The organism is Blautia caecimuris (assembly GCF_024622975.1).
Classification (GTDB): Bacteria; Bacillota; Clostridia; order Lachnospirales; family Lachnospiraceae; genus Blautia_A; species Blautia_A caecimuris.
In genome coordinates this window covers 1-57,671 of record NZ_JANJZT010000018.1, presented here as the reverse complement: position 1 = coordinate 57,671, position 57,671 = coordinate 1, and the positions used below count along the sequence as shown (strand labels likewise).

The window sequence follows — 57,671 nt, the reverse complement described above, 5'->3', positions numbered from 1 at the left end:
GCCCACCTGTCTGCGGATCAGCTCTACCTGATCTTCGATAAAGTTCTTCATGTTCCAGTTCGGCTCTGCCTTACAGGTTTCAAAAACAAATTTTTTCAGCGTATCCTGATCCGGAAGCTTATCAAACTTCACATCGCACTGGGACTCCGGATAATCTACAGAAATCATAGGATATCCCAGATCATAAAGCTCCGGACGGATCACTACCGGCTTTCCATCTACAATTCTGTTCTCGCCACCATTGAGAATAATTCCTTTTACATTATCAAGAGCTTTCAGCTCGTCCGGGGTAATATCATGGGGATGAATCTCGCTGTATACACCAAGGCTGCGGATATCACGGGCAATTACCGTATTTTCGGTACTTCCCAGGTCAAGAATTACAATCATGTCCTGTTTCATAATAAACTTCTCCTTTGTTTTTATGATAATAACTGCTGCTTCTATTATAACGTCTTTCCTCAGAAAAATCATTATAAATCCAAAATAAAACACGCAATGTATGAAAAGGATTTTATTTTCTATGTTTTGCACAAAATCACAACGAGAATTCAGTATCAGGAACTTCTTCTATAGGATGTCTGGCAACGATTTCCAGACCCTGTATCAACATTTGATACTAGCATGGAATAAATTAAATTTCTGCTATATATTTCAAGGATAATGTGTGGTCAAATAGTGTTATCTAAGAAAGGATGAACACTATGAGAAAAACATATCTTCCTCTGTCAAATGAAGCCAGAGATTTGTGAAAAATTATTATACAAAAAGAGAACCATTCAGGCGCAAGTTGTGGATCATGCCAGAATCCTTTTATATAAAGCCGATGGAATGACATTCCAGCAAATTGCTGATAAACTTGCAATCAGTACCGCAACGGTACGCCTTTGTGTTTCAAAGTTTCAGAAAGGCGGTTTAGATGCTGCGCTGTTTGATGTTCAGCGTCCTGGACATCCGTTGGAAATTACCGATGATGCGAAAGCATGGATGATCCATATTGCTTGTCAGAGGCCGACAGCACTCGGTTATGCACAGGAACTGTGGATGTTGACCTCTCTCCACAAATACATTCAGAAACATGCAGAAGAAGCGGGATATCCCAGGCTTTTAACAGTTACCAAACCGTATATCCAGAAATTTCTTAAGGAACAGGATATGAAACCCTTTAAAATCGAATATTACTACGAAAAACGGGATCCTGATTTTGAATCAAAAATGCATGAGATTCTGTTGGTTTATAAGCAGATTAAAATGCAGTTTAATAAAAATGGTGTTCTCATTATTCCAGACGATTATAAACTGACGATTGCGGTATCGTATAATGAGAATTCGGACATTCAGACAATCTCCAATACGGCACCGGATTTACGCCCAACCTCAGAACATGGGGAAGTATATCGTGATGCAGAATACAAACGTCTGGGAACGCTCTCTTTACTGGCTGGCATTGATTTACTCACTGGAGAAGCAAATCCGTTAGTAAATGAGACCCCTAATCATTCTGATTTTATTGAGTTTTTAAAAATACTGGACAAAAAATATCCATCACAGGATACCATTCGGATCATCCTAGATAATCATTCTACACATACTTCCAAAGAAACACGGCGCTTTCTGGATACTATGCCAAAGGGATGTTTTAAATTCGTGTTTACACCAAAGCATGGCTCATGGTTAAACGTGATTAAAAGCTTCTTCAGCAAAATGACCAGACAGATGCTTCGAGGAATTCGTGTCAATACCAAACAGGAGTTGGAACTGAAAGCGTATGATTCTGGCTAAACCGTCAATTCCTCTGCGCAAACCTGTAAATCCACATTCCAGATACACTTTTTTAATCCAGTGCCATCATTGAGCATTGCGGAGCACTCCCAAAAGTGTTTGCAAAAATGAATCAGATGCCTGCTCGGCGCTTTCCAGAGTGAGGTTGTTTCCGCTTCTGATCAAGGTAGCGATTTTATACTCCGATGCCATATTACCGGATGGATTGCAGAAGAGGGAACTTCTACAAATGTTTGCATATGATTCACAGTTTCCAGGTAAACCTCATAGACTTTCCGGAGTCTCCAGTAATAACTCGCCTTTGTAATGTCGTGGAGCTGACACCATTTATCGATTTTCATTCCTTGCGGACGGTTTTGACAGTCTCTGATCAAATCAGCCCATTCACTCAAACAAGTTTGCTGTGCAACTAAACTTGTGTGGGATTTCATGACTCATCGGATGATTTTGAAAGGGTACTCGCTATTTTGCCAGAGATTTCGCTTTTAACCCCCCATTTTGCCGGATGTATTCTTGGTAAAATGGGGAATTCTGTTTCTAAAAAAAGCTGATGCGGTAAGGGATCTGCTGTCAAGAATAAATCCGGAAGAAATCCTCAGGATGTATGAGGAAACAGTTGATACAATGAAACGCAACAGGGTATTCCGGGAAGGGACAATAGAAGGATATGTTATAGCAGTGATAGACGGTATGAAATTATTCAGCAGTACAAAGAAAAATGTCCTGAGTGCCTGATCCGGAAAAACCAGTCAGGACAGACAGAATGATTTCACCGGGACATGGTATGCATGACGATAGGAAAGGCTCCGCATGTGATACTGGGGGCAGGAAATGTTAAAGTCAAAGGGTGGATCCGGGAAAGATAAGGGGGAAAGCGTCTGATCGAACGGCTAAGGAAAAGGCATGGACATTTCGCGGATGTAGTAGTGACAGATGCCTTATATTTGAATGCGCCCTTTATCAACACACTTAAGGAAAATAGACTGGAAAGGGTGATCCGTTTAAAGGATGAGAGACGGCGGCTGTTCCAGGATGCGGAAGGGCTGTTTAACCGTTGGGAGGTGAGAAAGAAATTATTCCAATAAGGGAAAAAAGGCAGAGGTATGGGATCTGCCTGGTTTTGAGATACCCAGCTGCCCGTACAGTCTGTGAGAAGCACGTTACCATGAAACATAGGAGGAAACGAGAGGGAATAAGGAGAGGTGAATGTAGCTGGTAACGGCACTGGAGGAGGCGAGATATGAAACGCTATGGGAAATGATGAACCACATATGGAACATAGAGGAGAATGGTTTCCACCAGTTAAAAACATATTACCATGCGAAGCATTGTTACTGTCATGGAGCGTCAGAAGCGATATGTAGCATGTTGATCCTAGATTTTAATATGAAGGAATTATATCTGTACCGGAGACTACAGGGATTTATAAAAAGTAGGATCAGCCGAAAAAGCGTAAGCCAGATTTTTTGTGATGACCTACAGACAGAGAAGGTAAAGTATATCCTGCATGGAGAAAGCGGATAGGGACTGGAGATGATAAGAAACCTTGAGAACAGGATAATTAAAAAAATCCATAATAGATGCGATAGAGGCAGTTTGTGCGTATTCTTTCGCATGGAAAGAGAAAAGGCGGAAAGCTGTAGAAAAAGAGGGATTTTATAAATATACAGAGTTAAAAGCCAAGTCCCTGCTATTTTACGTTTACTCTTGAACAGACTAAAGCTGTACCATAAAAGGACTGTCCTACCGGACAGCCCCTTCGCTTATCTGTTTCGTTTTATTACACGAGACGTCTTACAGAAAGAATAGTTCTGTAGGTAGCGTCATTACTGATCTTAATGCCATCTTTTGCATTGGATGCATGTACGATTTTTCCATCGCCCATGTAAATAGCAACATGACCGCCATAGCAAATCAGGTCGCCTGGCTGCGCATCTGCATAGGAAACCTCTGTACCTGCATTCTGCTGCTCATAGGAAGTTCTCGGAAGGCTTACACCAAAGTTTGCATATACACTCTGTACAAATCCGGAGCAGTCTGCACCGTCAGTAAGGCTTGTACCTCCCCATACATATGGGTTTCCTACAAACTGTGTAGCAAAATCAACTACTGAAGAGCCGGAGCCTGAACCAGAACTCTGATATTCCTCCGGATCTACTGTATTATCACTGTCAATCACATTTCCGTACTCATCGTATTCAACGTCTCCGTCACTTTCCTCTTCGTCTGTAACGGAATCAGGATCAATTTCATTTCCCTCTTCATCATAAAGAGTTTCGCCATTTTCCAGAGCATCTTCAGCGTCTACTTCATTGCCCTCTTCGTCATAAACAGTCTCATCCTCTGCTTCAGCTTCCTGACGTGCCGCTTCCTCTGCTGCTGCAAGCTCTGCCTGACGTCTTGCCTCTTCCTCGGCTGCGATTCTCTCAGCCTCAAGCCTTTCAATCTCTGCCTGCTGCTGTTCGATCAGAGCTGCATACTCATTTGCCATCTGCTGAGCATATGCAATCTCATTATCACAGTCTGCAGAAACTGCTCTTCTCTCATCAATTGCAGCCTGAAGGTTTACAGATTCAGCTTCATACTCCTGCTTCATCCCCTCCAGCTCTGCTTTTTCCTGCTGGTATTTATTTCCAAGCTGTGTTACCTGATCGATTGTATTTGCATACTTTTCAAGGCTCTGTCTGTCATAGTCATACATCTTCTGTGTATACTCAGCCTTGGTAAGAAGTTCGGAAAGGTTCTCTGCATTTACCATCATCTGGAACCATGCGTCATTTCCGCCTTTCTCATAAAGATACTGGATACGCTGTTTCATAGCTTCATACTGTTTATCTTTTGCATTCTGAGCTTTCTGAAGATCTGACTGTGTCTGCTCGATATCGGCCTGCTTATTGCTGATATCCCCTTCCAGAGTCTGAATGGAGACCATGACATTTACAAGATTCGCGTCCAGTGCAGCGATTTCGTTCTGAAGCTGTTCCTTGGCTGCATAAAGCTGATCGATCTGAGAATATGTAGCATCAAGCTGTGCGCTTGTCCAAGCCTGCTCCTCTCTCAGTTCTTCCTCTCTGGAAGCGCTTACAGTAGCAACCTGTGTACCCATCATCATAACTGCTAACATCAGACATACAATTCGTTTTTTCATGTTTCTCACCTCTTATATAAACACGTTTTGTAACATTTGCGAAATATTTTTCTTAAGCTCTTTTACATATTAACATATGATTTTATTGATTGCAAGAGGAAATCAAGAATTAGTTTAATATTTTGTAACATTTATTAATGATTACGAAATACACTATTGAATTTCTCTAGAAAAAAGTATCTTCGACATTTCAACCTCCCTGGCTCTCATTCATAATGGGGTAAAAGCCTATTTTTGTTACTTTTTTCATAATAATCCTATGAACATCTTACCCCAAATTTTTACTGACTATTTTGAGAAAATGAAATATACTTTGAATCCCAAATCATCCGAACTATAAAAAATCAAAAAGATAATCAATTGCGGGGGCCTTCCTTTGGCGATTCTAGGTGCAGCTGATGTGGCATAAAAAAGTTAACAGCTACTACAATATATTTATGGTTAATATTCCTTACAGCCAGTAAGGAATTACCCACCTTGTTACTTAAGCTGTTAAAATGATAAGAGCAATCGGTATATCAGATACCCCCTTGGACTTTGCGTCCGTAAATAAGTCTGCTAACCAACTCTTCATTCGCAGCGTTCGTTTTATGCAGATTGAACCGCCTTCCGGGTACGTTCGTGGCGCACCACAGCAGATAGAATGGGCAATGATTAAAACTGGTATTGAACAATTGCAATCTCAATCAAGGAGTAATATTTTTATGAATATGAACGCAGTAGGGTATTGATGTCTCCAAACGCAAAAGCACTGTAGTGCTCCTCCTTCCTGGTGGAACGGTTGTTTCAAAACTCTTTGATGTTCCCCGCTTGTCCGCTGATTTCCAATCTCTTAAGAAACTTATCAGAGAACTGGATGGTGAAACTCGCATTGTCATGGAGTGTAGCGGCCGCTACTATGAACCGGTAGCACGAGAACTGTCCCGGGACAGCTTTTTTGTAAGCACTGTGAACCCTCAGATCATCCATTACTTTCAGGGACAAGACAATCCTCTCCGTTAAAGTCAAGACCGATAAAGCAGATTCTATAAAGCTTGCACACTACACGCTTGACAGTTGGACGAATCTGAAACAATATAATCTTATGGATTAATTACGTTCCCAACTCAAAACCATGAACCGCCAGTTTGATTTCTGCATAGTGGTGCAGCCGCAGGAAGTACAACTTCAGCAAGTCAAACGCCGAAGAAATCTATGGAAAATCAAAGGAACTTATTTCTTTACTTCCAAAGAACAACTTTACCAAACGCATCATCAAACAACAATCTACCAATTAAACACGGCGTGACAGACCGTTGAACAGCATCGCACCCTTATGAATGAACCCCCTCCAAGCTGCCGGAATATCCAGTTGCCATGGCGATGAAGGACGTAGGACCGTCTCTGGGTCCTCAGCTTATGGACAAGATCGGAGATGTCATACGTTTTATCCACAAAGACGCTATCACGGCATTTGCCGGCGCGGATCCCGGTGTCAACGATTCTGGCGATTATTCCCAGAAAAGCGTACATACTTCCAAACACAGTTCGACCGTGCTGAGAAAAACTCTCTTCCAGATCATGAATATACTGATTAAAATCAAACCGAACGATGCCGTATATCTGTTCATGGATAAAAAACGCTCCGAAGGCAAGCCGTATTATGTCTATATGACTGCCGGAGTTAATAAATTTTTACGAATCTACTATGGTCGGATGAAAAAATATCTTTCATCACTTCCAGAATCTGAATAATTCCACAACACTTTTTCAGACCAGCGCAGATGTAGTGGTCTGATTATGATACCTATTTTTTAACCTGTATAAAATTTTCAATGTTCATCAATTTAGCCTTGACTTTTTATTTGCAGGCTTGTTCTCTTGATTTTATTATGAAATCCTTGAGAACAAACTGTCAACTTTTTTATACCACATCACTATAAGTGTTTTGCACTCTCCATCTGCATGGCGATTGCGGAGGGTCCTCCTCCATCTCACAAAGAGCATTGCCATTTACTTTATAAAAAGTAGGGGCATTCAGGACACACTGTGTGACAAATCATTGATTTTCTTTGCCATAAAATCACCTTTTCTTTCTTAATAGTGGATGGACACCTCTATTACAATGGGGAAAGGTGATTTTTGTGTATAACGATGCCCCACATAAATCAGGTGGATTATAGTTCAAAACACCTGCACAATGCGCAGATGTTTTGAACAGGCTAAAGCCGTACAAAAAACAGCCCGCATATATTCTACTATATACACGGGCTGTTCATATTATTTTTTATTTCTTATAAAGATAACTGCTGTATTCGGGATCCTCCAGATTCGATGCATCTATCCACGCCGGTTCCAGAAAAACAGTTCCCTCTGCTTCTCTGTTCTCCGGGTCTGTTACTTTAGCTGCCGCCAATATGGTCTGGTATCCCATCTCATATGGATCCTGGGAAACAATTCCGTATTCCCGTCCATCCTTCACTGCCTGCTGCTGCTTTGTGGTTGCATCCACACCGATCATCACCGGCAGATCTTCCTCTGTCTGATCCAGAGCAAGATATAATTCTGACACGTCCGCATTTGTACAGTATACTCCTGCCGTATCCGGATTCTGCGCCAGAGCCTCCTGCATGGCTGCGCTCATATCTTCTACCTGATCTGCATAGACTTCCTGTACAACTTCCATATCTGTATATTCTGCAATGGCAGTTTTAAATCCACTGACACGCTTCTGGCTGCTTTCTGTCTTTTCCTGAGCAGAAAAAATCAGAATACTGCCTTTTTCACCCAAAGCTTCTGCAATTTTTTCTCCGGCAATTTCACCCACACGTTCATTATCTGTTCCATAAAACCCTGTTACAAGTTCATTTTCGCTGACGTTGGAGTCAAAAATGATTACCGGAATATCATTTTCTGTGGCCGTTTCCAGCTGAGCCTGACAGGAGTTCATATCACTTGCAGAAAAGCAGAGAACGGAAGGATTTTCTGCAATAACTGCATCAAGGGTATTTACCTGCTCTTCCACATTCAGTTCATCATCCGGTCCTTCAAAAGTCATTTTAATCTGGTCGTCTGACTTAAATCCATAAGCGGTATTAAGATCTTTTACTGCATCTTCCATACCTTTATGTACCATATCCCAGAATTCACCACTGACACTTTTGCTTACTACTGCAATTCTGCTTCCGGCCAAAACCGGCGCTGATGTATCGATACGGGAACTGCTGTCTTCTTTCTCGCTTTTTTCTGCCTCATCTTCTGTCCGCACATCCGCAATTGCCTTTTCCTCAAAAACATCACATTTCGCAAAAATCCCTGCCGCCAGAACTGTACCTGTCACAAGGACTGCCGCAACAGTTGTTTTTTTCATTGATTTTCTCCCCTTCTGCTACATCTGTATGTGCTTCCAACCATTTTTACGTTTCGATACATCACCTTATCATATTTTACATTTTACGTCCATACTTTTCATAGTTTTTTCATGATTTTGGGTAAAGTTTTACACTTTTCCAAAAAGCGCCGATTTCTACACCGACTGAGGAATACAAAAACCGGAAAATGCCTGACCCTGAGGTGTCACATAAAAATCCATTTTTTTCCCTGTTTCCGGATGCAGAAAACTCAGACAGCAGGAGCACAACCCCAGAGGCAGCCCCGAGCTGTCTTTGGGATTATATTTCCTGTCTCCAATAAGAGGCAGTCCCGTGTGCGACATCTGAACTCTGATCTGATGGTGGCGTCCCGTTTCAAGCTGGATTCTTACCAGGCTGCGGTATCCGGATACTGTACGGTTATCAGAAATCTCTTCCAGCAGTTTATAAGACAAAACCGCTTTTTTAGCTCCCGGAGTCTTTTTTTCTGTCGCAAAAGACATATTTTTTCTTCCATCTCTGTATAAGTAATCTATAAGTTTCTTTTCTTTGTCCATAACTTTTCTGTCTGTCACAGCCAGATAAATTTTGCCTATACCGTCTGTTGTCATCTGTCTATTGATATTTGCTGCGGCAGCAGACGTTTTTGCAAAAACAATCACTCCTTCTACCGGCTGATCCAGTCTGTGCAGGACTCCAAGCCACGGAGCATTCTTCCCTCCTGACTTTGCTGCCAGGTAATTTTTCAACGCACTTTCCATATCCATGCTTCCCATTTTTGCATTCTGAACTGCAAGCCCTGCCGGTTTATGACATACCAGTATCTGACTGTCCTCATAAAGAATATTTTCCTGTATATTTCCTCGCCACATAAAAAAACTCTCCTTTTTACTTCTGTGGAGAGTATACTCTAAAAGACTGTTTCTGGCAAGAACGACGGCCATCACTTTTTACTTCAATTTCAAAAATGATGACCGTCTTAACATTCTTCGTTATTCAATTTTTATTATCCTCATTTAAAAAATTATCTTGTGTCTAATTGGTTTCTATAAAGATTTACCCTATTTAGTTTTTCCGTTCCGCATATATTTCTGTATATGTGATTCTTTCTCTGATTTCCTGCTCGTAAACATTATGATTATTTATCATTTTGTTTATTTAGAAAGTTGATAGATTTTGAAATTATAACTTACGGATTATAATTTCTGAAATTACAGTACCCTTTGTGAGAAGATACTCTTCTGATGCAAAGCTTCAATTCATACAACTCATTTTACAATTTCATTATATGGATTTCAAAATATCTTTCCTGTCTGTTTACAAACTTTCCAAAAACTCTTCTTTTCGGCAAAGTTCTGAGACTGGCAGTTATACTTCTTCAGCAAATATTTCTTTACATATTCCTGAAGTTCTTTGTATCAGGTTCGTGACAGTTATTCAATACGAAAAATCGTTTCTATATACCTGAAGTACGTTTTCCTTATACAAGTCACTTTAAATTTTCATCAGATATGATATCTAAATCAGTTATTCCGGTATCTGTCACTGGAATTTTGTTTTCTGAAAAATATCCTTGCGATTCGTATCTTCCGGATTCATTCATTCAGATTATTTACTGAATAAATTTCACCTCATGGATTTCCATCCCTCAGACTTTTTAACTTGAAACTAAATTCTCCTGATCAGATCACAAACTATAATATCAATTGATTGTTCCCTGTTGTGGATTTACTTTACGGTTCTTATGTACCAGGTCTTTCTTGCAGGAAACACGATTCCTGTCACTGTTTCGTATTGATAAACAAGTAATCTACTTTCCCAATGGAACCACCTTTACCCTTCTTTTGATTTCATCCTTTTCATGTAACATTTATATATGCTATGAATTGAATGATTTTCTCTTTTGTACTTTGATTGCTTTTTCTTTTGATGAGTATATAATAGCACTGCCCCTCTTATTTGTCAATACATTTTTCGATTTTATTTTCATTTTTTCTACATATTTTCATTTTAATTTGATTTAAAACAATTATATTTTTATTTTTTTATAAATTTCAGATAATTATAAAATCAAACTATAAATAAACAAATTTGAAAAGATGTTCCTGTTCACAGGCCATTATCCCGCGAAACATTTTATCATATACATGCCAAACTCCTGTATTGCCTCATTATATAAGCGTTAAACTGTGAATAAGAAAATATCGAATTTTGTACAATAGAATCCGTAATATACGGACATAAAAGAAATATTAAACTCTATATGCGCATCTTACCAAAAAAATTCGTGATGATTTTGTGCGCTTTTTCATATTTGCTCATCTATAACATTAAAAATAATATATCGACCCTACAACTATAAATAACATATGATTCTTTTCCCCCTCCTCTGCACAGATCACAAGCAGCAGAAAACATAAGCTCCTGTTATTTGTCTTATCCTGTCCGCTTCCGGGATCGAGCAGAAGCCTGACAGATCTAAAACTATGAACTTTCAGATTCTCTGCAGACTGAAGCGCCAGAACACAGCTGCAGGATTTTACCATAATCCTGTATCCGACTAACGCAGACATGCCGCACGCCTCTAAAGTCCTCAATCCTGAAGGGACTTGCTCCGCTTCGAGCACCAGATGCAAACTGCTATGGGCAGTCATATTCCCCTACATCTGGTCACATCCTCTCCTCTAATTACATCCTCACAAAGCGTTTTTATTAACCACAAAAATTCGTACAGAACGTATTACTTTCCCGGGGCATAAAAATAGCCAGAGCCGGATATGAAACGCCCTAAAATATCACATTTCAGGGACGTCTCAATATTCATCCATGCCTGGCTATTAATAAATTCTTATTTTCTGTTGTAATTGATCAGACAGCCTTTCAATATGATTTCTCTTTCATCGTCTGTCAGTTCTCCGAGAGTTACCTGAAATTCTTTCAGGCCTTCCGGTCTTACCACATATCCTGAGATATTTTCCGCTTTTTCAGCCACAGCCTTACGGATACCAGGGAACAGAAGGTAATCTCCATTCTCAAACGGAAGCTCTCCGTCCTGAATCAGGAATGGGAGCATACCCCAGTTGATCAGGTTGGAACGATATCTTTTTGTTGCATATTCATTGGCAATATTTGCCCAGCCTCCAAGTACTTTCTGACAGGATGCCGCCTGCTCTCTGGCAGAACCATCGCCCGGTTTTACCGCAAAGATCGTGCTTCCAATACCCAGATTGCCATCGCCGATCTCCGGGAACTGTTTCTGAACAGTTCCCATTACCTGCTGCAGTTCCGGTACAGCCTCCAGAGGGCATTTGCCTTCCTGGATTGCTTTCTGAGCTTTCTGAATTTCTTTGGCGCGGCCTACATACTCGGGATCCTTTCTGGACAAAGTAAATTCTGCCAGTCCAAGAGGATTGGAGCGATAGGATGAGGTTTCTCCTGAAGGAATCAGCTCGTCTGTTGTTGTAACCGGATCATGGATTTCAGAAACTACTTTCAGTACAAGATTCTCTGCCAGCTCCGGCATTTCCGGCCAGTCCTTAATGTTTGGTCCGAACTGGATCTCCACATCTGGATCTGCTACGCCCTTGCTGTCAAAAATACGATTTTCGTAAATTGTTTTGTCAAAGAAATACTTCTGGCCTGTATAAGTTCCGGTAAAGTTTTCTGCTGAAGTCAGGAAGCCTTTGTTTGCTGCTGTGGCTGCAATAGATCTTGCATCCATAAGCGCCACTGAGGAAATCTGTCCGTTCTGTATCTTGGAGCCTTCGCGGTTCGGGAAGTTTCTTGTTGTGTGGCGAATGCTGAATGCATTATTTGCCGGTGTGTCTCCTGCTCCAAAGCACGGTCCGCAGAATGCGGTTTTTACAACTGCGCCTGTTGCCATAAGGTCTGCCAGCACACCATTTTTTGCAAGCTCCATATAAATTGGTGTACTTGCAGGATATACGCTAAGTGTAAAAGCATCTGCACCGATGCTGGTTCCTCTGAGAATATCCGCTGCTGCACAGATATTTTCAAATCCGCCTCCGGCACAGCCTGCAATAATTCCCTGATCCACATAAAGCTTACCGTCAATTACTTTATCCCTTAAAGTAAACGGTACTTTTCCATCCAGACTTACCTGAGCTTTTTTCTCAACATCACTTAAAATATCATCAAGATTTTCATTCAGTTCATCAATAGTATATGTATTGCTCGGATGGAACGGCATAGCGATCATTGGCCTGATCTCGCTGAGATCCACTTCTACGCAGCCGTCATAATAAGCCACCTGACCCGGCTGAAGCTTTTTATAATCTTCTTTTCTTCCATGAATTTCATAAAATTCTTCAATAGTATCATCGGTCTGCCAGATAGAAGAAAGACAGGTTGTCTCTGTAGTCATAACATCAATGCCGATTCGGAAATCCGCGCTGAGACCTGCCACTCCCGGTCCCACAAATTCCATGACTTTATTCTTCACATAACCATTTGCAAAAACTTTTCCGATAATAGCCAGCGCAACGTCCTGAGGACCAACTCCCGGCCGAGGTTCACCTTTCAGGTAAATAGCAACAACACCAGGCATATTGATGTCATAAGTCTGAGAAAGAAGCTGTTTTACCAGCTCACCTCCGCCTTCTCCCATTGCCATGGTTCCCAGAGCGCCATATCGGGTATGACTGTCAGAGCCAAGAATCATTTTTCCGCCTCCGGCCAGCATTTCACGGGCATACTGGTGAATCACGGCCTGATGAGGAGGTACATAAACACCGCCGTATTTTTTTGCACAGGTAAGTCCAAACATATGGTCATCTTCATTGATCGTTCCGCCTACTGCACACAGAGAGTTATGGCAGTTTGTCAGTACATAGGGAACCGGGAATTTTTCCAGACCGGACGCTCTGGCCGTCTGAATAATTCCTACAAAGGTAATATCATGAGATGTCAGTTTATCGAATTTAATCTGCAGTTTTTTCATGTTACCGGAAGTATTGTGAGCTTCCAGAATTCCATATGCCATCGTATTTTTCGCTGCCTCTTCCCTGGATACCGGCTGAGTCATGCTGTTTTCTTCTACGATATCATGGCCGTTTACAAGATAAACACCGCCTTCGTACAGTTTCATAATAGCTCCTCCATTCATAAAATATGGTCTGTATAATTATTTTATTATAGTGCATTTTCAGAAAATCTGCAATGAATTTTCTTTACTTATACACAGAGAATCTGTATACTGGTTACTGATATTGTTTAAGCAGAAGCTTGTGCTGTCAGCAAAAAGGCAGCGGAATGGAGGATTTTTTATGTTTCGTTTATGGGGAAAAATATGGAAAAGTAATCATTTAATAAAAGATACCGTAGTATGCGATGATTCAGATGACACCAGAACTCATAAAATCTTCAGAGGCCTGGAAGAGATCTGCTATGAATTTGACCTGGAAAATCCCATCTGGCTTGACAGTACCATTACGGACTTTAAGCGTCATTCCAAAACGAGATTTTACCAGGATAGTTTTATAGAACAGATAGAATTCGATTATCTGGAAATTCAGGTTATCGAAGAAGACTGATCATTTTAGTTTTTTGTTGGTAATGGACAGATAATCTCTGTCCTTTGCTTTTTTGCGGGGAACAAAAAGGGAAATCACACTGCGTTTTCCTCTTCCTCTTGCATAAACGAAACCGATCACTGAGAATACCACAGCTCCTATAAAATTCACAAAAAGGTCCTTCATAGTGTCATAAAGCCCTATATCCAGATATCCTCCAAGTCCCAGCGCCTGCTGTGTCCCATCTCCATGAACCAGAATTACGTCCGCGATTTCCCTGACAGCAATTGAGTGATTGGCTTTTGCCGGATCCAGCATAACACTGCTTACCATATTTACAATGGTATCCTTTTGCATATCAAAATTCAGGAACCGGTCCACTCCAAACTCAAAGAATTCCCACATTACGCCTACAGTCATGGAAAAGCAGAATGCTACCAGCGCCAGAAAAAAGGGCGACAGGTCAAAGGTCAGTTTTTCATTATCATTTAATAATAAGACCAGGGAAAAACCCACAGCCGCACACAAAAAGCCGTTCAGCGTATGAAGAATGGTGTCCCATCCGGGGATTACAATATAAAAAGCATTAATCTCCCCCAGGATCTCCGCAGCAAAAATAAAGCACAAAATAGAAATTTCCAGTCCTATCGGTATCTCTATCCTCAGCTTTACCTGAAGCCAGCTTGGAATATACAAAAGAAGCAGCGTCAGTACACTGAGGAAGAAGCTCTCATAATTGTGCAGAAAAATCTGACGCACCATACACACAATTACAAGAATCCTCAGTATAGAAAATACAATAAAGGTACTTCTGTGCTCCTTCAGTTCCATATTCACTGCCTGTCTCAGTGCCTTCATCCGGTTCTTTCTTTTTTCTCTTTTGTCTTTCATATCAAGTTTTCTCCTAATGACATTTTTCTACATCAGCCACCTTTTTACAAAGGGAATTTTCCTAAGTAAGGCTGCTGCGATCCAGCTTATTATAAAAATCAGAAATATAACAATGGGAATTGCAATGATCGTGTTGCTCATCATCATACTGTCAATGCCGTTTCTGTGAAGAAGATCACGCACCAGCGCATGGATCAGGTAAATTCCAAAGATACAGACTTCCGCTGATCATAATAAAACCAGCTACCGCGAACCGGTTAATGCCATGGAAAAAATTTGATACTTTCCAGGTAAAGGTGTCTATGGGAATATCCCTGAAATGCTGAGAACCTTCATGAAGGCCGATCACTGCGATACAGGCTACTATGCGCAGCAGTTCAATCCACGTAATTCGTTTTTTATTCATATCAGTAAACCCTGTTTCTGTCCTCTCCGGCCAGAAATGCTTCTATATTTTTTACTACCTCATCTCTGCATCGGAATCTTGTTTCCACAGGCGCCCATGCTATATGAGGTGTGATCAGAAGTTTTTTGCTGTCCTGAATCTTAATAAGAGGGTTATCTTCTGCCATAGGTTCCTGTTTCAGTACGTCAAGCCCCGCTCCGGCAATCATATTTTGTGTAAGCGCAGTATAAAGATCCTCCTGATTTACAATAGGACCTCTTGCCACATTAATGAGAACCGATGTAGGTTTCATTTTTTTCAGCGCCTGAAGATCAATAAGATTTTCTGTCTGGCTGTTTAACGGCGCATGGATTGACAGAACATCCGACTCCTGTAATATTGTGTCAAAATCCACCTGTTTCCTGTCAGAGGTCAGCTGGTATTTTCTTCCGGATGCAGAATAACAGATCACTTTACAGCCAAAAGCTTCCGCAATGTCCGCAACCTTTTGCCCAATAGCTCCCATTCCGATGATTCCCCATGTTTTTCCGCTGAGTTCATAAAAACGCTGGGAAAAATACGAAAAATTGCGATTTTTTATATAAGCGCCTGATTTTACATAGTCGTCATAAAAGCTAAGTTTTTCCCACAGATAAAAAAACAGGGCAAAAGTATGCTGGGCAACCGCATCTGTGGAATAACCGGCTACATTACAGGCATGAATGCCGCGTTTTTTCAGATATTCTCCATCCAGATTATTGATTCCTGTTGCTGTCAGACAAACCAGTTTCAGATTTTTTGCGTCTTTGAGAGTTTCCTCACACATGGGAAGCTTGTTCGCCACAATAATATCCGCATCCTTTACCCGTTCAGGCATCTCCTTCTCTGAAGTGGATGGATAAATTGTAACTTCCCCAAGATGAAGAAAAGGGGTGAAGACCATGTCCTCACCCAGATTTTCTCCCTCAAGAAAAATAATTTTCATAAAGTATCAGAGTCTTTTAAGGAGCTCTTCTCTTTCTTTTTCATAGCCCGGCTTGCCAAGAAGAGCGAACATATTCTTCTTATAGCTTTCAACTCCCGGCTGGTTAAACGGATTTACTCCAAGAAGATATCCGCTGACGCCACATGCAAACTCAAAGAAATAGAATAACTGTCCCAGATAGAACTCGTTCTGCTCCGGAATATCAACTCTCAGGTTCGGAACCTGTCCGTCTGTATGAGCAAGGATTGTTCCGTTCATTGCGCTTTTATTAACAAAGTCGACCGTTTTTCCTGCCAGATAGTTCAGTCCATCCAGATCCACTGCTTCTTCTCCGAGAACAAGCTCTGCGCTGGATTTTTCTACATTCATAACTGTCTCAAACAGGATACGGTTTCCATCCTGGATAAACTGACCCATAGAATGAAGGTCTGTTGTCAGATCTACTGCTGCCGGGAAAATACCTTTCTGATCTTTTCCTTCACTCTCTCCGTAAAGCTGTTTCCACCACTCATTGATATAGTGAAGGCTTGGTTCGTAATTTGCCAGAACCTCTACAGTTTTTCCCTTGCGAAGAAGAATGTTACGGATTGCAGCATATTTCAGCGCGTCATTATCCTCAAAGGCATTGTTAAGCGCGATCTCCCGTCCGGAAGCAGCTCCTTCCATCAGCTTATCAATGTCAGCTCCGCTTACTGCGATCGGAAGAAGTCCTACGGCTGTAAGTACAGAATATCGTCCTCCTACATCATCCGGAACAACAAACTCTTCATATCCTTCTTCATCTGCAACCTTTTTCAGGGCTCCGCGAGCCTTGTCTGTTGTTGCATAGATTCTCTTTGCAGCGCCCTCTTTTCCGTATTTCTTTTCAAGGATTTCCTTAAATACGCGGAAAGCAATGGCAGGCTCTGTAGTAGTACCGGATTTAGAAATCATGTTAATAGAGAAATCTCTGTCTCCCACTACGTCAATAAGCCCCTGGATATAGCTGCTGCTGATACTGTTTCCAACATAGTAGATCTCCGGTGTTTTGCGGATTTCTCTGGAAACATTATTATAAAAACCATGTCTCAGAAACTCAATTGCTGCTCTGGCTCCCAGATAGGAACCTCCAATACCGATTACAAGAAGAACCTCTGAATCTTCCTGAATCTTCTTAGCTGCTGCTTTAATACGGGCAAATTCTTCTTTATCATAATCAACCGGAAGGTCGATCCAGCCAAGGAAATCATTTCCTGCACCTGTCTTTTCTGTCAGGGTTTTTGCCGCTGCCTCTGCCAGTGGCTTCATTGCCTCGACTTCATGATCTGCGATAAAACAGCCTGCTTTTGAATAATCAAATGTTACTTTGCTCATGGCTCTCACTCCTTTTACTATTTTCAATCCGTATTTCTTATACAGAAACGGATCGGTATATCTGAATTTTCTTCAGCATCTCTTCCTGATGCTGTCCACGCTAAGTATAGCAAAAACTTGCCTTTTCTACAAGAAGGAGATCCTAACAAAGTATAAAAACCAACGCCTTGGAAACAGCAGCTGATTTCTGAACTGTATCAGTTCATAAACTCTCTGATGATCTCCCTCATAATTTCCTCTTCTTCCGGACTCAGCATTTTGCTGAAATGACTTCCCGTAGCCGCCGTCTGCCGGATGCTTGCAGTGATCTTTTCTACCATTTCCTCCTGGAACGCAGGATCCTGCTTCTCGCATACCACTGTTTCTGATGCTCTCCTGGATGCAGCAGCTTCTTCCTTCTTTGCCCGGGCCTGCAGAATATAGTCTGCTAGAGAATTCATAACAAGATCTTCTCTGTAAGTAAAATCAAGGGCCTGTCTTAAAAGAAGCAGTATCACAGGTACTGCTGTTCCGATATAAAGATACTGCATAGAAAGGCCGTCCTTAAGTTCTAGCCTGGTGGCTAAAAAAAGAGCCAGTCCCAGGCACCCCGCTGAAAGAAGCGACGGTCCCCACACAAGAAGATTCATCCTGTTGAGAAGCCTGTCCCTGGTCTTCCAGAGGTTCAGCCATTTTTCTTTCAGGTTCATCACTGCTTTTGTTTTTCGCATGGCTCTTCTGTAGGTAAGGTGTACGGCCAGCATTCCCACTGCTCCCAGTGCGCCCAGCGCAGTCATGGTATAGAGCAGAAGATGCAGATCCATAATTCGTTCCAGCATGATTCCCTCCTTGATTTTCATATTCCGGCCAGCCAGATTCTGAAGCATCTCTCCAGCCGGCTTATGCCTTTCATTTTACACCCTGAAAGTCAAAGAGGGAACAAAAATCGTTCGTCAAATTCTCCCTGGTTTCTACAGTTTTTCCAGTGTCTGAACCACATCCTCAAATTTCATAAAATGGGATGCCTTTACCAGAACCGTATCTCCGGGCTGTATGTAATCACCTAAATGTTGCAGAAGCTCCTCGCGGGTTCTGATATGGCAGATATCAAAATCAGGATCTGTTTTCTTTGCCGCCTCTGCCATATGTGCAGAAAGCTCTCCTACGCAAATACATTTGTCAATTCCGCAGGATGCCGCATGAGCTCCTACTTCCTGATGAAGCTGAACCTCATTTTCTCCAAGCTCTCCCATATCTCCCAGAATGGCAACCCTCCTGCCGGCTCCGTCCTTCAGAACGTCCAGAGACGCCTTCATGGACATGGGATTTGCATTATAGCAGTCATCTACGATCAGAAGCTTGTCTGTTTCGATCATTCGGAAACGGCCGCTGATGGGCTCCAGACTTTCAATCCCTCTCCTGATCTCCTCTGCTGTCAGACCATAAATTTTTCCGATCGCCGCTGCTGCAAGAGCATTATATACCATATGGATTCCCGGCATCGGTACAAGTACAGAAAAGCTCTGCTCTCCCATATGGATCCTGCAGGACATTCCTTTCAGACCCAGACTCTGAATTTCATCCGCATATACATCATACTTTTTATTTAAACCGAAAAATACCGGACGGATTCCATGATATTCTTTTACTGTGCCAAGCTTGTCATCATCGCCGTTAAGAATGATATTTCCGTCAGGCTTCATAGAAGAAAAGATCTCTGTTTTTGCCTTCAGAACTCCGTCTCTGTCTCCAAGATTTTCCAGATGGCAGGTTCCGATATTTGTAATGACACAGGTTTCCGGCTTTGCAATTTTTGCAAGTCTGGTCATTTCGCCAAAATCACTGATTCCCATTTCCAGAACTGCGATCTCATCCTCATCTCTCAGTCGGAATACAGTAAGAGGAAGCCCCAGCTCATTATTAAAATTCCCCTGGGTTTTCAATGTTCTGTACTTTTCCTTCAGAACAGAGGCAATAACTTCTTTTGTACTTGTTTTTCCCACACTTCCGGTAATTCCCACAACAGGAATCTGAAGCTGCTCCAGATAAAATTCTGCAATATCCTTTACTGCCTGAAGCGAAGATTCTATATGGATATAAGCGTAATCTGCCCCTTCCTGCAGTCTCTCAGAAAGGGTTGCAAGACAGCCCTTTTCCATTACATCCGGAATAAACCTGTGAGCATCCACCCTCTCTCCCACAATGGGAACAAAAAGAGCTCCTGTTTCCGCTTTTCTGCTGTCCGTGGTCACAGACGTCACTTCCCGGTCCAGAAGCTCTTCCGGTCCATGGTAAGTACCGCCGCATACCTTTGTTATATTTCTTAATGTAAGATTTTTCATAATATCTGTTCCTTACCTTCCGGATAAAAGATTTCCCGGAAATTCTTATTTATATTTTTTCTCAGATACCCGGATCAGTTCCTCACATAACGTAGGATAATCCATGCCAAGAACTGCTGCCTCCTGAGGGATCAGACTGGTAGGAGTCATTCCCGGAAGTGTATTTGCTTCCAGACAGTAGATTTTTTCATCATCTGTAACAATAAAATCAAGTCTTGCATAGCTTTCCAGTCCAAGAGCCCGGTATCCCTGAACCGCATAGTCCTGAAGGCGTCTGGTAAGCTCTGAAGAAATGGGAGCCGGACAGGTTTCCTTTACTGCCCCTGGTTTATATTTGTTTTCATAATCATAAAATCCCTGACAGGGTACGATCTGAACAACCGGATAAGCTTTTCCATCCACCACAGCTACTGTATATTCTGTACCCTGAATAAATTCCTCTACTACAACCTCTTCCTCATAGACAAAAGCTGCATCCAGAGCTTTCATATATTCTTCCTGGTCTTTTACAATATAAACGCCGATACTGGAACCGCCGCAGCATGTTTTTACAACAACAGGAAAGGCAAGACCCAGCTCTGCCAGATCTTCTTTTCGTGTGTGCCGCTTCATGGTCACTCCGCCCGGAACAGGTACTCCCTTCATCTGGAACATCCACTTGGTCACACCTTTGTCCATGGCCATAGCACTGCTGAGATATCCGGTTCCTGTGTATTTGATTCCCATAAGGTCAAAAGCGGCCTGTATCCTTCCATCCTCACCGTTTGCTCCGTGAAGTCCGAGGAACACAAAATCTGCTTTCTTACACAATTCCAGTACATTTGGCCCAAAGAAATCCTTGCGCATCTTTTTCAGCTGCTCAATATGCGGATTAAAGCTTTTTATATATGCGCTGGCAGCTTCCACATCATATTCCCGGGGAAAAGGGTCTGCCCAGTCAACTGTTTCCGCTCCGCAGAAAACATCTACAAGAATAGCCTGATGTCCCTTTGCCCTCAGTCCATTACAGATCCCTGTTCCTGATACAATGGAAACATCTCTTTCTGTACTTGTTCCTCCTGCTAAAACAACAATCTTCATAATTATTCTCCCTTACTGCCGGAGGTCTGGTCTGTACAGCTTCTCCGGGTACTTTTAATGTAAAAACTGCTGCAAAAATCCCTGCCGGAATCTCTGCAGCATTTTCATTCTGTTTATTTATAAATCACTACCGGCATACCGGATCTGACATTCTGGTAAACCTCTGACGCCATATCTCCCGGAATCTCAATATAACCACTGTTATCTGTCCATATGCCTCCGTCTGTACTGCTTTCTCCTGAGCCAAAATCACTGACTGCGGGAATACCTTCCTCCCAGAAGCCTACATCACTTTGTGTCAGATTGGGATTATCCAAAATTCCTGCATTTTCTTCGTAGGGAATCCAGAAATTTACAGTCCCTCCGTTGACCTCTGCGGGAGATTTCATTTCTCCAACCATGTAAACGCCAGTTTCCGTTCCGCTTCCTGCGCTGATCCCGGTATCTGCCACAGGAGTACCGTCCTGATATACCACCAGCCTCTGAGCCGGCAGATCGATCTCCACATATGTATAACCGATATCATTGGTGTTGCGGCTCATTCCACTTTGTTTGTATTCCGGCTTACGAACCTGAATTTTTTTACTTATAATCTCCTGATAAAGCGCCTCAGCTTCTTTTTCCTGGTCAATGACCCATCCGTAATTACCGCCGGAAACTGAAATCTGTCGGTTATCATAAGTCTCAAAGGTTCTCTCTGTACCTACAGTATCATATTTGGCTCCAAGAGTCTTTACATAATCTGCGATCTTTTCTTTATCAAGAACAAGATCTTCATTTTCGTCTCTGGAAAGGAAAGTACGGATCACATTCCGGTCCACAGTTTCTTTGCGGTCATCAAAATCATAGGTGATCACAACATCTGTCAGCTCATTCATCTGACTGCAGTCCTTTATGAGCCTTTTATCATCTCCGTAAACCTGGGGATTGATATAGCATCCGTCCTCTTCAAGATCTGCCACCGGATCACCTGTAGTCAGCGCCTTTATTACTGTTTCACGAAGCTTTTCCTGATCTACCAGATTCCCCTCTGTCTCAGGAACAATGGCAAATTCATTTCCTGTATCTTCTATAGACGCATCCACAGGCTGCACATTGTCCTGAAGGCACTTAAGGTTCTGGAATTTCTGCTCAAAAAGCTCCTCCTGATAGAAAACAGAGGACGGAACCTCCAGAGCGCTGTGCTGTCCAAATGATAAAAACCACAGAAAACGATTCTGGTCATTCATCAGTTTTTTTACGCTTCCATCCGGCTTATATACCAGACCGATTTCCTCTGCCGACATGCTCTCCTGACCGTTCCCTCTTGTACGTACTGCCAGAACATAGGCCTGTGTTTTTTTCTCCAGGAGCTTTTCTGTCTCTGCCTGATCCATATAGGAACAGTTAAATCCGTTTACCTGAGTTCCCGGCAGGAAATGTCCGGAAAAATAATAAACTCCATAGCCGTAGACGGCTGCTGTTAATACCAGAAGCACAGCGATCAGACTGACCACCAGTTTTCTGCCTGTGCTCATTTTTATCTTTTCTTCTGTACCGTTTTCCTTCACAGGCTCCTGCTCTTTCATTTTTTCTTCCATGCAGTCTCCCTTCTGCTTCTCAGGACAAGCTGCCTGACATGTGTCTTTTGCTGAAAAACAGTATCGGAATCTCTCTTATTCTCCTAACAGCTTTTCTACACTTGCCAGTTTTACACATACTACAAATACATAAGCTGCTTTTTCAAGCTCCTCCATAGACGGGAAAGTAGGCGCGATACGGATATTGGAATCCTCCGGATCCTTTCCGTATGGATAAGTAGCTCCTGCTCCTGTCATTACAACGCCGGCTTCTTTTGCCTTTGCCACAATATTTTTTGCACAGCCCTTCATGGAATCAAAGGAAATAAAATATCCTCCCTTTGGAGTTGTCCACTGTCCGATTCCAAGGCCTCCAAGTTCTTTATTCAGAATATCAAGCACCAGTTCAAATTTCGGACGGATAATATTCGCATGTTTTCTCATGTGTTCATGAACGCCTTCCAGATTCTTAAAGAATCTTACATGGCGGAGCTGATTCAGCTTGTCGTGACCGATGGTCTGAATCTGCATATATTTACGGAAGTCCTCAAGGTTTGCCTTGGATGCGGCAACTGCTGCAATACCTGATCCCGGAAAACTGATCTTGGAGGTTGAAGTAAACTTATATACAATATCCGGATTTCCGGCTTTTGCACACTCAGTAAGGATCTCAAGAAGGAAATCCTGATCTTCATCATAAAGATGATGTACACTGTATGCATTGTCCCAGTAAATACGGAAGTCAGGAGCAGCCGGCTTCAGATTGGCAAATCTCTGGACTGTTCTTGCTGAATAAGTATAGCCCTGAGGATTAGAGTATTTCGGCACGCACCAGATACCCTTGATAGCCGGATCTTCGCTGACAAGCTTTTCTACCATATCCATGTCCGGGCCTTCCGGAGTCATGGGAACATTGATCATTTCAATTCCAAAAAATTCTGTGATCTTAAAATGTCTGTCATACCCCGGCACAGGACAAAGGAATTTCACTTTATCAAGCTTACTCCAGGGAGTATTTCCCATAACCCCGTGAGTCATGGAACGGGCAATGGAATCAAACATGACATTCAGGCTGGAGTTTCCATAAATAATAATATGTTCTGGATCCACCTCGGAAATTTCTCCAAGAAGACGTTTTGCTTCCGGAATACCGTCGATCACACCGTAGTTACGGCAGTCCACTCCTGTCTCACATTTCAGCTCCGCGCCATCTGCAAGAACCTGCATCATTCCCATGGAAAGATCAAGCTGATCTGTTCCAGGTTTACCACGGGACATATCCAGGGCAAGTCCCTGTGCCTTAATGTCTGCATACTGCTGATCCAGTTCTTTTTTCAGGGCAAGAAGCTGTTCTCTGCTCATTTCACTGTATTTTTCCATGTTTTTCCTCCTCGTTCCGCTCTTTTCGGACTTTTTTCTATTACATTGCTAAACCATACTATCCCGTCTATTTTAGTATGCTAAATTCCCTGTTGTCAAGTCCTGTAAGCATTGTATTTATAAAAACTCTGTTCGTTTGTTCCGGGATCTTGGCATATATGTAAAAACATCTGATGGGATAATGCCGTATGACCAGCAGCAATATAACCTGTCAAAAGTAAACTCCGTTCTTTTTCACTTGCAGATTTACGGCAATTCCCCTATACTGGGGATAGCATCAGTGTATGCTGATTTTATTAAAACTAATGAGAGGTTATCATTTATGTGGATTGCAGATCAATGGAAAGAATATGAAGTAATTGACACCTCCGGCGGAGAAAAACTGGAACGCTGGGGAAAATATATCCTGGTCCGTCCGGACCCGCAGGTTATCTGGGATACCCCAAAGGTAAGCCGGGGCTGGAAAAATATGAACGCCCATTATCACAGAAGCAAAAAAGGCGGCGGAGAATGGGAGTTTTTTGATCTTCCCCAACAATGGGATCTTCATTATAAGCATCTCACCTTCCACCTGAAACCCTTCAGCTTCAAACACACCGGACTTTTTCCGGAACAGGCGGTAAACTGGGACTGGTTTGGGGAAAAAATCCGCAATGCCGGAAGACCGGTAAAAGTACTGAATCTTTTTGCCTACACAGGAGGCGCGACTCTGGCCGCTGCCGCTGCCGGCGCAAGCGTTACCCATGTAGACGCTTCCAAGGGCATGGTTACCTGGGCAAAAGAAAACGCTGCCGCCTCCGGACTTGCAGACGCTCCTATCCGCTGGCTTGTTGATGACTGCGTAAAATTCGTAGAACGGGAAATCCGCAGGGGCAATCATTATGATGCCATTATTATGGATCCTCCTTCCTACGGAAGAGGTCCAAAAGGAGAAATCTGGAAGATAGAAGATGCTATTCATCCTCTTATCAGGCTGTGTAAAAAGATTCTCAGTCCTGACCCGCTGTTTTTCCTGATCAACTCCTACACAACAGGTCTTGCTCCGGCTGTTCTTACCTATATGCTGGCAACTGAACTGAAAGAATTTAACGGAACCGTAGATTCCCAGGAAATCGGACTTCCGGTCACCTCCAGCGGTCTGGTTCTTCCCTGCGGCGCTTCCGGCCGGTGGGAATCTGTGTAAAACTGATTTCAGATAAAATTATTGGAGGAAATTACAAATGAGTAATTTTTCGTCAGCCTTTAAAAACATGGACGCAAAAATAGAACTGAAACGATATAGTTGTGCAGTGATTGCTGCCGTGCTCTTTGCCGTGAACATAAAAACCTTTGTAAAAGCCGGAGGACTGTATCCGGGCGGCTTTAACGGTCTCACGCTTCTGATCCAGGGCATTTTTCAGGAATTTGCGGGAATGGAAATTCCCTACACCCTGATCAACGTTATCCTGAATGCCATTCCTGTTTTTATAGGACTGAAGTTTATCGGAGTTAAATTTACCATGAGTTCCTGTGTGGTGATCGTTCTGTCCAGTATTCTGACAGACCTTATTCCCTCACAGCCCATTACCTACGATCCGCTTCTGATCAGTATTTTCGGCGGACTGATCAACGGTTTTGTGGTCAGTCTCTGCCTGATCGGAAATACAAGCAGCGGCGGAACTGATTTTATTGCCATTTATTTTTCAGAAAAAAACGGACAGGATATCTGGAATTACATCCTTTGCGGAAACGCAGTGATCCTGGTTGTTGCAGGCCTGCTTTTCGGATGGGATAAAGCGCTTTATTCCATTATCTTCCAGTTTACCTCCACTCAGGTGGTACAGATGCTCCATCAGCGCTACAAAAAACACACTCTGTTTATTATTACAAGGCATCCTGATGAAGTCTATGAAGAAATTTCCAAGCTGTCCCATCACTCTGCCACAAGAATCGACGGTACCGGCTGCTACAGCGGCGACAATACGGCAATGATCTATTCTGTAGTGTCCAGGGACGAAGCAAAGATCCTTGTGAAAAAAGTTACGGAAGTGGATCCTCAGGCATTTGTAAACATTATAAAAACAGACTTTATCAACGGAAGATTCTATTATAAAACCGATTATTAAAAAATTGTATTTTTTCTTTCTGTTTTCTTGATTCTTTCGCTTTCCAGAATTATAATCAGATAAAGGAGAGTGATACTTTATGAAGGAAAAGTATGACGAAAAAACAGAGGTTCCTTTTACCTGTACGCCGGAATATGACCGCAGCTCCTGCGGAAACTGTGTATGTGCCACCTGCTATGAACAGGAATTCTGTGACCGTTGCCGGACCTGTGAAAATCAGTCCCGGAAAAAAGAATCCTGCTCTGCTTATGAGGGAGCCTACTGCTACTGAACACACCCACACAAAAAGAGTACGGACATCATCTGGTATGATGTCCGTACTCTTTTTGCTTTCGCTGCAGTCCTCCTCAAAATTCCTTTTCCCGGAAATCCATCCTGTCCTGCAGGGTATGATTATGCCTGTTTCGGCAGGGTCACTGTAATCTCAGTTCCTGAATCCACTTCGCTTGTCAGCTCCAGTGTTCCTCCCAGGAAGGCAACTCCGTGCTTTACAATAGAAAGTCCCAGGCCGGTTCCTCCGATCTCCTTGGAATGACTTTTATCCACCCGGTAGAACCTCTCAAACACCCGGTTTCTGTCCTCTCTCGGGATTCCGATTCCATTATCCTCCACAGAAATCTGAATGGCATTGCCAATATCTTTCAGATGAATGGTCACTGTGCCATTGTCCTTATTGTACTTGATTCCATTATCGCAGAGATTATAAAGAATCTCCTCAAAAATCGGACGCACAGTGCGGCAGATCAGTCTTTCTCCGTCAATGTAAAGATGCACGTTCTTTTTCTGCGCGATTTCTTTCAGGTTTCCACATACATTCCGGGCAACGGAATAGATATCCACATTTTCCCACTCATAAGGATTTTCTCCTTCGTCAAGCTGAGAAATCTTAATGGTGTCCTCCACAAGCTGAATCAGCCTCTGAGCCTCCCGGTAAATCCTGCCTGCAAACTTTTTCACATCCTCTTCCTTCACAAAGCCGTCCTGAATAATCTCGGCAAAACCTGAAATAGAGGTCAGAGGTGTTTTCAGCTCATGAGAAACATTGGCAGAAAACTCCCTTCTGAGGTTTTCCCGCTGGATTTTTTCTGTTTCATTCATCAGAAGCAGCACTGCGCCTACGATTTTTCCGTCTCTTGTAACCGGATTTGCGATCAGCTGCACAAATTCATTATCCAGACGAAGAAGAGCGTTTCCGTGTTTTCCCTCCAGAACATGTTCTATCACCTTTCTGAAATCCTCATCTCTGTCAAGAGAGTATACGCTTTGGCCTATGCCGGGTTCATTTACCTGAAAAATCCTCCAGGCGCTTGAATTACCGGAAAGTATCATAGTATAAGGATCGATCACCAGAAGACCTTCCTGCATGTTTTCTGTAATAATAGAAAACTCCTCCTGATTTCTCCTTGCTTCCTCCAGCTGTTTCTGTATCTGGCGGTTCTGCCGGTTTATTTTTCCCAGAAGAGGAGCCACCTCTTCATAAATTTCATTTTCTCCGGGCTTTTCCAGATCCAGTTCATTGATGGGTTCCACGATCTTTGAAGCAACCTTTGACGCGATCACTCCTGCTATGATCAGCATTACAAAAATAATACAGAGTACCGGCTGTACAAGCTGCAGAATCAGAGCAAATACAGAATACTGTGTACTGGATACACGAAGAACAGAATTATCGGAAAGTCTTATTGCAGAGTAGACTGTCTTTTCTGAAAGCGTGTCGGACATACGTACCGCCTCGCCTTTCCCCTTGCTCAGCGCCTCCTGAAACTCTTCACGATTCTTATGGTTCTCCATTTTGTTTTCATCTGCTGTATTGTCATACAGGACATTTCCATTCTCATCTATATAAGTAATTCTGGAATCACCGTATTTGATCTGCTCCAGATACTCCTGCCCCTGCTGCTCTACTCCGTAAGCCAGATATCTGGCTTCCTTTTCCAGCTCACTGTTCAGCTGCTTTCCGAAATACTGATAAAGAATTCCCATAACAAAGGCAACCCCCAGTATCAGAACTGCTGCTGAAGCAAGAACTGTAGACTTAAAAATCTTTTTTGTCAATTCTTATTTCCTCCCATTTGGTGCTCATTGTTTCTGTGAATGCCTGTAATAGAATACTCCACCCATTCTGCAATGTTCACCGCATGGTCTCCGATCCTCTCCATGTACTTTGCAGTCATCAGAAGATCCAGCCCTGCTTTGGCATCCATATTTTTGTAGATCAGATCAGCCAGCTTGTTTTTTGTCTGATTAAACAGCTCGTCTACAAGATCGTCATCATCAATAACCTTACGACAAAGCGCCAGATCCGCTTTCACAAACGCGTCAATGCTTTCTGTTACCATATGAACGGTTTTTTCCGCCATTCTGGCAATTTCATCCGGAATCTCCACAACGCTTCGGTCAATAAACTTGGAAAGGTCTGCGATATCTGCCGCCTGGTCTCCGATGCGTTCCATATCAGAGATCATTTTCAGAGCCGCGGAAATCTCACGAAGATCTCTTGCCACCGGCTGCTGATGAAGAAGAAGCCGCATACAGATGGCCTCGATCTCCCGCTCCAGTCCGTCGATTTCTCTATCTGTTTCAAAAACCTCTCCGGCGCAGTCCTCGCCCTGGATTGCCTTTGCAGAAAGAGCAATTACCTTTTCGCAGAGACTTCCCATGGTAATGATCTGTACATGAAGCTCTTCCAGCTGTCTTTCAAAACGTGTTGCCATATCAGCCAAACCTCCCTGTAATATAATCTTCCGTTCTTTTATCCGCAGGCATGGAGAATAAAGTATCTGTATCATTAAATTCTATCACTTCTCCCAGAAGGAAGAAAGCGGTTTTGTCAGAAATACGTGTTGCCTGCTGCATATTATGAGTTACCATAACAATGGTGTAGTCCTTTTTCAGCTCCATTGCAAGCTCCTCGATCTTTGAGGTGGAAATAGGGTCAAGGGCAGAGGTCGGCTCATCCATAAGAAGAACCTCCGGCTGCACTGCCAGAGCCCTTGCAATACAGAGCCTCTGCTGCTGGCCTCCGGACATTCCCAAAGCGCTCTTTTTTAACCGGTCCTTTACCTCATCCCAGATTGCAGCATCCCGAAGAGATTTTTCCACAATATCGTCAAGTTTTGCCTTGGAACGGATGCCGTGGGTTCTGGGGCCGTAGGCAATGTTGTCATAGATACTCATTGGAAATGGATTGGGCTTCTGAAACACCATTCCCACTCTTTTTCTCAGAAGATTCACGTCCATATCCCCGTAAATATCTTCTCCGTCAAGCTCCACCTTTCCTGTGATCACACAGCCCTCAACAAGGTCATTCATTCTGTTCAAAGATTTAAGAAGAGTTGATTTTCCGCATCCGCTGGGCCCGATAAAAGCAGTGATCTCCTTTTCCGGAATATGCATATTAATGTCTTTTAAGGCATGGAAACTGCCGTAATGAAGATTCATATTTTCAATAGAAAGCTTTGTATTATTACTCATGTATCCTTATCCTTTCGCAATTCGTTTTGCTGCTTTTCCTGACAGCCAGTTAATAACCAGTACAAAAACAAGAATTACAACCGCTGTGGCAGATGCCTGATTCATGTGGAGGCCTTCACTGGAAAGCACATACATGTGAAGAGCCAGTGTACGTCCGGATCCCATCAGATTGGGAACCTGGGCAACTGTACCGGAAGTATAAAGAAGGGCTGCTGTTTCACCGATAATACGTCCGATTGCAAGAATAATTCCTGCCAGAATCCCCGGAACCGCTGAAGGAAGCACAATGGTAAAAATCGTGCGCAGCTTTCCTGCTCCCAGTCCGAAGCTGGCCTCTCTGTAAGAATCCGGAACTGCCTTCAAAGCCTCCTCAGAAGTTCTCATAATAAGGGGAAGAACCATGATCACCAGTGTACAAATACCTGCCATAAGAGACATTCCCCACTGAAGGGCTGTCACAAAAAACAGCATACCGAAAAGTCCGAATACAATAGAAGGAATACCGGAAAGTGTCTCTGCTGTAATACGAATCACCTTTACCAGACGGTTGCCCTTCTGAGCATATTCCACCAGATAGATAGCGGCAAAAATGCCTATGGGAGCCGCAATTACAAGTGTCAGAACAGTCATAATAAAGGTATTGATAAGAGAAGGCATCAGCGATACATTCTCAGAATTATACTCAAAGCTGAAAAGCTCAGGTGTCAGATAAGGAATACCTTTTATCAGAATATACCCTACCAGAAAGATCAGTACCGCAAAGGTCAGTACTGCAGCCAGTCCTGTCAGAAAAGCAAGAATACCGGAGCCCGGATGGCGCAGGTAGGAACGAAGCTGATCTGTAAGGGAAGAGCTGTTTCTCTTTTTTGAATTGACCTGTGAATTCAAAGCCGCAGCATTAGTTTGCATTTTCCGCCCTCCTGTTCAGTAATGAAAGACTTAAGTTAATGATCAGGATAAAGACAAACAATACCACACCGGTAGCAATAAGCGCCTCTCTGTGCATACCTGTCGCATATCCCATTTCAGTAACAATATTTGCAGTCATAGTACGAAGTCCCTTGAGAATCCCCTGAGGCATTCTGGCCTGGTTTCCCGCTACCATAATAACCGCCATAGTCTCGCCAATGGCACGTCCGATTCCAAGAACCACAGCTGCAAGAATACCGGATTTTGCCGCCGGAAGCATTACGCGGAAAATGCTGCGTTCCTTTGTGGCTCCAAGAGCCAGAGAACCTTCATAATAGCTTTCCGGAACACTGCGGAGCGCTGATTCTGTAGGTCCGATAATGGTTGGAAGAATCATAATTCCAAGAAGCAGGGACGCTGCCAGCCAGCTTGTTCCTGTTCCTCCAAAGGTTTCCCGGATCATTGGCACCATGACCACCAGACCGAAAAATCCATATACAATAGAAGGAACTCCTGCCATCAGTTCAATACCTGATTTTAACGGTCTGTAGATTTTTTTCGGACAGTAACGGGCCATAAATACAGACGTAAGCAGAGCTACGGGAACTCCTACCAGAATTGCTCCTCCTGTTACATAAATGCTTGCCACGATCATTGGAAAAATTCCATACATATCATTGGAGGGCCGCCATTCTGTTCCAAAAAGAAATTCCAGAGGACCTATTTTTCCGATTGCCGGGATTCCGCTGGCAAAAAGAAACAGACAGATCAGGAATACTGCCAGTACAGAAGCGCAGGCAGCAACCATAAATACAATTTTCATTCCCCGTTCTTTGATTTTATTCATAAAATGATTTCTTCCTCTCTAACTTCCTGACTGCAGAACGGAAGCCCGGATTTCCGGGCTCCTCTGCGTTCTGTCATGTTATGCAGGTTTTATTACTCTGCCAGATCTTCCCATTCTGTTGTCTCGCCTGTGAAGATTGCTTTTACCTGATCGCTTGTCAGATCCTCAACCTCATTTTCATTATTTACGACTACCGCAATACCGTCTTTTGCAATTACAGTAGCTGTAAGATTCATCTCTGTTTCCTCATCTTTCAGTTCACGGGAAGCCATTCCGATATCACAGATGCCTTCTGCTGCAGATGTAACTCCTGTTGTGGAATCGCTCTGCTGAACCTCTACTGTAACGTTTTTGTTCACTGCTTCATAAGCCTCTTTCAGTTTTTCCATTACAGGAGAAATGGAGGAGGAACCGGCTACAACAACCTTACCTTCCACATCTGCTGCCTCATAAGGTTTTGCTTCTGCATCAGCTTTGATATAACCGTTGTCCTCAACGATCTGCTGACCTTCTTCGCTCATAATATAGTTCACAAAATCCTGTGCTGCCTCGCTTACTTTCTCGCCTGTTACAATGTTAAACGGACGGGAAACTTTATATGTATCATTTGCAACGTTCTCAGCAGTTGCCTCAGCTCCGTCGATTTTTACAGCCTTTACAGTATCGTTAAGAGATCCAAGGGAAATATATCCGATTGCATTCTCATCGCCTGCTACAGTTGTCATCATAACGGAAGTGCTGTTTGTGATGCTGGCATCAACTGTTGTCATATCAATTTTTTCGCCGTCTTTTTCTTCCTGGATGCCGAACAGCTCAATAAAAGCGCCTCTTGTTCCGGAACCATCCTCACGGGAAATTACATTGATCGTTCCGCTTGCCGCACTTGCAACGGTTGCGAATGCTGTTGTTCCGATTACTGCTGCTGCTAAAATTCCTACGATTTTTTTCTTCATGATAAGTCTCCTCTTTTTTATAAATAATGTTTTGTATTTCTCATTGACAAGTGTCATTATAGGCAGGGAAAGTTAAAACCAAAATCCTGCCTGCGTAAAATCTTTGTAAAAAAGAAAAGACTTCCCTATTCTCATTCCTGATACATCTGAAGAGTTTCAGAAGCATCTGTTTCCTGTGCTGATTCTTCCGGAAGAGTTACATGAAGCTCTGTTTTCATTACATCTGCCGCGCTTTTGGCGTCTTCCAAGTACGCAGTTCCCATGCAGATGATCTCCTCGGGAAATTCACTTTCTGTGGATTCTCTTTCTGCAGAAACATAGATTTCCATGCAGTCATCCTCTGTAAGAACGAAATCCATAGAATTTGTAAAAATTGTATTCTCTCCTCCATGCTTTACACCAAACCCAATTCTGACAGGCTCCAGATTATGCTTCTCTAAATACTGACCAATCGTCATGTCCCCTTCCTTACCAAGGTAATATACAGAGTCTTCTTCCATAGCATCTTGTGGAATCAGAAGGTATTTTCCCGGTTCCAACGCCTCTGCCCGTGCAGAAACATGAATACTGTTTCCCTGAACCAGAACCTCTTTCACTGAAAAATTAATCATAGAATCTCCTGTTTCCTTATAAGTAACTTCCTTGTTAATATCACTTTGCACATTTTCCGGCAGCTCCTGTCCTCTCAGCTTCCAGAAATCTGTGATCCCCAGATATTTTTCTGCTGCAAAAACAGACACGCCCAAAATCAGGATAGCGGCAAAGGATAAGATCAGGACACGTCTGCGTTTACGGCTTCTGCCCTGGAGAGAGAAGGAAGCAATTTTATCTCTTCCGAAATCCGGCTGCTGTTCCTGAATTTTATTAAGGGCTGCCTCTATCCTGTCTGTAACGATCTCCGGCACCTCTGTTTTTCCCGAAAAAATTTCAAATAATTTGTTATCCATAGATTTTTCCTCCTTCCAGCTCCCGTTTCAGCAACTTCCTGCCTCTGGCAAGTCTGGTAATCACCGTATTGCGGCTGATATCCAGAAGCTCCGCGATTTCTCTTGTATCCATTTCTCTTGTGTAATACAAAAGAAGAATGATCCGGTATTTTTCATCCAGGCAGGAAAGAACCTCTTTCCATTCACAGTCTATGTACCCGCTGTCCTCAAAAGCAGATTCCTGCATTTCTGCCTTTGACTGTATCCTGCTTCTGTGTTTTAAAATATCCTTACACTGGTTAATCAGGATCCGTATCATCCAGGTTTTAAAATAAGCGTCTTTTTTCAGGGTTTCAATCTTTTCGTAACACACCAGAACAGTTTCCGAAATGGCGTCCGCAGCATCCTCATCATTGCCCAGATACGTCCAGGCCACTCGGTACATGCTCTGTGTACACAGCCTAACCAGCTCTGCAAAAGCAGAAGAATCTCCCCTTTTGGCCTTTCTTACCAGTTCTTCCATTTTTACTGCTCTCCTCTCTGTTTTCTTATATACATTAGACGAAAAACAGAACTTACCTATTTCATCAAATTTTTATTTATAAAGAAAGAGCCGATGATCACATCAGCCCTGTAATTTTTTTCGCATGTTCCAGTTCATTTTTGTGAACCAGAATTTCATATTCATATGTCTCGTCTGCAGGAATGCCGGCGCTTCCTGTCCTGCCGCGCATGGTCCCTGCCTCTGCCCACTGGCCCATGCGGTTTTTCACCTTATGTTTGTAGGTGATTCCGACCTGTTCCAGCTGTTCACGCAATTTGTTAAATAATTTCATGTCTGTTCCGATCCACAGACTTTCGGAATTTAATAATGTGAGCATAGACATTCCTCCCCTTTTCCGCTGCGAAACCTGACTGTCAGTTATAATTTCACTATAAACTGCAAGTCCGATAAATGCAAGGGAGAATGTTTTCACATAAGGGGGCCCTTTATCTTTCCCTGCTTTTTAGATAATTGGTAAATCCCTCTGAAATGCGCTTGTACAAAACCAGTCTATTTCGCCACATTTGCATCTCCGGCAGCCGGATTGTTGATCAGCTTTCCATCCTCTTCAAACCGGGATCCGTGGCAGGAGCAGTCCCATGTGTGCTCCTGAGGATTCCACTTCAGCGCACAGCCCATATGGGGACAGCGCTTCATAGTAGGAGTGAGAAGCCCTGCCAGAGCTTCCAGTGTATTTACAAACAGCTGCGGTTTCCATATACTTCGCGATGGATCAAAAACTGCCTCCCACCCAGTTTCCCGGCCGCAGATCATCTCTGTCAGAATATGCGCTGCTGCCATGGAGGTAGTCATTCCCCATTTTCCAAAACCGGATGCCACATACAGCCCCGGTGTGTTCGGGGAGTATTCTCCAATATAAGGGATGCCATCCAGACTCATACAGTCCTGGGTCGCCCAATAATAACCTGCCTTGCCGATACCATAATACTCCTGTACAAACTCCTGAAGCTCTTCCCAACCTCCCCCTTTTCTTCCAGTTCTGTGGCTTCCTCCACCTACCAGAAGATAATCTTTGTAATTGCGGAAGGACATGCCCTTCTGCGCCTCATCCACATACATTCCCCTTACATCTGAAACATTTTTCAGTGCCATAACATAGGAACGATGCTGATATAATTTCAAAAAATATGCGCCGTGCTTATTCAGAAAAGGAAAATGTGTTGCTGCAATCATCCGTCTGGCCGTGATTGTTCCCCCGTCATATCGGGCGCATCCCGGCGCAAGCTCCTGGATAAAGGTATGCTCATAAATATTCAGGTCTCTGGAAATATAAGCCAGAAATCTCCTGGGCTGAAACTGTGCCTGGCGTGGAAATTTCACCGCTCCTTCAGTGTCAAAAGGCAGATTTACCTCCTGCACAAACTCCGCAGGAAAGCCAAGAGTCTCCAAAGCCTGCACCTCCCGCTCTATTTTCTGCCAGTCTGTCAGAGTATAAACAAAGGCATCCTTTTCCTCAAAATCACACTCTGTTTCCTCTGCCAGCTCCCTGTATTTGCCCAGAGCCCACTGGTTGGCGTCCAGATACTGAAGTGCCTTCTCTTTCCCCTGTGTACGCAGCAGCTTTTCATAAATCAGCCCGTGCTGAGAGGTAATCTTTGCCGTTGTATTACAGGTAACCCCTCTCCCCACAGCATCTCCCTCCACAAGCACATAATCCACTCCTGCCTGCTTCAGGAACCAGGCGCAAAGTACTCCGCACAGACCGCCGCCAATAACCAGCACATCCGTCTTTATATCTCCCTCAAGCTTCGGAAAAGAGGGAAATTCCACATCCCTTTCCCAGATTGACTGCCTCATCCAATTCCTCCGATCTCTTGGTAAATTTTTTTCATCATATTTTCTTAGTCTGTCCAAGAAACCAGAGAGCCATGCAGAAAGTTTTGGTTTTATCCGTGACCGTAATACGCATTCCTGCTGTATTTTAGAATAAAGCACACCAGAAAAAGGTAATCCTCATGGAATCATCAACTGCGTGCTTCCGCAAACGCAGTCTGATCAGCATCACCAGGAAAATTTCTCCTGTTCGAAGGCAGGGGGCCCGTCTAAAAATTACACTATTGTCAATATAAGATGCAATTTTTGCACTTTTATATATAAGTATAGGTAAATTATAAAATCAACAACATCTCCATCCACATCAGTGTTTTATGCTGGACTGTTAAATTCACTGGAAACAAAGCTTGAGCAGAGCAGTTGAAAATTAATTCCTGCTCTTCAGATAGTTTAAAAATCCTGTTCCATAAGCAACCGCCAGCATTCCCCATATCACTGCCGCACCAATGGAAGGTGCGTTCATATTCTGTATAGCATCCCATACACGTATGCCAAAAACAACAATCATAAAAAGCAAAACTCCCACAGCGCCTGCTCCCACAAGCCACTTTCTCATGCCCATACCCATAAAGGAAATCCCCCACACTCCTGCTGTGGCTGAATAATCTCCGAGATCTTCCAGAAGCTCCCGTACCTCTGCAAATCTTCCGCCTTTTTTCTCTTCCTGATAAACATAATTAAGATACTCTTCCAGTTTCTCATTCTCTGGGATTTCTGTCTCTTTCATTACCAGCTTACAGAGCTCTGATGCGCCTTTCAGTTCAGTAATCTGCTCTTCCAGCAATCTTTTCTGTTCTGCTAAAACCTCTCGCAGATTCGCCTTTCCTTTTAAAAGAAGTTCAATGGTTTCCACTGAAATTCCTATCTTCCGATACAGAAAAATCTGTTTTATTCTCTGCACATCTGCTTCTGTATAATCCCGATATTTACTTCCGCTTTCCCTCTCAGGAAGCAGAAGTCCCTTTCGTTCATAAAAACGGATACTACTCACATTCATACCTGTCAGTTTTGCAGCCTCACTGATTTTCATTATATCTTCCTCCCTCTTAATCTGTTTTACGGAGACCTTTCTCCTGAAATTGTGGAAATTATAAACCCTGAACCTGGTGCAAAGTCAAGAAATTCTCAATAATATTTTGTAAAATACAAAATCTCCCTCCACAGAACATTTCTGCCCTGAAGAAGGAGATAAGCTTTACTTATTCAGCGGAAAGCATACTGTAATCTTTGTGCCTCTGCCTTCCTGGCTTTCTATCAGAATCCCATAGTTTTCACCATAAATAAGTTTCATGCGGTCGTCCACATTATTGACGCCGATCCCGGTAAAATGTTCCCTGGAGGCATTCTTTTTGTTCAATAAATCCCTTAAAGTTTCACTGCTCATTCCGATCCCGTTATCCTCAATCTCCACCCTCAGAAGTCCATCGCTCTGGCGTACAAAAATAGAGATAGTTCCTTTTTCGCCCTGAGGAAAAGCATGAAAAAATGCGTTTTCCACAAAGGGCTGCAGGATCAGCTTGGGAACTTTCTGTTCCTCACAGTCCGGTGTTACATAAAAATCTACGTTCACCTGATTTCCATACCGTATCTGATTGATCAGCACGTAATTTTTCAGATTTTCAATTTCTTCCTTCAGGGTAATAAATTCATTTTTGTTGCTGATGGTATTCCGCAGAAGCTGTATAAATGCATCTATCACCTGAACGGATTTTTCTTTATCCCCCTGCCAGATCAGCCACTTGACACTTGCCAGAGTATTATAAATATAGTGAGGATTGATCTGCATCTGCAGAGAATGGATTTCTGCCTCACGTTTGGATTTTTCCACCTGCATCAGTTTCTGAATATAATTATCCAGTTCTCCCAGCATGTCATTATAAGTAGCGGAAAGCTCCCGGATCTCCTGAGTTCCCTCCACCTTTACCAGTTTATCCAGTCTTCCGTCCTGCACCTTCCGCATATTCTCTATCAGCTTGGAGAGAGGCTTGGTCTGCTGCCTTACCAATATAAAAATAATCAGAATAGCTGCAGCTGTAATAGCAGCTGTTACTTCTATAATATATCGGAAATCATATACACTTTCAAAGGCCTGATCCGGGTGAATTACTCCCATTGCTTTATAATCCGTATTATGAAAATTCTGCTTCAGATAAACGGTTCTCTGCCCATTTTCCTGTCTGGTGATCATAGAACTTTTTTTATCCTGCATCTCCTCAAGTGCGTCCCAGACCTTTTCTATTTCACTGGATGAGGTCAGATATTCTGTATAGTTGGAAGAGATAATTTCATTATCCTGATTAAAAATCAGTATATCATTGGAACTTGTAGTAAATACCTCATAATTATTCCGGAAATCCTTCTCTTTAATTGTAAGAAGAATCACCCCATCTATGGTTTTTCCTCCATTATTGGTGATTGCCTTTGCCATCATAATAACAGGATAGCTTTTCATTACGTCTGTATATCCGCCGCTTTTATATCGGCAGATCAGCTTTTTAGGCGTTTCATATGCCTGCTGGATAATCTCTGTTTCCAACAGTTCTTCCCCTGAAAGAATCAGACGTGAGGTACTGTTATAATTATATGTTTTTCCATTGTTTCCAACTAAAATCAGACTCATATCGCTGTATTTCGCAAGAGGCTGCTGCTGAAGAATTTTTTTCACATCCAGAATATTCCGGAATTCCTCTGCCGCCTCCCACTTTTCCCTGCCCAGATACTCCCGTACGGAAGAGCTTCCGCAGATGACGGAGGTAGCCGCAGTTACATTCTGAAAAAGCTCATAAATATTTTCATCAATCTGTCTGAATATTTTCTGCTGAGATTCCACAAAATTCTCTACAAAAACATCCTGGGAGGTCTTTATATTCAGCACGCTTAATGCCCCTGCCAGACATAAAATCGCCCCCAGCACCACAATAATAATCTTAAAAAAAAGTGTATTACATTTATTTTTCATTTCGCTGACCACCTGAGTTTTTCCTGTGCCGGTACTGACTTGGCGTCTGCCCCATCAGCTTCCGGAATATCCTGCAGAAGTACCCGTGATCGGAATATCCCACCGCTGCACTGATATCTGAAATAGACATTTTTGTTTCAGCCAAAAGATCGCAGGATTTTTCAATCCGCACCGTATTCAGATATCCGCTGAACCCTTCTGAAATATGCTGATTAAAATACGAAGAAATATAATGATAATTAAACCCGAATTCCTGGGCGATATCTGTCAGATCAAGTTTTTCATTATAATGTTCATTGATGTAATCTTTGATCTGAGCAACAACAGGGTCTGAATCTGAATTATTTTCAATCCCGGACACAATCTCCCGTAAACGCGCAAATGCCCCCCCTTCACAGTATTCCATATATTCTTCTGCACTTTCTGACTGATCGATCTTCCGGAAAAACTCCCCTCGGAGCCTGTCGCTTTCCACACCGTACTTTTCAATTTCCATTAAAAAATTATACAAAAGATTTTTAAGAAGATTTTTGCTTAGATACTCATCATATTTACTTTCTGCCAAATACCAGATATATTTCTGAAAAAGCTCCAGAGCCTGACTGTACTGCTTCTGCTTCAGAAGTTCTGTATATTTTTCATAATGAAAACGCTGAACCTCCACTGCCGTATATTCTTCTTCCCTGATCAGCGCCTTATCATTAAAATAAAATTTCTGCTGCAGACAGGGCTTTACTCCTTTTTCATAGATGTCTTTTATATAAGTGAAATCTGTAAAAGGTCTGCTTACTACAAACAAAATCTTTTCTGCAATCTGTCCGGCTCTCCGGGCGCTGCTCTCAATACTTAAAAGAAGCTCCTCCTCTGCCTTTTTCTTATAATTTATAATGTAACACAGAGTTTCCTGCTCCAACCACAGAGCCTGATATGTGTCAAATCCGTCCTTTTTCAGCCTGTCCTGAATCATTTCCTGAAGCTGTTCCATCTGACGGCGGTTATTTTTACATGCTTTTTTCATATCTGCTGCAAGAATCCGGCAGTTCAGATACGGAAAGCAGTTTTTCAGACCTTCCTCTTCCAGCGTCTCTGAATATCCTGTAAGATATCTCTCCAATTGGGTACTGACATCTATTTTTTCCTTCCGGTCCAGCTGAAAACCCGGAATACCCCGGGCAGCTTTTTTCAGAGCGCGAAGCAGTATCTCCGGATTCAGCGTAGGCTTTAAAACATAATCCACTGCTCCGTTAAGAAGGGTTGTACGAACATATTCAAAATTATCGTAACTGCTCAGGATAATCAGTTTAATATCCGGATATTTCTCCTGCAGAATCAGCGAAAAATCAATTCCATTGAGAACAGGCATCACAATATCGGCCAGTACAATTTCCGGCTGATATTTTTCAATCATTTCCAGACCTTCCTGTCCATTGGATGCTTCCCCTACAATCTGAAAACCTTCCTGCTCCCACAAAAGCATATGTTTAATTCCCTGGCGGGTGATAAACTCATCATCGATCACCAGAACCCTGCAATATCTGCTCATAATGCATCACAGCGTCAGCGAACAGGATACAAATCCCGTACACTGACGCTTCCTTTCTTTTAAATCATTTACAAATCTTTTTTTATTTTACACTGGTTTAATACGGAATACAACGTCCATATTTCTATCAGAAGCTATTCTGTACTGCTCATGTACAGGAGCACCCCAGCTGTCGTCTCCGCCAACTCCCATCTGCGCCGCAAGAATACGGACCCAGGTATGATGAGGAACCGGAAGCTCCTCCAGATGTGACGCGCTGTCAAGCTGCGCTGCGCTGTATGGAAGCACACTCATTTCAAAAGGTCTGTCCTCCGCCTCAAAGCGCAGACCTTTTCCGTTGTCGTCCATTACCTCCAGCCAGCGCACGCCCACACGGTTTCCGCACTCCTGAGGAACAAGATAGCCGGACATGTTTCCTTTTGCCGTATTTTTGTAAATACCAAGCCTTGCGCCTTCCATACGGTCCACATAATTTTCCTCCGGTCCATAGCCATAATAACGGAAATTATGAAGGGCCTCTTTAAACTGCCATTCCATACCAAAGGCAGGCAGATCCGGCAGATTCTTTCTTCCTTTATAGGACGCATGAACTGTTATGGTTCCATCTGCAAAAGCACAATAGGAAACACTGGATTCCACTTCTCCGGAAACAGGCACTGCAAACTTAAAGGTCACAGTCACAGAATTTTCTCTTTCCTCCGCTTGCACATCACTGACCTTCTGGTACTGTCCGGCGTTCTGCCAGTAGCCGCTGTCAAAGCCAAGAGCGCAGCCTCTGTCATTGTCTGTAAGGGCTCTCCAGTAGGTGACACGGGGCCGTCTGGTGATAAATTCCTTTCCGTTGTAGCAGAGAGAAGCAATCCCCCCCTCTGTTCTGGAAAACATGGCTGTAAAGTTTTCTCCTTTTACTCCGATATTCACATCACCATGAATAATCTGAAGCTTTTTATCCACACAATTTTTCTGCTGTTCTTTCATTTTCCACACATACTCACCAAAGGAGACCTCAAAACTTTTTTCTGCCCATATTTTTTCCCGGCTGAGAACGGCGGAAACCTGAAGTGCATATTCTCCCATCTCCTCACTAAGAGAATCAAGCTCCGGAATTGCTCTGTATTTCTTTTCAAGAGCATTGACCTCTGTTGAAAAGTTTCCTTCCTTTATCACATGACCGTCCTTCAGCAGTTTCCAGAAAAACTCATATTCCTCTGTGGAAATAAAATTGTTTCTGTTTTCAATACACACGCCATTTCTGTCAGGGGTTAATCTTACAGGAGCATAAAGGTGTTTCACTTCCTGAGCCTTTGGAGAAATTGTTCTGTCTGCGTATACAATTCCATTTGTACAGAATTCATAGTCAGAAGCGCGGTCATCAAAATCTCCACCATAGGAAAGTACGGTTTCCCCAAACTCATTGACACGCTCTGCAGCCTGGTCAATGTAATCCCAGATAAATCCACCCTGATATTTCTCATATCTGTCCTCAAGATCTGTGTACAATTTCATTCCGCCGCAGGAATTTCCCATAGCGTGCATATATTCGCAGCTGATATAGGGCTTTTTCGGATCTGAATCCAGGTATTCTGCAATTTCTGCAGGCTTTGCATACATTCTGGATTCCATATCTGTGCTGTCCGCATATTCACGGTTCCACACACAGCCCTCATAATGTACCAGTCTTGTATTGTCTCTTTCGCGGAAAAACTCAGCCATTGCCAGAATGTCCTCTCCTGCATAGGACTCGTTTCCGCAGGACCAGATCACCACAGACGGATGATTTTTGTCACGTTCCAGCATGGAGCAGGCTCTGTCCACAACATTTTCCTTCCACTCCGGCAGACTCCCGGGCACGTTCCAGGAAGGATCGCACTTTCCCATTTTCTGCCAGGAACCATGACTTTCCAGGTTCGTCTCATCAATCAGATAAATTCCATATTCATCACAAAACCTGTACCAGAGACTCTGATTTGGATAGTGGCTTGTACGCACTGCATTAATGTTATGACGCTTCATAAAACGGATATCCCAGAGCATTTCCTCCGCCCCGATGGCTCTGCCCTTTCTGCGGTCAAACTCATGACGGTTCACACCCCGGAACACCATACGCTTTCCGTTAATAAGCATAAGTCCGTTCTTCATTTCAAAACGACGGAAGCCCACTGTCTCTTTCACCACTTCGATCAGCCTGCCATTACCGTCATAAATCCTCACATACAGAGTATAAAGATACGGATTTTCCCCGCTCCAAGGCCTCACTGTTCCAACCTCTCGGGCCTTCACACCTTCGCTGCCCGCAGCTGTTCTTTCCTTATAAAGTACCTCACCCTTATGGTCTTCCAGAACAAGCTCAAGCTCTGCGCCCTCCTCATAGCCCAGAAGCTCCCATTCTGCGGAAAAAACACCTTTTTCATAGCTGTCATCCAGCTCTGCCTTTACAAAAAGATCCTGCACATGGATCCTCGGAACCGCGTACACATATACATCTCTGAAAATACCGGAAAATCTCCAGAAATCCTGATCCTCAAGCCAGCTTCCGCTGCATCTTTTATATACCTCTACTGCCAGCTTATTCTTTTTATCCTTTATAAAAGGTGTAATGTCAAACTCAGCAGGGGTAAAGCTGTCCTCACTGTACCCTACAAAGCTTCCGTTAAGCCACACATAGAAGGCAGCTTCCACACCCTGGAAGGAAAGAAAAAGTTTCTTTCCCTTCAGGCTTTCTTCCAGTTCAAATTCCTTTACATAGCTTCCCACAGGATTGTATTCTCTGGAAATCCTGGGAGGGCGAAGCTCTTCCTGTCCGTCCCAGGGATACATGGTGTTAATATAATGCATATGGTCATAGCCCTGGGTCTGGATATGACCTGGAACCTGAATCCGTCCAAAATGACTGATGTCATAGCCTTCCCGGTAAAAATCTTTTTCCCTTCCGTCCGGATTCTCACTGTAGGAAAAGCTCCATTCTCCGTTCAGATACTGGCGCAAAGGCATTTTTTCTTTCAGCGAAGTTTCTGTTTCCTTCTCATAGAAAAAATGATCCGAATGTGCTTTTATGCGGTTTACCTGAAAAATTCCCGGATTTTCAAGCCACTCCAACGATGCTTCTGTTATTCTCATAAACTGCTGCCCTCCAAATATTTCTGTTTATCATCCTTTTACGGAACCGGTCATGCCTGCCACAAACTGCTTCTGCATCAGGAAAAAGATCAAAGCGGTAGGAACAGTAGCCAGCACAACTGCTGTCATCATCATACCATAATCCGGCGTATAAGAGGAGCCCATTGCAGAAATAACAAGAGGCAGGGTCCTTCTCTCCGGAGACTGCAGAGCGATCAGCGGCCACAGATAATTGTTCCAGCTGTTCATAAAGGTTACGATAATTGCCGCAGCATAGGTAGATTTCATAGTCGGCATAAAGATCTTAAAAAAGATCCCAAGCTCTCCCACACCGTCGATTCTGGCTGCCTCGATCAGTTCCTTGGGAAAGCTTTCTGTATTCTGTCTGAAAAAGAAAATCAGAAATGCCGTGGAGATTCCGATTACAATAACAGCCCCCGGAGTATTCAGCGCAATGGTTTTTAACAGCGGGACACTGTTAAACTTGCTGAACAAACGGAACAGAGGAACCATCAGCGCAGCAAAAGGAACCATCATGGATAAAAGAATAATGTTAAACACACGCTCTCTGCTTTTTGATCTGTAAATAACAAAAGCATATCCTGCTGCTGAAGAAACGATCATAGCCAGAATTGTAGTCACTACAGAGATTATAAGAGAATTTTTAAACGCAGTGGTATACTGCAGGTCTGAACTGAGGACTGCCTTTAAATTCTCCATAAAATAGCTGCCCGGCATCAGAGTTCCCTTTGTTACATCTACAGATTTATTTGTTGCCGCAATAATCATCCAGAAAAACGGAAAAATCGAAACAAAAGCACAAATACTTAAAAATATATACTGAAAAGTCCGAAGCACTTTTTTAGTCATTTTTATCCCCCACTTTCATCTGAATCATAGACAGGATTACGATCAGCACAACCACTACATAAGAAACTGCAGCCGCATAGCCAAAGTCAGGTGAATACTTAAACAGAATATTGTAAATATACTGAGAGATCGTAATCGTAGCATTTGCCGGACCGCCCTGCGTGATGTTCATAGTCTCGTCAAACAGCTGTAAGGTACCGATAGTTGAATTAATGGTTGTAAAAAGAATGATCGGCTTCAGCATAGGAACGGTAATACTCTTAAATTTCTGCCATGCTCCTGCTCCGTCGATCTCAGCCGCCTCATAAATAGAATCATCGATTCCCTGAAGTCCGGCAAGATAAAAGATCATGTTATAACCGGTCCATCTCCAGGTAATGGCAATAATGATCAGAACCTTTGCCCAAACCGGATGAGTGATCCATGCAATGGGTTCACTGATAATATTCAGATTCATAAGAAGCGCATTTACAAATCCGTCTGTAGCAAACAGACTTTTAAAAATAATAGAGTATGCTACAAGGGAAGTTACACATGGCAGGAAGATCGCTGTCCGGAAAAATCCCTTGGCTTTCAGTCCCTTGGTGTTCAGCATAGATGAAATAGCCAGAGCCAGAATGATCATGATCGGAACCTGGATCACCAGATACAGAAGCGTGTTGGTCAGCGCTTTTCGGAATGTAAGATCGTTAAACAATCGTTTATAATTTACAAGTCCGTTAAAGGTAAGCTGATTTCCTGCCCCGGTCTGAAAAGATGTGATAAAAGCCTGAATCATCGGATAAAATACAAACAAAATAATAAGCGCCAGACCGGGCAGCACAAATGTCCAGGCTTTTCGGTTCAGCTTTGGACTGTAGCTGCGTTTTGATTTTATGTTTCCACTCATAATGCTCCTCCTGAAATTTCCTTTTTATCGGACAAAGCAGACCCGTTCTCTTCGAACTCCCCAGATTCCTTAATTCTCAGGGAATCTGCTTCTCTTTGCTCGCCAGATGCAGACTGCCACAGACAGGCATATTCCGTATATATCCGGCCGTATCCTTGCGGAAGTTTTTTTACCGGGAATATTTGTACGGAATGTACTGCTTTTCCGCTAAATGAGAAAGGGACAGGCAATCACATGCCTGCCCCTCTTCTGTACCAGCATATATTAGTTGGCAACAGCGCCCTCAATCTGTGTCTGATACATCTCAAGTGTCTCATCCACATCTGCACCGCCTACAATTGCCTGAACCACCTCTGTCATAATATCCTCGATTGCATAGGTATCTTCTCCGTAATTTACAGCCGGAACCTCATTTGTCCACTCTGCAAAATCCTTAAAGATTTCCTGTCCGCCATAGAACTCAACACCCTTGTTGTAGTTTTCTGCCTCGCTGGAAGCTTTCAGTGTGCTGACAAGGTTAATGTCAACTGCAAGCTGGTTCATAAGATCCACATTAGATGCAAAGGTATCTTTCAGGAATGCTTTAGCTGCGTCCTCATGACCTACATTTTTCAGTACATACCAGCCGGCGCCGCCAATGGAAGATGCATTTACAGAAGCTTCATTTTCTGCCATTCTCGGGAATGGAGCTACTGCCCATTTGCCGCTCTGATCCTCTGCGCCTAATACAGAAGGAGAAATCCAGCATCCTGTCGGTACAGAAGCAACTTCACCACTGTTAAATGCGCCTACGAACTGATCCCAGTCTGCAACCTGCTTGGAAATTCCGGAATCAACAATTTTTTTGTATGTGTTGATGGCATCCTTTAATGCCTGGTTATCTTTAATTGTCACGTTTCCTTCAGCGTCTGTATACCATGCGCCTGCGCTCTGAAGCATCATACGAATCTGTCCAAGGTCACTTGGATCAAGTGTCAGCATATATTTGCCTGTTTTTTCCTGAACTGCCTGGCCGATCTCAATGTATTTGTCCCAGGTAAGATCCTGCATATCCTCTGCTGTGTATCCGGCTTCTTCAATGTAGTCTGTGCGGTAGAAAACTGCCGCTACACCGGAATCGAAAGGAATTCCGTACATTTTTCCGTCAACCTGGTTTACACCTGTTTTATACTCTGCGAACTCATCCGGAGAAGCAATATCAGAGAGAACTGCGAACTCGTCCGGGTATGCGTTCAGGTATCCCTGGATTCTGTAGTCCTCGATCAGTACAATATCCGGAAGACCTTCATAAGAGCCGGAAGCAAGGCTTGTATTTAATTTTGCAACAATATCATCCTGAGCCATTGTTACAACATTCACTTCCACGTCAGGATTTGTTTCTGCATACATTTCTTTTGCAACATTTGCAGCCTTGATATTAAATGCCTCATCCCATGCCCAGATTGTAATCTCATCTGCTGCTTTCTCTTCTGCACTTACAGTCGCAGTTGCTCCAAACAACATGGTTCCTGCAAGTAAAACCGCTGCCAGTCTTTTCAGTTTCATAATTTTTCCTCCTTAATCACGTTTGATCCACTGTTCTTTTGATGATGCTATCTTATCATAGTTTATTCAAAAACTTTTAATAGAATCTTCACCGGAATTTGGACTTTATTTGGATTTTTGGTTGCTGCAAATGTAAATTTGGATTATTTTTATAAATTGGGATTATTTTAAGATTGATCTCTATACATGAACAAATACAAAATTTTGAATAACAAAATCTGTAATATGCGAACATAAAGAAATTCTGGACTCTATATATGCATCTCATAAAGACAAAATAATGAGGATTTATACACTTTTTCAAATTTCCTCAATTTTGTTTTCCTTCGTTTCTTCCCTGCCTGTCCTGATCTGTCTGTCTATGCTTTCCGCCGGCTCCGGAAAAACTATCACTTTCATTTCCTGATAATTCTTCAATCATGTCCCATATCTCACGCATAGACATATTCTGCAGTTCCTCCGCAGTTATATCAGAGTCAAGCTCCCGCAGTTCCAGAAACGCCCTGTATCTTCCATGAGAAAGTCCTGCTTCGTGAGCTTGTTCCACTTCCTCAGAAGATGCGTAATAGCAATGAGTATTTTTCTGAGCTTCCGTGCAGGATTCTATATTAGATAAAATTTCTGTGGACTGTACTTCATTTTTTCCCGCAACGGATATAGTCATGATCTCATTGCGAGATAGTAAAGCTTCGACTTCTCTGTTTTCCATAATACGGTCAACTGCTTCTTTGTAATCCATAAACTTAATATCCAGCTCATCTGCCAGATTTTTTCCATCATCATTATAACCTTCCACGGAAACAATCCGGTCAAAACGGTTGACGCCCAGCTCCATTGATGGATTGATGTCGATGCTGATTTTTACCGTGGGAATAAAATAAAACTGCCTGCCTCCTAAAAACAAAAGAAGCAAACATGCGGCCACAGAAAGCACGCGTTTGTAATTCACAGCTTTTGTCTGCGTATATCCCCTTGTTTTATAAAAAATATACTCACTGGTACTGTGTTTCAAGCCATCCTCTGCCTGTACCTGGTCAAAAGCCTGTTTTATTTTTTCACGCATCTACATCACCTCCCAGCTTTTCCCGCAGCAGGTGCCTGGAACGAGTCATCAAAGTATAAACTGTATTTACATTCTTTTTTAAAAGTCTGCCAATTTCCGGTGCTGTATACCCTTCATAATAATGCAGATAAACAACATCCCTGTATTTTGAGGGAAGTGATAAAACGGCCTCCAAAACCTCCTTGTTTTCCTCCTGCATATCCGCAGCCTGCTCCAAAATCTCGTCCAGAGAAGTAATACGACTGCGGAAAAAGCTTTTCAGCAGATCTTTACAGGCATTAATGGTCACGCGGATGAACCATGCCTTTTCATGCTCTTTATTTTCAAACACAACAGAACTAAGGACATATTTTAAAAACACTGTTTGAAATATGACCTCAGTATCCGCATAGTTTTTCAAATGTATCATACAGAGACGGCGTATCATATCCGAATATTCCTCCACCGCCCTGTTTACTTCCTGTTCATTCCGCATGAAAAATCACCTGTTATTTTTTGTTTCTGCCGCAGAAGCCTCTCCTTCCACCTGAGCTTTTTTTTACTGTGCGATTGTCACAGATTCCGTCATTATCGACATCTGTATAGTTTTGTCCGTTGCTCCCTCTTCCACAACGGCAGTCCCTTGAATCTGTATTACAGTTGTCGCAGATTCCGTCATTATCGGTGTCTGTATAGTTTTGTCCATTGTTCTCTCTTCCACAGAGACAATTTCTTGAAGCTACGTGGCAGTTGTCACAGATTCCATCGTTGTCGGTATCTGTATAGTTTTGTCCGTTGTTCTCTCTTCCACAGAGACAGTCTCTTGAAACTGTGTCACAATTATCACAAATTCCGTCATTATTGGTATCCATAAATCTTTTGCCATTTATGTTCTGGCAGAAATTCTCTTCTGCACATACACTGCGATTTCCGCAAATACCATCATTTCCGATATTTCTGTGGTGTCCGCCACCCCTGTGGCTTCCTGCAAAAGCCATAGCTGTTCCAATAAATAATACCATTCCTGCTGCAAAAATACCAAGCATTGTTTTTTTAATCCTTTTTTTCATAAATAAGTTCCTCCTTAATCTCATTATGGAATATTACCTGTTCATCTATAATACGATTAAAAAGGGAAAATCCATTCATTTCAGGATTGTTTATTTCACATAACATATTTCCACATAACAGAAAAACCCCGGAAACCTTACGGTTCCGGGGTAATCTTACGCTTGGACACAAAGTTATCTTACGATAACACTATATATAATTTATCTATTCTATTCGCAGTACACCTCGATTCCGCTACGCTTCATCTCGGTCGGGCATTCGCCCTGTAAGTCCTTCGTCAAATATCCTCATACGAGTAAACTCGCATCGGATATTTTCCTCGTCCCTACACTGCTCATTGCTTATCGAATATTACTCGATAACTGTAGCAACACGGCCTGATCCTACAGTACGTCCGCCTTCACGATACTTTAATCCCGTTTTACCTCATATTTTTTATGTTTTCTCTCCAAAATACAGTGAAAAACGGCTGAATTGCACCACCTATTTTGATTTGCCTGATTTCTTGGCACCGTTTTGGCACCGTTTTGGCACCGGAGAATACTCAAACCGATTCTCTTCTGTAGATACTAGATACTTCTCTACCAACTTTATATTGCACCGGTAATTTTTAACTGTTATAATCGAAACATGGGTGCTACCATAACGGTAGGCGGTTAGTCCTTCAACAGAGGGTTGCAGAGTGCCAGTGGCACTCGTTTTGCAACGACCGAAGTGAAACGGAGACCTGTGACCCTCTGATTACATAGAAACCCGAAAGGGAATCCACTGGAAAGGAGGGCTAAGCCAATGAGTATTGTTGACTTCATAGCAGTAGTGAGCTTCGGCTTAACCTGCTTTAGTATCGGATATACATTAGGCAAAGATAATCATAAACCACAAAAATAACCGCCCTGGTCTGGTAAACTAAGCGGTTATCTTTGATAGATATTCTAAATAGTAAAACGGACTAACCGTCTATCGGTAGCACTCTTTTTCTATAATCATATTAGCACGCATCTGTGGAAATGTCAAAAAGTTCTTTTTCCATAGTATGTAATACGAATTTGAAAATACTTATAAGCCCAAAAAATACACCAGTACCAGCTTGGTCACAGCAGCTCCGCCAAAAGCAACAACTGCAGTTACAACTAATTGCATAGGTTTTGGGAAATTTTCGAACACAAAAACTTTCCTACTCTTGCTCCGCACCTTGCTTAAAGATCCTGTCGTAAATGCTGCCATCATTATGACTGACACAGATACCAAGGTCTCACAATAGCCGGCAAGCTTTCCTAACACATCATTATACATATATGCACCTGTTTCATGCAGAATCCAGTATAGAACCAATGCACAAACTCCCATGACACTTTGGAGCTTCATTTCCTTAAAAATCTTCTCTTTCTCTGTAGTTGCATAATCTGACATTGTTTTAGCAATTTTTCTTTCTTCTTCGTTCATCATCTCGCTTTTCCTTTCTCCACTGATAATCTCAGGAATGCTGATATCATAATAATCTGCAATATCCACAAGAATACTGATATCCGGCATATTGTTTCCGGTTTCCCATCTGGATACGGTCCTTCCAGAGACATTTAATATTTCTGCCAACTGCTCCTGTGTAATGCCTTTTTCTTTGCGAAGTTTTTTTAAAAAATTCCCGATTTTTACTTGGTCCACCTCAACTCCTCCTTTCATCATCAAATATAGAATCTGTTATCTGCAAATAACACGACACAAAGCGAGAAATGTCGTATTTTCACTAATAGACACAGTTGTCTATGCGTTTTTCATTTTTTCAATTATACAGTCGAGTAGACTAAAGCCTTGCAACTTTAGCCCCTCACAGATCCGTACGTGCGGCTTTCCCGCATACGGCTCCTCATAATAACATTCACTTTAATATAAGCAATAGTACGTCTTTGGTTTCGTAAGCGGATAACACTTTAGCATTTCCCAAAAACCACCCCATGTATAGGCTCTTCTGCAACCTCGACGATTTACCGCTTTAAACAGGAATTGTTGTACTCTATGTAAGAATGCACATAATCTTCTATAATTCCATGTTACTCCATAATAGCGATAGTGACCTACAAGCTTTACATTCAGCTCTTTTATGATTTCTCTGACCGGACGGTTCCGATTATCATATATCCATAGTTTATATTCTTTCAGCTTACGTTCAAACTTCTTTCGAGATGTCTGCAACTTTAATGCAAATGTTCCCTTTCTCGTTTTTCCGCAATAGAAAGTAAAACCTAGAAAATCGAATGCTTCTGGCTTACCTATTCCTCTGGATAGTCTGTTGGTTTCTGCAAATCTCCCAAATTCAATCAACCTGCTTTTACTGCTTTCCAGCTCAAGATTGAATTGTTCCATCCTCTCTTTCAGGGCTGAATAATACCACTCTGCTTCTGATTTATACTGGAATCCAGCTACAAAATCATCTGCAAAATTCACCAGAAAACAGTCTCCTTTTAACGTCTTTTTCACCACAAATTTAAACCACAGCGTTAACACGTTATGCATGCAGTGTGTAGCTTAATCCATTGCTTTCATCATAAATGTGCTTTTTCATCGTCTTATCTCTCCATTCCTCTGTTTTGTGTTTTATTTTTCTTACGCTGTTGATTCTCCATTTCACTCTTTCGGGCACCCCAGGCCAATCTTTCGTGAATACTTCCTTTGGGCATTTGCTCCATTTGTCTTTTTTCTTCTAACGCTTTCTGCTCTCGTATATCTTGCTGTACCGCATCCTCTACAACATTTTCCCCAAGAACACGCACTACCCGGTCATATCTGTCGGAAACACCCTGCAATTCTTGTTTTTCCTCAGATAACTGCTGTTTTTCTTCACGCACTGTATCTAACGCTCTCTGCACTCGGTTATATGCCTGCTTGATTTCCTGATATTTGTGTTTCCAATTTTCTACTTCTTTTGTAAGTTCTTTGACCTGGGCAGCCATTGCAGCAATTTTATTTTTCATTTGGGTAAACAGTGGTTTTATTTTTTTATCCCGGTAAGTTGCTGCACGTTCTAATGCACCAGCTTCCGGAAGTAAAGTCTTTACTGTCCCATATTCCTTTATTTCTTTGCTGACATTATCCATTACCGGTTGTAACCGCTCTCTACGTTCTTCCAGATTGTGCAGATCTTTCTCAGCTTTTTCCGCACGCTTCTCAGCCTCCTCTTTATCTTTAACTGCCTGCTCCTCATCATCTTTTAAAAGCTGGATATCAGCTCTTACTTCCGCAATCTGTGCAATCAGTCCTTCATTCTCAGCAGTGAGATATTCTTTTTCCTGTTCCAGTGTCTGTACTTCCTTTTTACGCTCTTTCTTCTTAAAATTATAAACATCAAGATGCTCCTCATGTGTCCCTTTCTGCTCCCATTCAATTCCATGCTGTCGTGCAACCTCTGCAAGCACTTCTTTTTCATGGTTGATCCACTGATTCAACTCTGTATCGTGTTTGTTCCCGCCTTGAAATCCCAGGCTTTTTAATGCCTGCTTCAGTGAAACCCTGGTATCCATTCCTTTCCCTTTCCAGCCAGTTACATAAGGAACAAAATCAATATGCAGATGCGGTGTAGCTTCATCCTGGTGCAGATAACAGCTAAATACATGAAGTGTTGGATTTCGTTGCTGAAAATTCTTTACATACTCATCCAGTACTTTTACCGCCAGGTCTCCTTCTGTCGTTCCCACAGCCATATCTTCTCGATTTCCAATCTGGAAAATCACTTCATGGAACAGCTTTTCCTGCTTTCCCTGACGAATTTTTTCATAGTAATTTGTAATCTGCCGGTCCTTTCTTTTTCCCACATTGTACCGTTCCACAGAATCATCAAACAACTCTTTATATACTTCTTTCAGATTTTCATTCTGGTAACAGATATTCAGGTGTACTCTGTCTGGGTCTACATTTTCAGCTACAAAATCCCGTCTGTTATGAGCCAGCGATCCAGCTCCAATCATGCCGCTGATCGTTCTTCTCATCATTATGCTCCTCACCTCTCCTTCTAAAAAGCGTGCCAGATATGGCACATAATTTGTATTTCCGCCAACTATTGCGATTATAAGAAATCTTCGCCGGATACGGCGGTTTTGTTACTTTTGTCAAAAGTAACGCAAAAGCACTTTCGACAGCCGTACCGTCCATCAAAAGTACCCTTGCGCCCTGCCGGGGGCTATTTCTCCTGCGGTATGTATCCGCATATCCTATTCCGGTATTCTCGCCCAGATATATTCCAAATCTCCGCAGTACGGTGTTCCTACCAGATACCATTCCCTTGCCGGATTCATCTCCATTCTGGTCTGAACCCACTGATCATCAATCAGTACTTCCAGGCATTCCCCACAATGAAATCCTGTATCAATCCATAAATCTGATGACAATAAACCATATCTGTCATTACTGCTGTTATAACCTAATCTTCCTTCTCTCATTGCTGTATGCTCCTTTCTATTGTCCTACTGTAAGGACGCCCTGATTCAGGGCTCCCTTTCGCAACCTATAATTTACCTATAAACAATCGGGTAATCTATAACCTCTCGTCTGTATCTTACCGGCTTTCGCCTTGTCTGATATTTACAGGTGCGTGACACGCTCCTGTTATAAAGTGATCAGCAAGAATCTCTACCAACGAAAGTTTTCCGGTATTCCCTTCCTTTCCAGGTATTCCTGCCTGGACTTTTCTCTTTCTTCCTCTGTTAGTGCTGTTTTGTACCTGCTGTATAGCTCCCGATCTATCATTGCATTCAGTTTCTTTTCTAATCCTTTCCTTATTCTTTCTTCGCCCTCGTAATTCTCCATCAAAAAATATTGCAAAATCTGAAAGAATAACTCATATGGAATCTGCACATTTCTATTTTTCATCTGATCTCCTTTCAAGGTGGCAAGATGCCCTATTCTTAAAATATGGTCATCTTGCCATCTTCCTTTTCTACTCTGACAACATCCAATACCACTGATTTCCACGTTTTACGGAATCTATTCCCAGTTCCATTTTTGCATTTCTCAGTGTTTTCTTTTTAATTCCCAGTTTTTCTGCTTCTTCCTCAATTTTCTTTTGTGATTTCATTCATTTTTCTTGTTCCAAAATAAGGAACAATGTGTTTGTTCATCATGTGCTGCTTATTCCGGATTGAATTTTCTTTCAATTCTTTTCTCTTGTCTTCAAAATAAACTTCGATGAAACTTCCCATCTCCATTTTCATATCCGCTGCAGTCTTTCTTATGAATTCCTTTTCATAATTCAATGCTTCTTTCTTTGTCTTGAACCCTCTTTTCAGCTTCTGTGTTTTCTTTCCTGTCCAGTCAATATAACGGAAGCTTACATACCAGGTTCCCTGTGTTTTGTCCTTGTAAGCTGGCATCTAAAAACCTCCTTCATACTGCTCTCTGAGAGCATCCATAAAATTTTGTTTCCCAGTAGGGACGTGGAATCTTCCACGAACTGCTACATATCCTTCCTTTGCCAGTTCATCATTGAACTACTTCAGAATAGAATATGCTTTACTGCGTTTCACACCTAATTCTTCCATGACATCATCAACAGTCATCATATAATTAGTTCTCATATTGTCCTCCTTTCCAATCACTTTTGTGACTCTTTTGATGTTTTCTACTATAATTCACTTTTGTGCTAGAATAGAATTACAAATATTATTAAGGAGGCAGCATTATGGTAGGTAAAAAAATCCGGGCATTCAGGGAATTTAGAGGATACAGTCAGATACAGTTAGCCGAGCTGTCCGGCATTAACGTAGGTACGATCAGAAAATATGAACTTGGAATCCGGAATCCAAAACCGGATCAGTTAGAAAAGATAGCAACTGCACTGGGATTAAATGTAAGTGTTTTTCTGGATTTTAATATTGAAACAGTCGGAGATGTACTCTCTCTGTTGTTTTCTATTGATGATTCAGTGAACCTCTCACTTGCTGAAACACCTGATCAGAAGGTTGCGCTGACATTCAATAATCCTACAATGCAGGACTTTTTCAGGAAATGGTGTCAATTTAAAAATGTCTATGAAAAGGAAAAAACTGAAATATTAGCTATTGAAGATGCTGATAAAAGACAGGAAGAACTGGATAAGCTGAACGCTACACAGGAAGAATGGAAATTACGTGCAATGGGAACCACGATAGGTTGTCATACTGTAATCAAAAAGGGAACCGAAGGAAATGAGATTAAAACGTATAATCTGACTTAATTTTTTGCAAAATAAAAGAGCCCTTTTGAGCTCGGAACTTTTGGTGGTCTGGGTGGGAGTCTGCTTAGTATGTTAAACCGTGCAACCATTACACCTCACCATCGCATACTCCCAGACCAAATAATAATATATATTCTTTTCTCATCGAATCAAGTCCTTTCTTGCAAATATGTTTAACTGCATCATAAATCAATCCAGAAACTAGGCAATTCGACAATGCTCCCAATATTGGTTTGATGGTGTTTGGAATCGAACCAAATCCTGTTACTAACTGTGTTATATTTATATTGTACCAAGCCGCTAGCGCGGCGGCTAGCCCTAAGTACGTGAAACCACTACTTTTTTCTTAAAATTTCATTTTTTAGAAAATAAAAGTAGCAGTTTTTTTATATATGTTTTATTGTTGAATCACCACAAGACAACCTAAAACAATACAAGAAAACTGCTATGCTTATGTTACCATGGATTTTTAAACTCAACAACCACATATTTCAATTTTATATATTTTTTTATCGTCCTCCTCCTGAAAATAGGACCGTTCGTATTTTTCCAAATATTTCATTCTATTTCAGGAGGTTCTATTATGGACGATTATTTAAAACAGTACCGGGAGATGATCTCCCTCCGTGGTCTTACCGACCATACCCTCACAGCTTATTCCTCCTACATCTCCGCTTACCTGGGATATCTCTCTGATATCCTCGGCAAATCCCCGGAGGAGGTTTCCTGGGCCGAACTGCGGGATTTTATCCGCTGGCTTCAAAAGGAACGGCAGCTCTCTGACCGTACCGTCAATGCCTGTATTTCCCAGCTGCGTTTTTTTACCACTTATGTCCTGCGCAGGACCTGGGATCCGTACCAGCTTCCATTCCGGAAGTTTGATTCCTATCTGCCTTTTGTTCCCACCAGGCAGGAAATGCAGACCTTCCTTTCTACAATTACAGACCCGAAATTCAAAGCACTTCTCTGCCTGATGTTTTCTTCCGGTCTGCGCATTGGGGAAGTACGCCATTTAAAATGCCGTGATATTGAACATTCCAACGGAAGGATCCTCATCCGTTCTTCCAAAAGCCGTTCTTCCAGATACGCCCAGCTCTCTGAGACCGCCTGGCAGCTCATCCTCCGGTACTGGTATTCCCTGCCCGGGCAGGACCGGCCCCGGGATTTCCTTTTCCCACAGAAAAGGGATCCTTCCAGGCCCATCGACCACCAGCGTATCCCGGATTACATCCGTTCCCACGAGAAGGAACTGGGATGGGAACACCGCTTTACCTGCCATACTTTCCGGCATGCTTTTGCCACTTATCATTATGAGGACGGGACGGACCTGCTTACCCTCAAAGCCCTTATGGGACATAAAAGCATCAATTCCACTGCCATCTACGTCCACCTTTCTTCTGGGGCTTTTTCTTCTTCCCCAAGCCCCTTTGAAAAGATGGGAGGGATGCTGGATGAATAACCCGAAGATCCGAAGTATCTCGGAAAACTCCTATCAGGATTTCCTGGACCAGGGATCCCGTCCCTCTTTTGTACAGCAGAAAGCTTCCAGGTCCATCCTTTCCTGCAAGTCCGGGGCACTGGGGATCAACATTTCCCAGTGTCCGGACTGCGGACACCTTGAATTCCACAACAATTCCTACCGGAACCGTAACTGCCCCAACTGTCAGGCGGTAAACAAGGAGATCTGGGTGGATAAGCGCCGGGCGGAAGTCATCGACGCCTCCTACTTCCATGTGGTCTTTACACTTCCACATGAACTTAATCCCCTGCTCTACTGTAACCAGCAGCTTCTCTATACACTCCTGCACAGATGCTACGCCCAGACACTTTTAGAGCTCTCTGCTGATAAAAAGTGGCTCGGTGCAACACCCGGGATCATCCAGGTACTCCATACCTGGAACCAGGAACTGGATTACCATGTACATATGCACTGTATTATTTCCGGCGGCGGCCTTACACCGGAGCATAAGATACGGGTATCGGAAAAGAAGTTTTTTATCCCAGCCGGCGTCCTCAGGGATAAATTTAAAGGAAAATATCTTGCCGGGCTGGATTCCCTTTATAAAGAGCAGCAGCTTGTGTTTTCCTCTTCCTGCGAAAAGCTCCGGAATTCCTATGAATGGTCGGAATTCCGGGACAACCTGTACCGTAAGGAATGGTGTCCCTATATCAAAGAAACTTTTAACGGTTTTGGCAACGCGATCGAGTATCTTGGCAGGTATACCCATAAAGTTGCCATCTCAAACAGCCGTATCCTGTCTGTTGATGACAGGAAAGTAACATTTTCAGCCCGAGGGAAAGCTCCCGGAGAACCACGCAGGACTGTCACTCTGGACAATACGGAATTCATCCGCAGGTATCTGATGCATGTGCTTCCTGACGGCTTCCAAAAGATCCGCTATTACGGCTTCCTGAATAACCGGTACAAGAGTAAAAACCTGAAACTAATCTTTACTCTGCAGGGGCATCAGCGTTTCCATGCCAGATACACAGGACTCTCCATGGCTGAATTGCTAAAAGCAGTCTGGAAAGTGGATATCTGCATCTGCCCGGAATGTGGCTGCCAACGCATGCAGCACATAGGAAAGACATATGGTACTTCCTGACCTGCAACTGTTTCTGCTAAATATTTCTTTAACAAGCCTCCGGAAGAAGGCTTTAAAAGCATGCCTTTTTTCAAAAATGGCTTCCAGGTTATCATGATTATCATTAGAAACACCTGCATCCCGGCTTCCATTTACGACAATTTCACCAGATGAAAAGAATACTTTCCCCATATACATCCTGGCTATCAGTCCGCGGCTTGGTACAATTTTGAAGAATCACATTTAGAGCAGTTCTGCTTTTGTTCAGAACTGCTCTTTTCTGACTGCTCTGAATATGATACTTCACTTAAGAAGTATAACATGGTTTTAAAAATTGTCAATTTTTTTATATTTTGTTATCATTCTGTTATCACAAGCGGTTGTCAGGATACTCGTGTTAGTGATTTCATGAGCTGTCACCAGATTGCTCACATCAGTTGACGCTCACTTGCTTAACTTTCTGTCACCAGT

The 57,671-nt window shown here is 42.6% G+C and carries 48 protein-coding genes and 2 pseudogenes (1 of these 50 running past the window's edge); 9 read left to right on the top strand and 41 right to left on the bottom strand.

Going from position 1 to position 57,671, the window contains the following annotated elements:
• On the bottom strand, window positions 1-402 hold the 5' portion of the coding sequence (gene guaA / locus NSA57_RS12035) for a glutamine-hydrolyzing GMP synthase (protein WP_257464963.1). The gene continues 891 nt to the left of window position 1, outside the view; only the first 402 of its 1,293 coding nucleotides appear in the window; the start codon lies at window positions 400-402; its stop codon lies beyond the left edge, outside the window.
• 302 nt (window positions 403-704) lie between these two features.
• On the opposite strand from guaA, the pseudogene NSA57_RS12030 reads away from it, so the two are divergent.
• A pseudogene (locus tag NSA57_RS12030) lies at window positions 705-1,770 on the top strand (IS630 family transposase); the annotation flags it as partial.
• 1,792 nt (window positions 1,771-3,562) lie between these two features.
• Here the strand turns inward: NSA57_RS12030 and NSA57_RS12025 are convergent.
• Window positions 3,563-4,930: a C40 family peptidase gene (locus NSA57_RS12025; protein WP_022067101.1), complete on the bottom strand. Its 1,368-nt coding sequence runs from the start codon at window positions 4,928-4,930 to the stop codon at window positions 3,563-3,565.
• A gap of 704 nt (window positions 4,931-5,634) precedes the next feature.
• Here NSA57_RS12025 and NSA57_RS19800 point away from each other — a divergent pair.
• Window positions 5,635-6,664 (top strand): annotated as a pseudogene (locus tag NSA57_RS19800) (IS110 family transposase).
• A 532-nt stretch (window positions 6,665-7,196) separates the two neighbouring features.
• Here the strand turns inward: NSA57_RS19800 and NSA57_RS12015 are convergent.
• The 3 genes from NSA57_RS12015 to NSA57_RS12005 all read right to left on the bottom strand — a co-directional run bounded on the left by NSA57_RS12015 (window position 7,197) and on the right by NSA57_RS12005 (window position 13,387).
• The gene (locus NSA57_RS12015; RefSeq protein ID WP_257464962.1) at window positions 7,197-8,279 is read right to left on the bottom strand and encodes a substrate-binding domain-containing protein; all 1,083 of its coding nucleotides are present in this window, start codon (window positions 8,277-8,279) and stop codon (window positions 7,197-7,199) included.
• Window positions 8,280-8,435: 156 nt separating this feature from the next.
• A complete protein-coding gene (locus NSA57_RS12010) occupies window positions 8,436-9,152 on the bottom strand; it encodes an RluA family pseudouridine synthase (RefSeq protein ID WP_147599792.1) in 717 nt (238 codons plus the stop codon).
• Window positions 9,153-11,128: 1,976 nt separating this feature from the next.
• Window positions 11,129-13,387: a hydratase gene (locus NSA57_RS12005; protein WP_147599793.1), complete on the bottom strand. Its 2,259-nt coding sequence runs from the start codon at window positions 13,385-13,387 to the stop codon at window positions 11,129-11,131.
• 178 nt (window positions 13,388-13,565) lie between these two features.
• Here NSA57_RS12005 and NSA57_RS12000 point away from each other — a divergent pair, with 178 nt between their 5' ends.
• Window positions 13,566-13,832 carry a hypothetical protein gene (locus tag NSA57_RS12000; RefSeq protein ID WP_147599794.1) on the top strand — a complete coding sequence of 89 codons (267 nt, stop codon included), beginning with the start codon at window positions 13,566-13,568 and terminating at the stop codon, window positions 13,830-13,832.
• Here NSA57_RS12000 and NSA57_RS11995 read toward each other — a convergent pair whose 3' ends face one another.
• The 9 genes from NSA57_RS11995 to NSA57_RS11955 all read right to left on the bottom strand — a co-directional run bounded on the left by NSA57_RS11995 (window position 13,833) and on the right by NSA57_RS11955 (window position 23,765).
• Entirely contained in the window at window positions 13,833-14,702 is an 870-nt protein-coding gene (locus tag NSA57_RS11995) for a DUF2238 domain-containing protein (protein WP_173753088.1), read from the bottom strand. It abuts the gene before it with no gap.
• 175 nt (window positions 14,703-14,877) lie between these two features.
• Complete coding sequence (locus tag NSA57_RS11990) at window positions 14,878-15,108, bottom strand: acyltransferase family protein (protein ID WP_257464961.1); 231 nt, start codon at window positions 15,106-15,108, stop codon at window positions 14,878-14,880.
• 1 nt (window position 15,109) lies between these two features.
• Window positions 15,110-16,072, bottom strand: a complete 963-nt coding sequence (locus NSA57_RS11985) for an NAD(P)-dependent oxidoreductase (protein ID WP_257464960.1) — start codon at window positions 16,070-16,072, stop codon at window positions 15,110-15,112.
• Window positions 16,073-16,078: 6 nt separating this feature from the next.
• Window positions 16,079-17,425, bottom strand: coding sequence for a glucose-6-phosphate isomerase (locus NSA57_RS11980; RefSeq protein WP_138271561.1), 1,347 nt, complete (start codon window positions 17,423-17,425; stop codon window positions 16,079-16,081).
• A gap of 197 nt (window positions 17,426-17,622) precedes the next feature.
• Complete coding sequence (locus tag NSA57_RS11975) at window positions 17,623-18,243, bottom strand: hypothetical protein (protein WP_147599813.1); 621 nt, start codon at window positions 18,241-18,243, stop codon at window positions 17,623-17,625.
• A 132-nt stretch (window positions 18,244-18,375) separates the two neighbouring features.
• Window positions 18,376-19,746, bottom strand: a complete 1,371-nt coding sequence (locus NSA57_RS11970; RefSeq protein ID WP_257464959.1) for a UDP-N-acetylmuramoyl-tripeptide--D-alanyl-D-alanine ligase — start codon at window positions 19,744-19,746, stop codon at window positions 18,376-18,378.
• 45 nt (window positions 19,747-19,791) lie between these two features.
• Window positions 19,792-20,826, bottom strand: a complete 1,035-nt coding sequence (locus tag NSA57_RS11965) for a D-alanine--D-alanine ligase family protein (protein ID WP_147599798.1) — start codon at window positions 20,824-20,826, stop codon at window positions 19,792-19,794.
• A 113-nt stretch (window positions 20,827-20,939) separates the two neighbouring features.
• Window positions 20,940-22,406, bottom strand: coding sequence for a L,D-transpeptidase family protein (locus NSA57_RS11960; RefSeq protein ID WP_243271097.1), 1,467 nt, complete (start codon window positions 22,404-22,406; stop codon window positions 20,940-20,942).
• A 75-nt stretch (window positions 22,407-22,481) separates the two neighbouring features.
• Entirely contained in the window at window positions 22,482-23,765 is a 1,284-nt protein-coding gene (locus NSA57_RS11955) for an aspartate aminotransferase type Ic (protein WP_173753090.1), read from the bottom strand.
• Window positions 23,766-24,087: 322 nt separating this feature from the next.
• On the opposite strand from NSA57_RS11955, the gene NSA57_RS11950 reads away from it, so the two are divergent.
• From NSA57_RS11950 to NSA57_RS11940, 3 genes are all read left to right on the top strand, one after another.
• Window positions 24,088-24,948 carry a class I SAM-dependent methyltransferase gene (locus NSA57_RS11950; RefSeq protein ID WP_022067798.1) on the top strand — a complete coding sequence of 287 codons (861 nt, stop codon included), beginning with the start codon at window positions 24,088-24,090 and terminating at the stop codon, window positions 24,946-24,948.
• A 37-nt stretch (window positions 24,949-24,985) separates the two neighbouring features.
• Window positions 24,986-25,870, top strand: coding sequence for a YitT family protein (locus NSA57_RS11945; RefSeq protein WP_257464958.1), 885 nt, complete (start codon window positions 24,986-24,988; stop codon window positions 25,868-25,870).
• 79 nt (window positions 25,871-25,949) lie between these two features.
• The gene (locus tag NSA57_RS11940) at window positions 25,950-26,141 is read left to right on the top strand and encodes a hypothetical protein (protein WP_138271566.1); all 192 of its coding nucleotides are present in this window, start codon (window positions 25,950-25,952) and stop codon (window positions 26,139-26,141) included.
• A 122-nt stretch (window positions 26,142-26,263) separates the two neighbouring features.
• Here the strand turns inward: NSA57_RS11940 and NSA57_RS11935 are convergent, their stop codons facing one another.
• The 27 genes from NSA57_RS11935 to NSA57_RS11805 form a co-directional block, all read right to left on the bottom strand.
• Window positions 26,264-27,925 carry a sensor histidine kinase gene (locus NSA57_RS11935; RefSeq protein ID WP_243873738.1) on the bottom strand — a complete coding sequence of 554 codons (1,662 nt, stop codon included), beginning with the start codon at window positions 27,923-27,925 and terminating at the stop codon, window positions 26,264-26,266.
• Window positions 27,922-28,584, bottom strand: a complete 663-nt coding sequence (gene phoU, locus NSA57_RS11930; protein ID WP_022067794.1) for a phosphate signaling complex protein PhoU — start codon at window positions 28,582-28,584, stop codon at window positions 27,922-27,924. The genes NSA57_RS11935 and phoU overlap by 4 nt, the downstream gene beginning before the upstream one ends.
• A gap of 1 nt (window position 28,585) precedes the next feature.
• Window positions 28,586-29,344, bottom strand: coding sequence for a phosphate ABC transporter ATP-binding protein PstB (pstB, locus tag NSA57_RS11925; protein ID WP_022067793.1), 759 nt, complete (start codon window positions 29,342-29,344; stop codon window positions 28,586-28,588).
• A gap of 6 nt (window positions 29,345-29,350) precedes the next feature.
• Entirely contained in the window at window positions 29,351-30,253 is a 903-nt protein-coding gene (gene pstA, locus NSA57_RS11920) for a phosphate ABC transporter permease PstA (RefSeq protein ID WP_022067792.1), read from the bottom strand.
• Complete coding sequence (gene pstC / locus NSA57_RS11915; protein WP_257464957.1) at window positions 30,243-31,100, bottom strand: phosphate ABC transporter permease subunit PstC; 858 nt, start codon at window positions 31,098-31,100, stop codon at window positions 30,243-30,245. Before pstC ends, pstA begins: the two co-directional genes overlap by 11 nt.
• A gap of 92 nt (window positions 31,101-31,192) precedes the next feature.
• Window positions 31,193-32,053, bottom strand: a complete 861-nt coding sequence (locus NSA57_RS11910; protein ID WP_022067790.1) for a substrate-binding domain-containing protein — start codon at window positions 32,051-32,053, stop codon at window positions 31,193-31,195.
• A 131-nt stretch (window positions 32,054-32,184) separates the two neighbouring features.
• The gene (locus tag NSA57_RS11905) at window positions 32,185-33,000 is read right to left on the bottom strand and encodes a hypothetical protein (protein WP_257464956.1); all 816 of its coding nucleotides are present in this window, start codon (window positions 32,998-33,000) and stop codon (window positions 32,185-32,187) included.
• Complete coding sequence (locus tag NSA57_RS11900; protein WP_022067788.1) at window positions 32,993-33,502, bottom strand: RNA polymerase sigma factor; 510 nt, start codon at window positions 33,500-33,502, stop codon at window positions 32,993-32,995. Before NSA57_RS11900 ends, NSA57_RS11905 begins: the two co-directional genes overlap by 8 nt.
• 97 nt (window positions 33,503-33,599) lie before the next feature.
• Window positions 33,600-33,860 carry a hypothetical protein gene (locus NSA57_RS11895; protein WP_022067787.1) on the bottom strand — a complete coding sequence of 87 codons (261 nt, stop codon included), beginning with the start codon at window positions 33,858-33,860 and terminating at the stop codon, window positions 33,600-33,602.
• A 173-nt stretch (window positions 33,861-34,033) separates the two neighbouring features.
• Complete coding sequence (locus NSA57_RS11890) at window positions 34,034-35,341, bottom strand: FAD-dependent oxidoreductase (RefSeq protein ID WP_147599805.1); 1,308 nt, start codon at window positions 35,339-35,341, stop codon at window positions 34,034-34,036.
• Window positions 35,342-35,744: 403 nt separating this feature from the next.
• Window positions 35,745-36,407: a MerR family transcriptional regulator gene (locus NSA57_RS11885; protein WP_257464955.1), complete on the bottom strand. Its 663-nt coding sequence runs from the start codon at window positions 36,405-36,407 to the stop codon at window positions 35,745-35,747.
• A 165-nt stretch (window positions 36,408-36,572) separates the two neighbouring features.
• Complete coding sequence (locus NSA57_RS11880) at window positions 36,573-38,336, bottom strand: cache domain-containing sensor histidine kinase (RefSeq protein WP_257464954.1); 1,764 nt, start codon at window positions 38,334-38,336, stop codon at window positions 36,573-36,575.
• Window positions 38,326-39,879, bottom strand: a complete 1,554-nt coding sequence (locus NSA57_RS11875; protein ID WP_257464953.1) for a response regulator transcription factor — start codon at window positions 39,877-39,879, stop codon at window positions 38,326-38,328. The genes NSA57_RS11880 and NSA57_RS11875 overlap by 11 nt, the downstream gene beginning before the upstream one ends.
• Window positions 39,880-39,966: 87 nt before the next feature.
• Window positions 39,967-42,996, bottom strand: coding sequence for a beta-galactosidase, LacZ type (locus NSA57_RS11870; RefSeq protein ID WP_257464952.1), 3,030 nt, complete (start codon window positions 42,994-42,996; stop codon window positions 39,967-39,969).
• A gap of 30 nt (window positions 42,997-43,026) precedes the next feature.
• Window positions 43,027-43,866 (bottom strand): carbohydrate ABC transporter permease, encoded by an 840-nt coding sequence (locus tag NSA57_RS11865; protein WP_147600200.1) that lies wholly within the window; start codon window positions 43,864-43,866, stop codon window positions 43,027-43,029.
• Complete coding sequence (locus NSA57_RS11860; protein WP_257464951.1) at window positions 43,859-44,755, bottom strand: carbohydrate ABC transporter permease; 897 nt, start codon at window positions 44,753-44,755, stop codon at window positions 43,859-43,861. The genes NSA57_RS11865 and NSA57_RS11860 overlap by 8 nt, the downstream gene beginning before the upstream one ends.
• A gap of 264 nt (window positions 44,756-45,019) precedes the next feature.
• Window positions 45,020-46,300, bottom strand: coding sequence for an ABC transporter substrate-binding protein (locus NSA57_RS11855; RefSeq protein WP_257464950.1), 1,281 nt, complete (start codon window positions 46,298-46,300; stop codon window positions 45,020-45,022).
• A gap of 310 nt (window positions 46,301-46,610) precedes the next feature.
• Window positions 46,611-47,363, bottom strand: coding sequence for an anti-sigma-I factor RsgI family protein (locus tag NSA57_RS11850; RefSeq protein ID WP_257464949.1), 753 nt, complete (start codon window positions 47,361-47,363; stop codon window positions 46,611-46,613).
• Window positions 47,356-47,838: an RNA polymerase sigma factor gene (locus tag NSA57_RS11845; RefSeq protein ID WP_257464948.1), complete on the bottom strand. Its 483-nt coding sequence runs from the start codon at window positions 47,836-47,838 to the stop codon at window positions 47,356-47,358. The genes NSA57_RS11850 and NSA57_RS11845 overlap by 8 nt, the downstream gene beginning before the upstream one ends.
• Window positions 47,839-47,851: 13 nt before the next feature.
• On the bottom strand, window positions 47,852-48,412 hold the full coding sequence (locus NSA57_RS11840) for a hypothetical protein (RefSeq protein ID WP_257464947.1): 561 nt from the start codon (window positions 48,410-48,412) through the stop codon (window positions 47,852-47,854).
• A gap of 1,057 nt (window positions 48,413-49,469) precedes the next feature.
• On the bottom strand, window positions 49,470-50,075 hold the full coding sequence (locus tag NSA57_RS11835) for a helix-turn-helix domain-containing protein (protein WP_257464946.1): 606 nt from the start codon (window positions 50,073-50,075) through the stop codon (window positions 49,470-49,472).
• 219 nt (window positions 50,076-50,294) lie between these two features.
• A complete protein-coding gene (locus NSA57_RS11830) occupies window positions 50,295-50,855 on the bottom strand; it encodes an RNA-dependent RNA polymerase family protein (protein ID WP_330671339.1) in 561 nt (186 codons plus the stop codon).
• A 122-nt stretch (window positions 50,856-50,977) separates the two neighbouring features.
• Complete coding sequence (locus NSA57_RS11825) at window positions 50,978-52,396, bottom strand: plasmid recombination protein (RefSeq protein WP_257464944.1); 1,419 nt, start codon at window positions 52,394-52,396, stop codon at window positions 50,978-50,980.
• Window positions 52,397-52,615: 219 nt separating this feature from the next.
• Window positions 52,616-52,843 (bottom strand): DUF5348 domain-containing protein, encoded by a 228-nt coding sequence (locus NSA57_RS11820; protein ID WP_257464943.1) that lies wholly within the window; start codon window positions 52,841-52,843, stop codon window positions 52,616-52,618.
• A 190-nt stretch (window positions 52,844-53,033) separates the two neighbouring features.
• Window positions 53,034-53,273: a complexin-2 gene (locus NSA57_RS11815; protein WP_257464942.1), complete on the bottom strand. Its 240-nt coding sequence runs from the start codon at window positions 53,271-53,273 to the stop codon at window positions 53,034-53,036.
• 67 nt (window positions 53,274-53,340) lie between these two features.
• The gene (locus NSA57_RS11810) at window positions 53,341-53,478 is read right to left on the bottom strand and encodes a hypothetical protein (protein ID WP_257464977.1); all 138 of its coding nucleotides are present in this window, start codon (window positions 53,476-53,478) and stop codon (window positions 53,341-53,343) included.
• Window positions 53,456-53,773, bottom strand: a complete 318-nt coding sequence (locus NSA57_RS11805; RefSeq protein ID WP_257464941.1) for an Arm DNA-binding domain-containing protein — start codon at window positions 53,771-53,773, stop codon at window positions 53,456-53,458. The genes NSA57_RS11810 and NSA57_RS11805 overlap by 23 nt, the downstream gene beginning before the upstream one ends.
• Window positions 53,774-54,081: 308 nt before the next feature.
• On the opposite strand from NSA57_RS11805, the gene NSA57_RS11795 reads away from it, so the two are divergent.
• From NSA57_RS11795 to NSA57_RS11785, 3 genes are all read left to right on the top strand, one after another.
• Window positions 54,082-54,615: a helix-turn-helix domain-containing protein gene (locus NSA57_RS11795; RefSeq protein ID WP_257464939.1), complete on the top strand. Its 534-nt coding sequence runs from the start codon at window positions 54,082-54,084 to the stop codon at window positions 54,613-54,615.
• Between the two features lie 583 nt (window positions 54,616-55,198).
• Window positions 55,199-56,074, top strand: a complete 876-nt coding sequence (locus tag NSA57_RS11790) for a tyrosine-type recombinase/integrase (RefSeq protein ID WP_257464938.1) — start codon at window positions 55,199-55,201, stop codon at window positions 56,072-56,074.
• Complete coding sequence (locus tag NSA57_RS11785; protein ID WP_257464937.1) at window positions 56,067-57,221, top strand: IS91 family transposase; 1,155 nt, start codon at window positions 56,067-56,069, stop codon at window positions 57,219-57,221. Before NSA57_RS11790 ends, NSA57_RS11785 begins: the two co-directional genes overlap by 8 nt.
• Window positions 57,222-57,671: the final 450 nt, after the last annotated feature.

Coding starts and splice junctions, on each gene's coding strand:
- NSA57_RS11880 (WP_257464954.1), bottom strand. CDS start 38,336: ATGAAAAATAAATGTAATACACTTTTTTTTAAGATTATTATTGTGGTG.
- NSA57_RS11910 (WP_022067790.1), bottom strand. CDS start 32,053: ATGAAGAAAAAAATCGTAGGAATTTTAGCAGCAGCAGTAATCGGAACA.
- NSA57_RS12000 (WP_147599794.1), top strand. CDS start 13,566: ATGTTTCGTTTATGGGGAAAAATATGGAAAAGTAATCATTTAATAAAA.
- NSA57_RS11885 (WP_257464955.1), bottom strand. CDS start 36,407: ATGAAAATCAGTGAGGCTGCAAAACTGACAGGTATGAATGTGAGTAGT.
- pstA (WP_022067792.1), bottom strand. CDS start 30,253: ATGCAAACTAATGCTGCGGCTTTGAATTCACAGGTCAATTCAAAAAAG.
- NSA57_RS12010 (WP_147599792.1), bottom strand. CDS start 9,152: ATGTGGCGAGGAAATATACAGGAAAATATTCTTTATGAGGACAGTCAG.
- NSA57_RS11905 (WP_257464956.1), bottom strand. CDS start 33,000: ATGGATAACAAATTATTTGAAATTTTTTCGGGAAAAACAGAGGTGCCG.
- NSA57_RS11975 (WP_147599813.1), bottom strand. CDS start 18,243: ATGCTGGAACGAATTATGGATCTGCATCTTCTGCTCTATACCATGACT.
- NSA57_RS11805 (WP_257464941.1), bottom strand. CDS start 53,773: ATGCCAGCTTACAAGGACAAAACACAGGGAACCTGGTATGTAAGCTTC.
- NSA57_RS11945 (WP_257464958.1), top strand. CDS start 24,986: ATGAGTAATTTTTCGTCAGCCTTTAAAAACATGGACGCAAAAATAGAA.
- NSA57_RS11950 (WP_022067798.1), top strand. CDS start 24,088: ATGTGGATTGCAGATCAATGGAAAGAATATGAAGTAATTGACACCTCC.
- NSA57_RS11855 (WP_257464950.1), bottom strand. CDS start 46,300: ATGAAACTGAAAAGACTGGCAGCGGTTTTACTTGCAGGAACCATGTTG.
- NSA57_RS11850 (WP_257464949.1), bottom strand. CDS start 47,363: ATGCGTGAAAAAATAAAACAGGCTTTTGACCAGGTACAGGCAGAGGAT.
- NSA57_RS11965 (WP_147599798.1), bottom strand. CDS start 20,826: ATGAAGATTGTTGTTTTAGCAGGAGGAACAAGTACAGAAAGAGATGTT.
- NSA57_RS11795 (WP_257464939.1), top strand. CDS start 54,082: ATGGTAGGTAAAAAAATCCGGGCATTCAGGGAATTTAGAGGATACAGT.
- NSA57_RS12015 (WP_257464962.1), bottom strand. CDS start 8,279: ATGAAAAAAACAACTGTTGCGGCAGTCCTTGTGACAGGTACAGTTCTG.
- NSA57_RS11990 (WP_257464961.1), bottom strand. CDS start 15,108: ATGAATAAAAAACGAATTACGTGGATTGAACTGCTGCGCATAGTAGCC.
- NSA57_RS11860 (WP_257464951.1), bottom strand. CDS start 44,755: ATGAGTGGAAACATAAAATCAAAACGCAGCTACAGTCCAAAGCTGAAC.
- NSA57_RS11840 (WP_257464947.1), bottom strand. CDS start 48,412: ATGAAAAAAAGGATTAAAAAAACAATGCTTGGTATTTTTGCAGCAGGA.
- NSA57_RS11785 (WP_257464937.1), top strand. CDS start 56,067: ATGAATAACCCGAAGATCCGAAGTATCTCGGAAAACTCCTATCAGGAT.
- NSA57_RS11980 (WP_138271561.1), bottom strand. CDS start 17,425: ATGAGCAAAGTAACATTTGATTATTCAAAAGCAGGCTGTTTTATCGCA.
- NSA57_RS11870 (WP_257464952.1), bottom strand. CDS start 42,996: ATGAGAATAACAGAAGCATCGTTGGAGTGGCTTGAAAATCCGGGAATT.
- NSA57_RS11985 (WP_257464960.1), bottom strand. CDS start 16,072: ATGAAAATTATTTTTCTTGAGGGAGAAAATCTGGGTGAGGACATGGTC.
- pstB (WP_022067793.1), bottom strand. CDS start 29,344: ATGAGTAATAATACAAAGCTTTCTATTGAAAATATGAATCTTCATTAC.
- NSA57_RS11960 (WP_243271097.1), bottom strand. CDS start 22,406: ATGGAAGAAAAAATGAAAGAGCAGGAGCCTGTGAAGGAAAACGGTACA.
- NSA57_RS11895 (WP_022067787.1), bottom strand. CDS start 33,860: ATGCTCACATTATTAAATTCCGAAAGTCTGTGGATCGGAACAGACATG.
- NSA57_RS12025 (WP_022067101.1), bottom strand. CDS start 4,930: ATGAAAAAACGAATTGTATGTCTGATGTTAGCAGTTATGATGATGGGT.
- NSA57_RS12005 (WP_147599793.1), bottom strand. CDS start 13,387: ATGAAACTGTACGAAGGCGGTGTTTATCTTGTAAACGGCCATGATATC.
- NSA57_RS11970 (WP_257464959.1), bottom strand. CDS start 19,746: ATGAAAAATCTTACATTAAGAAATATAACAAAGGTATGCGGCGGTACT.
- NSA57_RS11955 (WP_173753090.1), bottom strand. CDS start 23,765: ATGGAAAAATACAGTGAAATGAGCAGAGAACAGCTTCTTGCCCTGAAA.
- pstC (WP_257464957.1), bottom strand. CDS start 31,100: ATGAATAAAATCAAAGAACGGGGAATGAAAATTGTATTTATGGTTGCT.
- NSA57_RS11940 (WP_138271566.1), top strand. CDS start 25,950: ATGAAGGAAAAGTATGACGAAAAAACAGAGGTTCCTTTTACCTGTACG.
- NSA57_RS11815 (WP_257464942.1), bottom strand. CDS start 53,273: ATGAAAAATAGAAATGTGCAGATTCCATATGAGTTATTCTTTCAGATT.
- NSA57_RS11875 (WP_257464953.1), bottom strand. CDS start 39,879: ATGAGCAGATATTGCAGGGTTCTGGTGATCGATGATGAGTTTATCACC.
- NSA57_RS11845 (WP_257464948.1), bottom strand. CDS start 47,838: ATGCGGAATGAACAGGAAGTAAACAGGGCGGTGGAGGAATATTCGGAT.
- NSA57_RS11820 (WP_257464943.1), bottom strand. CDS start 52,843: ATGAGAGAAGGAAGATTAGGTTATAACAGCAGTAATGACAGATATGGT.
- NSA57_RS11790 (WP_257464938.1), top strand. CDS start 55,199: ATGGACGATTATTTAAAACAGTACCGGGAGATGATCTCCCTCCGTGGT.
- NSA57_RS11810 (WP_257464977.1), bottom strand. CDS start 53,478: ATGAAATCACAAAAGAAAATTGAGGAAGAAGCAGAAAAACTGGGAATT.
- NSA57_RS11900 (WP_022067788.1), bottom strand. CDS start 33,502: ATGGAAGAACTGGTAAGAAAGGCCAAAAGGGGAGATTCTTCTGCTTTT.
- NSA57_RS11825 (WP_257464944.1), bottom strand. CDS start 52,396: ATGATGAGAAGAACGATCAGCGGCATGATTGGAGCTGGATCGCTGGCT.
- NSA57_RS11890 (WP_147599805.1), bottom strand. CDS start 35,341: ATGAGGCAGTCAATCTGGGAAAGGGATGTGGAATTTCCCTCTTTTCCG.
- NSA57_RS11865 (WP_147600200.1), bottom strand. CDS start 43,866: ATGACTAAAAAAGTGCTTCGGACTTTTCAGTATATATTTTTAAGTATT.
- phoU (WP_022067794.1), bottom strand. CDS start 28,584: ATGGCAACACGTTTTGAAAGACAGCTGGAAGAGCTTCATGTACAGATC.
- NSA57_RS11995 (WP_173753088.1), bottom strand. CDS start 14,702: ATGAAAGACAAAAGAGAAAAAAGAAAGAACCGGATGAAGGCACTGAGA.